Source organism: Agromyces flavus, assembly GCF_900104685.1.
GTDB lineage: Bacteria > Actinomycetota > Actinomycetes > Actinomycetales > Microbacteriaceae > Agromyces > Agromyces flavus.
The window spans coordinates 1817908-1875578 of record NZ_LT629755.1 but is presented as its reverse complement, the minus strand read 5'-3'; the positions used below and the strand labels follow the sequence as shown (position 1 = coordinate 1875578).

Here is a 57671-nt window from a genome sequence, read left to right as displayed (position 1 = left end):
GCCGCGTTCGCGCGCGAGGTGCACGACGGACGCGCGTCGGCGCGCGCCGCGGCGTCGTTCCTCGGCGTGGACGCCTGAGCCGTCAGTTCGCGACCGGCGCAGGAGCGGATGCCGCGGTCCGCGCTTCCGCGCGGCGCGCCGCGCGGGCGTCCCACCACGAGCGGAGGCGGCGCTCGAACGGCTTCTCGACGAGGTGGTGCAACGCGGCCGCCGCGGCCAGGGAGCCCACGAGCAGCAGCGCGTACCAGCCCAGGTTGACCCACGACGGCGCGAACGGCCCGATGAAGGTCAGCACCGCGTAGATGACCGTCGCGTGCACGAGGTAGAACGCGTACGACCACTCGCCGAGGCGGACGAGCACGCGCGAGCGCAGGAGTGAGAACCGGCCGACCACGTCCCGCCAGGCGACCGCGGCGATCGTGAGCGCGCAGAGCAGGATGATCCACTCGTTCGACGTGGCCAGGAACCACGCCGCGGGATTCCCCGGCTCGGCGATGCGGGGTGCGAGCACGATGGCGAGGATCAGGCCCGCACCGCCCAGGTAGCACGCGAGGGGCGGGATGCGGACGGCCCACCCGGCGATCATCGCCTGCGCGATGCCGATGCCGATGACGAACTCGGAGAGCCGCACCACGGGCAGCGGCAATGCGGCGAACCAGGATCCGGGCATGAGCACCACGGCGATGCGGTAGGCGAGCGCCAGCGCGAACACGCCGACGGTCGCGATGAGCGCGCCGCGGACGCGGAGGGAGACGCACGCGCGGTGCAGCGCCGGATGCAGCGCGTAGAAGAACGCCTCGCACGTCAGGGTCCATGCGGCGGGATTGCCTGAGAAGAGCACGACGGGATCGCGCGACCAGCCCTGCAGCAGCACCACCGACAGCAGCAGGATGCCGATGTCGAACGGCTTGACCCACCAGTCGGCGGGGTCGGGCGCGAAGCTGTAGAACACGGGGATCGCGAGCAGCAGCGCCACGATGTGCGACGGGTAGATCCGCGCGAAACGCCGCCACCAGAAGGTCGTCGCCGGGGTTCCGGGACGAGCCGACCAGGTGAGCACGAAGCCGGAGAGCACGAAGAAGAACGTCACGCCGTAGGCGCCGTAGCGCAGCACGCCCTCGATCGGCAGCGGCGCGAGATTGGACATGTGGTGCAGGAACACGGCGAACGCCGCCCACCAGCGCAGTCCTGTCAGGGAGTCGAGCCGTGGGCGCCGGACCGCGGGGTCGCGGAACCGCGCCGCGGGAGCCGCGGCGCGGTCGTCGATTGCGGGGGTCGCCACGGAAGGGCAGTCTAGACGGTCCCGGCCGTGAATCCTGCTAGCGTCGCCTTGTGCCGGAACATGACGTCGACCTGGTGATCGCCGTCCACGATCCGGAACGCCGCATCGAGCGGGCGGTCGGCTCGGCCCTGCGCGACACCAGGGCCTCGACCCGGGTCACCGTCGTCTGCCACAACACCGACGGTGCGGCGGTGCGCGAGCGTCTCGCGTCCCTCGCCGCCGACCGACGCCTGCGATTCCTCGACCTCGACGACGGGATCCCCAGCCCGTCCGGGCCGTTCAACCTCGGACTCGAGTCGGCGACCGCCGAGTACACCTCGATCATGGGATCCGACGACGAGCTCGAACGCGGCGCGATCGACTCGTGGCTCGCGCTCGCGCGGCGCAGCGGGGCCGACCTCGTCCTGCCGAGCCTCCGGATCGCCCACGGACCTCGCGTGCCCACGCCGCCGGCACGGCCGCTGCGGCGCACCCGGCTCGACGGCGTGCGCGACCGGCTCGCCTATCGCAGCGCGCCCCTCGGCCTGGTCTCGCGGGCCCGATTCGGCGCGATGCGGTTCCCCGCGGGATTCGCCGCAGGCGAGGACATCGAGTACGTGACCGCGCTCTGGTACTCCGGCGCGCGCATCGCGTTCGATCGGCGCGGTCCCGCCTACCTGATCCACTCGGATGCGCCGAGCCGCACGTCGACGTCCGTTCGCCCGCTCGCGACCGACGCCGTCATCCTGGACAGCCTGTTCGCGTCCGCGCAGTTCCGTGAGCTCGACCCCCGTGAGCGGGAATCGGTGGTGGCCAAGGTCTACCGCGTGAACGTGCTCGGCTGGGTCGCGAACCGACCCCTCGAGGCACACTGGGCCGACGACGACCGGATGGAGCTCGTCGCCGCGATCGAACGATGCCGACGCGCCGCACCCGGGGCCGAGCGCGTGCTGTCGCGGCTCGACCGGCAGGTCCTGGACCTCGCGTGCACGCCCGGCGTCTCGACCCGTGCGCTCCTCGATGCGGCGTCGGCGCGCCGTTCACACGCGCGGCCGGCCGCCCTGCTGCCGCGACGCCTCGGTGATGCCCTGCGCCGCGAGTCGCCGCTGCGGTTCACGGTCGCGTCGGCACTCGTCCGCTTCGGCTTCTGACCCCGACGGACGCGTCCGGCCGACACCGCGCCCGTCGGACGATGCCGTGGACGGGTCCGAGGACGGGTCGACGGCCGCTCGGCGATCAGCGCTCGAACGTGCGGCGCCACGCCTCGGGCGACGTGATGTCGGGCAGTGCCTCGCGATACTGCTTCGACAGCTCGGGCCAGCGTCGCTTGAGCTCTCGGTGCAGGCGCCGGCTCTCGCGGACGAGGCGGCGGAACGTCCGCGGGTCGCGCGTGTACCGCACCTTTCCCGTGCCGTCGGCGGTCGAGACGAGCGCGCTGTCGTAGATCGGGAGGCGGAACCACGTCGCGTCTCGCTTGGCGAGTTCGACCTGCGGTGCGGCGACGTGGCGCGGGTTCGGCTTCGTGAACCACTGGCGCGCCGTCATCCGGGCGGTGAACATGACCAGTGGGATGCCGCGCGGGCCCTTGCCGGGCTTGCCGTCGGGTCCGAGCGGGAACACCTTCTTGCCGTCGACGGTGGCCGGGACCTCGTCGTCGGTCTTCAGCACGGTCTTCTCGGGGAACCGCTTCGCCTCGGCGCGGAGGTCGCCCAGGATCGAGCCGAGTTCGGCCTGCATGTGGTCGGGACCGCGCAGGATGTCCTTCAGCGCACGATGGCGCAGCGTGACGGGGTAGTACTGCATCGAGAGCAGGTGCCGGAGGTCCCAGCGCCAGCTGTCTTCAGCGAGCTTGCCGCCGTCGTCGTACGGCGAGTGCAGCAGCGCCGCGACGAACCGGTTGCGCGCGTGGAAGTACGCCTGCCAGTCGATCGAGTCGTCCTTGTCGAGCCACGAGACGTGCCAGAGCGCGGCGCCGGGCAGGGTGACGGTCGGGAAGCCGTGCGCGCGGGCGCGCAGGCAGTACTCGGCGTCATCCCACTTGATGAACGCGGGCAGTGCCAGCCCGGCCGCTCGAAGGGCGGCGACGGGGATGAGGCAGAACCACCAGCCGTTGTAGTCCGCGTCCATGCGCGCGTGCATCCACCGCGTCTGCCGGAGGTTGCTGAAGCGGAAGTCGTGCGGGACCTCGTCGTGCGGCTGGGCGTGCCACATGAACGGGTACATGTCCATGGTCTCGGCGAACGCGTGCATGACCGGCCGGTCGAGCAGGTCGAACATGTGACCGCCCACGAGGACGGGCTGCGTGGCGTAGCGCGCGAACCGCACCGCGCGCACGATGCTCTCGGGTTCGATGGTCACGTCGTCGTCGAGCAGGATGACGTAGTCGCTCGCCCCGGCCTCGAGCGTCTCGAGCATCGACCGGGCGAATCCGCCCGAACCGCCGAGGTTCGCCTGTTCGATGACCTCGAGTCGATCGCCCAGGCGCTCGGCGAGCTCGGGGTACTCCTCGCGTTCGCGCACGAGCTGCGTGCCCTGGTCGACCACGTACACGCGATCGAGCACGTCGCCGACCGTCTCGTCGGAGGCGAGCGCGTCGAGCGTGCGGACGCAGTAGTCGGGCTTGTTCATGGTCGTGATGCCGATCGAGGCGCGCCCGTCGCGCACCGGCGTCACGTCGGTCTCCCACGCGGCGTCGGAGAGCACCACGTCACCGCGGCCCGCGACGATGTCGAACCAGTACCACCCGCCGTCGCCGAAGGTGGTGACGGGCAGTTCGACGAGCGTGACGGCCGCCTCGCCGGAGAACGCCTCGGACGCGACGCGCTGCGGGACGCCCTGGGCGGTCGAGCGGTAGACGAGCAGCGTGCCCGAGCCGCTCGTCGTCGCGCGCAGGCGCACGCGGTCTACGACGGTCCAGTGCTGCCAGTACGAGGCCGGGAACGCGTTGAAGTACCCCGCGAACGACATGCGCTCGCCGGATGCCACGCGGAACCGGTCGCGGCCGAGGACGTCGTCGATGTGGGCGCGATCGCTCACGCGCACCTCGCGCGTGCCGAAGCGGGCCCACACGTCGGCGTCGACGAAGAGGGGGAGGACGTCGGGGTCGCCGTCCTGTGGGAACACGACGCGCTGCAGCTCGGTCCAGGTCGAGGTCACTGGTTGCTCTCCGGGGAAGTCGATGGGCCGGCGACGGCCGGCCGCTACGAGCCTACCGTGAGCGCCGGACGCAGTCTGGGTGCGAGCTTCCAGAGCTGCACGCCGAGCACCGCGATCTCGGCCGCCGCGAGACCCCATGCGACGCCCGGTGCGCCGATGAGCAGCAGCAGGGGGATCATCAGCGCGGTGCCGACGACGGCGCCGGCGATGGTGCTCGTGGACAGCACGCGCGACATCCCGAGCGCCGTGAGGCACGCGAAGCCGGTGAGCTGCGACGCGAGGATCGCGGCCAGGTTGACGCCCATCGGGATCGCGAGGTCCCAGTCGATCGTCAACTCACCGCCCGAGAGGATGGCGCCGGCCCACGGGGACAGCACCGCATAGGCGAGTCCGCCCAGCGCGCCGAGCAGCAGCGCGATGCCGGTCACGCGGCGCGCACGTGCGACGAGCACGTCGGGCTCGGGGTGGGGGACCCATCCCTGCGCGACCTGGACGACCGGACGAGTCGCGTAGAGCGCGAGGCGCACCATCCGCTCGGCCAGCGCGTACACGGCCGTCGCGGCCGGCACGAACAGCTCGACGAGCACGATCGGCACGTTGACGTACACCGAGGACGTGGCCGACATGGCGACCGTGTGACCCTGGCCGCGCAGGTTGCGCAGGGCCCGGACCGGCGAGAGCGTGGGGTGCCAGCCGCGGTACCGACGCAGGATGTCGACCGTGCAGATCAGCGCTGAGATCGCGACGCCCGCGAGCTGCAGGCCCGCGAACCACACCGCGTCGTGCGTGGCGATGACCGCCGCCGCGCCGGCCAGCGTGCCGACGAGGCGCGGTGCCGTGTCGAGCAGGAGGAACCGGATCGGGCTGCGCTCGCCGACGTAGAACCATCCGGCGCCGAGCGCGACCAGGATGCCGCTGATCGTCGTGAGGGCGGCGAGCAGCGGCTGCTGCGGGGTGATCGCGATGGCCACCACGACGGCCACGGGCACGACGACGATGCTGAGCCACACCCGGCTGAGCACCGAGTCGGCGAAGTAGGCGCCGCGTTCCTCGACCGGCCGCGATGCGACCTCGGTCGGCCCGACCACGCCCCAGCCGTACACCGCGAGCACGAACGCGAAGCCGGCGACGGCCTGGGCGACCGCGATCGTCGCCCACGACTCCGTGCCGGCCGCGATGATGACGGCGGGGATGACGAGCAGGCTCACGATTCCGCTCAACACGACCGAGAGGCCGTATCCGCCGAGTGCGCGCGCGATGACGCCGTTGCGCATGCAGTCCTCCTCGGTCGGGCAGCCTGCCCGACAGGAGGGGGCTGTGACGCTCAATTCTGCCGCATCCCGCGCACGATCGCGGATCCGGTGTGGACGGTCCCGCCGAGCGGGTGGGTCCACCACGGCGCGGATGCGGCGGATTCCCACGTGCGTGTGCGTACACTGGTCGCACCGGCCGGTCACGGCTGTCCCACGAGTCGCAGAGAGGTGCCGTGACGTCCCAGTTGCACGCCATGAGGATTCCGGCGCCCCCGACGGTGCCGGTCCTTTCGGTCTCGCGAAAAGGGCTGTCATGGTCGGATCCCGGCTCGGTGGCGCGGATCGTCGACATCGAGATCGACGGCAACCGGCTGTGGTCGGAACCCATGCCCCCCGTGTCGCCGGCGGGAAGACGGTGGCTCGAATGGCCCGGTGCGCTCCAGCCGCACCTCGGCGGAACGGGCGATGCCGTCGTTCGCGACCAGGCGACCGGCGCGGCGATCGCCCGCGGTGCATACGCGCTCGGCCGCCAACGCGACGCACGCACGCTGGCCGACCTGTCGCGCGCCGGGCTCGTGGTCGACAAGTGGGGCAAGATCGGCGCCGCGCCGACGTCGCATCTGCACCAGGCCCTCATGGCTGGTCTGGACCGCGTGCTCGCCGACCTCGCGGCCGCGGGCCGCGTCGCGAGCATCACCGGCGGAACCCTGCTCGGCGCCGTACGGGAGGGCGCGATCCTCGAGCGTGACGACGACGCCGACGTCTTCGTCTACCTCGGCAGCATGCACCCGGCCGAGGTCTCGCTCGAGTCGTACGCCATCGAGCGCGAACTCGAAGAACGGGGGCACCGCATCATCCGGCACAGCGACGCGCACCTGCAGGTGCTGGTCGGGATCCCCGGCGCCGAGGCGGCCCACGTCGACATCTTCATGGGGTTCTTCCACGAGGGCGTGTACCACCAGCCCATCGCCGTGCGGGGTCGATTCACCGAGCAGCAGATCCTGCCGCTCGGCACCGCGTCGCTCGGCGGTCGGACCTACCCGGCGGTCGCGGACCCCGAAGGGTGGCTCGAGCTCTGCTACGGGCCAGGATGGCGCGTGCCCGACCCCGCATTCCGGTTCCGTACTCCCATGGGAACGCGGCGGCGGTTCGAGAACTGGTTCGGCGTCTACGACCTCAATCGCCACTTCTGGGAACGGGCGGGTCAGCGCACGGGGCGTGATCCCTGGATCCCCGACGCCGATGCGCTGCTCGGCGCCACGCCGGACGGCGGCCGCGTGCTCGACCTGGGGTGCGGTCGCGGCGACCTCGCACGCCGACTGGCCGACGCCGGACGCGACGTGCTCGCGACGGACTTCGCGAACTCCGCGGTCGAGGCCACGCGGCGCGCGGCCGATGCCGCGTTCGAGTCGCGACGCGTGAACCTCGCGGATCGTCGCGCGGTGCTGGACCTCGCCGCCGACGAGCTCGGACGGGGGCGCCGCGTCGACGTGCTCCTCTCGGATGTCCTCGCGTACGTCAACCGCGCCACGCGAGCGAACGTCTTCCTCCTCCTGCGCGGCCTGCTCGCCGACGGCGGCGTCGCGGTGGCCTCGTTCCCGGTGAACCCGTCGATGCGGTACGACCACCACCGGCCCGACACGTGGCACCTGCCGATCGCGTGGTTGCGCACCGAGACGCAGCCGTTCGGATTGGGCATCGCGGTCCGGCGCTACGACTATCGGCGCACGACCGCCGGGACACGGCTCATCGCGACCGTCGAGCTGTGGTGCGCGGCGGGAACGCCCGGAGTGGAGGGTGATCCGACGTGAAGAGGATCCGGGATGCCGTACGGCGCCGGAGGGCCGCGAACGCGGGCGACCGCAACACGCCGGAGCGTGTCGCCCGGCTCGAGCGCGAGATCGCCGAGCTGCGCAGCGAGATCGACGAGCTGCGGCGCGACTCGGCGCGCATCGCCGAGCTCTACGACCTGGTGTTCGACCGCCTGCGGGAACGCCGCGACTGACGGCTCCGCGGTTCGGCGGGCTCCGGCCCGCCGCACGGCGCCGACCGCGCGCGAGTCAGCTCGCGACGCGGACGTCGACGATCTGCCCGGTCACGTCGGCTTCGAGCACCTTCAGGCTCACGGCTGCGACGTCCTCGGGGTCGAGGAGGGTATGGGCCGGCTCCTCGCCGAACGCGTTGGTGCGCATCGGCGTTCGCGTGCGCTGGGGATTGATGCAGTTGACCCGCACGCCGTGCTCGGACCACTCGTCGGCGAGCGCCTGGGTGAGGTTCACGACGCCGGCCTTGGTCGCCGAGTACAGGCTGTATCCGGCGCGACCGCGCGTGTACGAGCTCGACGTGAAGAACAGCAGGTGGCCGCGTGAGTCGCGCAGGTACCGGTACGCCTCCTGCGCGATCTGTGCCGGCGCGAGGAGGTTGACCTCGAGCGTCGATCGAAGCGTCTTCCGCTTGGTCGTGGCGAGTGGTGAGATGGTGAGCATCCCGGCGGTGACGACGACGTAGTCGATCCCCCCGCCCGACGCGGCGCGTGCGAGTGCCCGCCGGATGGCGCGGCGATCCGTCACGTCCGTGCCGGTCGTGCTGCGACCGAACGAATGGACCGCCGCTCCCGAACGCTCGGCGAGGTCGGCGATGCTCGCCCCGATCCCGTAGCTGCCGCCGAGCACGACGACGGTCTTGCCGGCGAGATCGGGGATATCGGCGCTCGCCGGCCGGGCTAGCGCGGCGGACTGCAGCTGGAAGATCTTGTCCGCGATGTGGAGGTCGAGCGGTTCGGTGATCTTCATGTTCTCGGCCGAGCCTTCGACGACTCGGATGGGCACGTTGGGCAGGTATCGGAATACCACGCCGCAATCGTCGGTCGCGGCGAAGTCGGTGTCGCCGGCGGCGAGCTCATACGCCTGTCGGATGGTGCCCAGCCGGAATCCCTGCGGCGTCTGCCCGCGGCGCAATCGGGAGCGCGTGGGGATGTCGGTGATGATGTGGTCGTCCACCTGGATCACGGTGTCGGCTGACGGGATGGCGGTGTCCACCGCCTCGTACGAGTCGAGCGCGACCACGCAGTCCCGGATGATCCGGTCGTCCAGGAAGGGACGCACTGCGTCGTGGAAGAGGACCTTCGTGGAGGGGTCGTCGGGCAGGGCGTCGAGCGCGAGCCGGGTGGTGTCGTTGCGCGTCTTCCCGCCGGGCAAGATGCCGCGCAGTTTCGGGAATCGGGCACCGTCTCGCAGGTACTCGAGTTCGTGGAGGCTCTCGGCATTCATCATGACGAGGATCTCGTCGATGAGCTGGTTCCGGCTCAGGGACTCCAGGGTGTGCTCGACGATCGCCTTCCCGGCGATGCGGATCAACTGCTTCGGGATCCCGAGGCCTACCCGTGTGCCCACTCCGCCGGCCAGGACGACGGCGATGGTCCGTTCGCTCGTCACTATCGAGTGCTCTCCTTGAGGGCCGCGACCGCGTCCTCGACCGGGCCGTCGAAGATCATCTTGCCGCGACGCAGCACGATTCCGCGCGTGCAGAGGGAGCTCACCATGCCGAGGTCGTGACTGACCACGAACATGGTCTTGCGCTCGTCGGCGAGCTCCCGGATCTTGGCTTTGCACTTCTCCCGGAACGGCGCGTCACCCACGGCGAGGACCTCGTCGACGAGCAGGATGTCCAGCTCGGTGTGGATGGCGACCGAGAACGCCAGTCGCACGAACATGCCCGACGAGTAGTGCTTCACCTCGGTGTCGATGAACTCACCGATCTCGGAGAACTCCACGATCTCGTCGAACCGGCGGTCGATCTCCGAACGGCTCATTCCGAGAATGGCGGCGTTCAGGTAGACATTCTCGCGTCCGGACAGGTCGGGGTGGAAGCCGGCACCGACCTCGATGAGCCCGGCGACCCGGCCGCGTGTCAGCACGCGGCCCTGGTCCGGGCGCAGCACGCCCGAGATGAGCTTGAGCAGGGTCGACTTCCCGGAACCGTTGTATCCGAGCAGTGCGACGGATTCGCCCTCGGCGACGCGCAGGTCGATGCCGTCGAGTGCCTGAAACGTGCTGGCGAGTGGCTTGCGCCGCGTCCAGGCGATGAACAGCTCCTTGAAGGACTGTGTGTGCCGGAGCGTGAAGCGCTTCCCGACATCCTCGATGATGATGCTCGGTCGAGCGTCAGAGGTCTTGGGCAAAGCGGCCCTCCAACTTGCGGAAGACGAACTGCCCGACGACCATGACGGCGGCGACCACTATCGCCGCGATCCCCGCGAGCAACCAGAGGTGTGCCGGGCGTTCCATGTTCTCCGCCGTCGTAGGGAACCAGAATGCCGAATGGAACAGCTCGACGGCGACGGTGAGCGGATTGAGCATGTAGAGCTCGAACAGCCACGTCGGAAGCGCGTCGCGGACGACGGTGAACGGGTAGAGCACGGGCGCCGTCCACGTGGCGAAGAGCAGGATGATCTCGACGAGATTCTGGGCATCGCGGAAGGAGACGTTGAGCGCGCCGAAGAACAGCCCGAGGCCCAGTGCGAAGGTGAGGATGATGAGAATCGCGAGGACCACGCCGGAGATCTGCACCAGTGTCGGCACCCAGCCGACGACGAGGAGTACGACCAGCAGGATGGCCAACTGAGGCAGGAAATGGACGAAGGCGATGAAGACGTCAGCGACGGGGAACAACTCACGCGGGAGGTAGATCTTCTTGACGAGCGCCTTGTTGTTGATGATCGATTTCGTCGCATTGCTGAACGCCTCGCTGAACAGGTTGACGACGATGATTCCTGAGAAGAGGTAGATGGGGAAGTTCTCGATGCCGTGATGCAGTCCGAGGAACAGGCCCATGACGACGTAGAAGATCACGAACTGCGCGGCCGGCTTGACGTAGGACCACCCCCATCCGAGAGCCGACCCGTGGTAGCGGGTCTGGGTGCCCTTTCGGACGAGGAGGCGCAGCAGGTAGCGATATCGGAACACCTCGAGGATGCCCCGCCCGCTCCCCGGGACGCTGAACCCTGCAAGGTCGTCAGGCGGCGCGGGGTTGATCACTCGGGAGAGTGTACTGGCTCGTTCCTGAGCACCCGGTCATCGCCTCTCGCGAGGCAGAATCGCGAGCGGGCTCTCATTCGGCGGCGCGCGCGGCCGCCAGCGCATCGCGCCAGCTCATGTCGCGCGCCGCCTTCACCGCGCACACCACGACGAGCATCCAGCCGCCCTCCTGCAGCGCGAAGCTCTCGGCGAAGCTCGTCACCGTGATCGCGACGAGCACGAGGGCGGGCCACAGGTACACCACGCTCCGCCGGTTCGAGGCGAGCAGCCACGAGCGCACGAGCGCGACGCCGACGAGTGCGGCGAACAGCAGCATGCCGATCACGCCCACCTGGAAGTACGCGTCGATCCAGGCGCTGAGCGCCGAGCTGAGCTCACGGCCGATCGCCCGCTCGATCCACTCGTAGGGGGCGGCGTCGGGCCAACGGCCCACCCAACCCCAGCCCTGGAGCGGGTTGGCGGCGAGGTAGCGGGAGACCTCGCGCCAGACGTCGAGGCGCACGTCGAACTCGCCGCGCGCATCGAGTAGCTCGATGATGCGCACCCGCAGGACCCATGCCGTCACGAGCGTGACGACGCCCGTGACCAGGAGCGCGAGCTGCCACCGCCACCGGTCGTGCTCGGGGGCGCGGCGCAGGCCGAACAGTGCGGCGAGGGCGACGAGCGACGCGCCGAGCGCGATCCACGTCACGGGGGATCCCGCCAGGAGGAGCGCGATCGAGGCCAGTACGAGGGAGGCGATCGCCCGCCCGCGCTGGACGCTGCGCGTTCGCCACTCGATGATGAACGTCAGCAGTGCGATGAGCGCGACGAAGCCCAGCAGGTTGCGCGAGCCGAAGATGCCCTGGATCGGCCCGAGCGAGGCGATGTCGCCCTGGATGCCGAGGAAGGCGATCGGGAGGTCGAGCAGGACGCCGGAGAGCACCTCGAGCGCGAGGGACACCGCGAGCAGCACGCGGAACACGTCGCCGAACGCGCGCACGATCTGGATCGTGTCGCGCATCAGCGCCACGTACAGCCCGAGCACGCCGAAGGCGATGAGGTAGCCGACGCGCACCAGCGTGGCGACCGGCGCGTTGCTCCAGATCACGGATGCCGCGACCCACCCGACGAAGACGAGGATCGTGAGCGGGAGGATGCCGTACCACTCGACCGCGCGCCAGCGGGCCACGAGCGAGAGCCCGCAGAGGACGATCAGCGTCGCGAGCGCGGCGAGCAGACCCGGCCACCCGATCATCGACCGGATCGCGTGGGTCGAGAACGCGAGCGCGATCGCGATGAGCGTCAGCGACTGGGCGAAGCGCGCCGAACCGGCGAACTCGCGCAGCGCCGACCTCACGAACGCACCTGCGGGCGCGCGAAACGTCGAGGGGAACGGGTCGGCGGCATGGGCGGAAGCGCCTCGGGCGCCCACTGCCGCTGCTTGGTGCCCCAGGCGATCGCCAGGAGCAGCAGCCAGCCCGACTCGATCAGGATGCGGCTCTCGGCGAGGGACTGCCCGATCAGCGCGACGAGGGCCAGCAGGGGGATGAGCGAGGCCGCGGAGTAGGGCAGCCGGCCGCCCTGCTCGTCCATCGGCGGGTCGACGGCGAGGAACCAGGACCTCCAGAGGGCGCCGATCACGATCGATGCGAAGGCGATGAGCCCGACGACGCCCAGCTGCATCCACACGTCGAGCCAGGCGTTGTGCGCCTGCAGGTAGGTCACGCCCTTCCGCACGGCGAGATCGTCGAACGGCTCGACGAACGGGTTCCAGTACCCGACCCAGCCCCAGCCGAACCAGGGTCGCTCGGTCGCCAGTCCGATGACGGACTCCCAGATGTCGAGCCGGCCGGTGAGGTCCTCGCCCTTGCCGAACACGTCGAGCAGCGCGTTCCAGAAGACGAGGAGCAGGGCGACGGATGCCACGAGCGCGGCGCTCGCGGCGACGTACACGCCCCGACGCCGATCCGGTCCGACGCGCCGGGCCCACAGGGCGAACGCGAGCGCGATCGCGACCACGACCGCGACGAGGATCACGGTCGCCGAGCGCGTCAGCACGAACACGAGGCCGGCGACGACGAGCCATCCGATGCCCTGGGTGCGGCGCATGCCGCCGCTCGCGAGCAGTGCGCCGAAGAGGATGATCGCCAGCAGCGCGGCCATCGCGAGCAGGTTGCGGCTCGCGACGATCCCCTCGATGGGGCCGCCCTCGAACAGGAGCGCGCGCGACCAGTAGAAGGCCATCGGGAGCTTGCCGGCGTCGGGGTCGAAGTCGGGGAAGAGTGGAAGCAGCGGCTCGCGCACGAACAGTGCGACCCAGAGCTCGAAGAGCAGCGAGAGCGCGAGCAGCCACTTCAGCGCCCCGCCGAGCGCACGCAGGAAGCCGTGCCAGCCGAGTGACAGCGCGAGCGACAGCGCGATGAACGCGGTCGCCAGCATGATGCCGAGGCCGAGCGCGGTCGCGGTCGGGTAGAACGACCACGCGAGCGAGGCCGTCGCGATGAGGACGAACGCGAGCGTCGACTTGGGGACGCGACGCCACGCGAGCTGCGGCCGCCTCGACCACCACAGCCAGGCCGCGCCGACGACGATCAGCACGACGATGGCGCCGAAGCCCCACCAGCCGAGGAGGTTGCGCCAGAACTGCCCGGCGAACGCGGTGAACAACGCGAACGTCGCGAACGCACCCTCGAGCGCGTGCCGCCGTCCCGTGGTCATGCGCACAAGGCTATCGCGCACCATTCGGCCCACCAGCGCGGACGAAGGTGCGGAGAGGACCACCCGCTTCCGTAGGCGAGAATGTCAGGAGCTTACGAAGGAGCGAAGTGAAGATCTCAGTCATCGGGTGCGGTTACCTCGGAGCGGTGCATGCCGCCGCCATGGCCAAGCTCGGGCACGACGTGGTGGGCGTCGACACGGATCCGGCGAAGATCGCCAGGCTCGCCGCGGGCGAGGCGCCGTTCTTCGAGCCGGGCCTGCCCGACCTGTTGCGCGAGGGTGTCGAGTCCGGCCGCCTCCGCTTCACGGTGGATATCTCCGAGGCCGCGGAGGCCGAAGTCCATTTCGTCGCGGTGGGTACGCCCCAGCTCCCCGGTGCCGACGGCGCGGACCTGACGTACGTGCACGGGGCGTTCGACGCCCTCGCCCCGGTGGCGGCCTCCGGGTCGCTCATCGTCGGCAAGAGCACCGTTCCCGTGGGCACCGCCGCGGAACTGGCCGAGCGCCTCGCGGCCGCGGGGTCCGAGGCGCTCCTCGCCTGGAACCCCGAGTTCCTTCGCGAGGGGTTCGCGGTCGCCGACACGCTGACGCCCGACCGGCTGGTCTACGGCGTCTCGGACGAGCGCGCCGCCGAGCTGCTCGACGCGGTCTACTCGGCGATCCTGACCCGCGGCGCACCGCGCATCGTGACCGATTTCGCCACGGCGGAACTGGTCAAGACGGCTGCCAACGCGTTCCTCGCGACGAAGATCAGCTTCATCAACGCCATGGCGGAGATCGCCGAGGTGACCGGCGCGGACGTGACCACCCTCGCCGATGCCATCGGCCATGACGCCCGGATCGGCCGCCGCTTCCTCAACGCCGGCATCGGATTCGGCGGGGGCTGCCTTCCAAAGGACATCCGCGCATTCACTGCTCGTGCCGAGGAAATCGGGCGCGCGGAGTCCGTCGCGTTCCTCCGGCAGGTCGACGCGATCAACCTGCGGCGCCGCGAGCGGGTCGTGGAACTCGCGCTGGAGTTGCTCGGAGGCTCTGTCTTCGAGCGGCGGATCGCGGTGCTGGGGCTCACCTTCAAGCCGAACTCCGACGACGTGCGCGACTCGCCGGCCCTCGATGTCGCCGAGCGCCTCAACGGGCTCGGTGCAGCCGTCGTCGCGACCGACCCCGAGGGCATCGAGAACGCGAGGGCGAGGCATCCGCAGCTCGCGTATGCGCCGGATGCCTCTGACGCGCTTCGCGGCGCCGAACTCGCCGTCCTGGTGACGGAGTGGGGTGAATACCGCTCGCTCGACCCGGTGGCCACTGGAGGCCTCATGAGCACCGCTCGGATCATCGACGGGCGCAACGCGCTCGAGCCCGCTGCCTGGCGGGCGGCCGGGTTCGAGTACCGCGGCCTCGGTCGCTGACGGCCCACCGGTCGGCGTACGCACGGCGTGGCGCGGTGAAGGTCGCTGGCACGGTAAAATCGTCACCGGCCGCTGCTCGGCGGTCCCCTCACCCTCCGGAATGCCCATGCACAGCGAGGGCGCTGATTCCCGGTTCAAGCAGGAGACCCCCGTGAGCTCGACCCCTGACGTGTCCATCGTCATCCCACTCCATGACGACGAGGAGTGGGTCGCGAGCGCACTGGAGAGCTGCACGCGCCAGACGCTGCGCAACATCGAGATCATCTGCGTCGACGACGCGTCGACCGACGGCACGGCTGCGGTGGTCGATGCGCACCGACGGAAGGACCCCCGGATCCGGCTCCTCAAGCAGGACGCCAACCTCTCCGCCTTCCAGGCACGACGGCGTGGGGTGGAGGCTGCGGCAGCTCCCTACGTGCTCTTCCTCGACGGCGACGACGAACTCGCGCCCGACGCTGCACGTGTCGCGCTCAGGCGTGCTCGTGCCGAAGCAGCGGATATCGTCGGCTTCGGCGTCGAGGTGGTGAAGCCGGACGGATCCACCGGCGGGGAATTCGAAGCGTCACTGCAACCGCGTCATCGCACGCTCACCGGTGCCGGCATCGTGCCGGGGATCTTCCCTCAGGGGAAGGTCGCACAGGGTCAGCTCTGGCGGAATCTCTATCGGCGCGAGCTCCTGCTGGAAGCCTATTCCGGCCTGCCCGACGACCTGATTCTGTTCCGCGCCAACGACATCCCCATCGCCTTCCTGGCCTTCGCGAGAGCGCGGAGGTATGCCTCGACCACTAAGCACCTCTACCGCTACTTCTTCCGGCGCGGGCGGAGCGGGCATCAGGTCGTGGATCTCGATGCCTTCCGCTTCTATCTCGGCGCGGTCGACTCCATCGAGTGCATCGAGGAGAGCATTCGGGAGCTCGGCGAGAGGTTGGAAGATCCCGCCGACCTTTTCGCGAGCTACGAGTCCGCCCGCCTTTCGATCATCGGGAGCGTGCTGGGATACTGCATCAGGAACGTCTCCAAGAAGCTCCAGCCGGATTGCGTCTCGTTGCTCGGTGAACGGGTCGGCGACGTCGACATGATCCGTGCCGCGGCGAGCTTCCGTCCAGACGCGCGCGCTCTCCTGTCGAGCCGTGCCGAGGCGCCTGAGGCGCCTCGCAACGTTCAGAGGGTTCTGATCGCGACGCATGACATGAAGACCGGTGGCGTGCAGGGCGTCGTGGCCGCCCAGTCTCGGTACCTCGTCGAGAACGGCCTGTCAGTCACCGTCGCCGTGCACAAGTCGGATGACGCCGTCCATGACCTGCCGCCCGAGGTTCGCCTCATCGTCATCGACGGCACCACGCTCGCAGGGAAGCTGCGTTCCTGGCTCGAGATCTGCAAGAAGCATGACGTCGTCATCGACCACAACGTCCTGTACAACGAGAACTGGCCGTTCTATGCGCTGATCGCTCGGACGATCGGAGTGCCGACCATCGGCTGGCTCCATAATTTCGCGCTACGGACGGTGTACGACTTCGGCACCCGCGGCTCATTCCTTCGCGCGCACCTTCCCCTGCTCTGGACCGTCGTGGTGCTCTCGACCGAAGACGTCTCCTTCTGGAAGCTCCAGGGGATCGAGCGCGTGGTCTGGCTGCCGAATCCCCCTTCGACCCTGCTCGCGAAGCTCGGTGAACGCCAGCCGAAGTCGCCACCCGACGGCACGGTCAATCTGGTCTGGTGGGGGCGGCTGCAGCAGCACACCAAGCAGGTCCGAGACCTGATCGCCGTCGCCGAGCATCTCCGCGGACTCGACATCGACTTCCATCTGACGATCATCGGGCCGGACACGGCCGACCTGACTGCGGCGGAACTGCTGGACGAGGCGGCCCGTCGAGGAGTTGCGGATGCCGTCAGCCTGCCAGGCCCGCTCTATGGACAAGACCTTCTCGATGCGCTCTCCGAGGCGCACCTGCTCGTCTCGACAAGCGTGATCGAGGGGAATCCGCTGACGCTCGTCGAAGCGCAGGCGATGGGCATGCCGATCGCCATGTACGAGTTGCCATGGGTCGAGACCACGAAGGACAACGACGGAGTGAGTGCCGTTCGTCAGGGGTCCGTCACCGACCTGGCGCACGAGATCGCTCGGATCAGCCGCGACCCCGCGGATTACGCGAAGCTCTCCGAGGCGTCACTGGCGGCCGCACGGCGCGCGCGGTCCCATGACATGGCGGACCTTTACGCCCGGTTGCTTTCCGAAAGCCTTCCGCCGGAGTACTCGCCCGCACCGTCGCTCGCCGACGCCTCCCTCCTCCTCGACTGGATGACTTTCTATTCCGAGCGGAACGTCGGCATCCAGGCGCGAGTCAAGGGGCGGCTCCGCGCTCGCCTGGCGGCGGAACTGGAGGCGACGCGAAGGTCCTTCACGTTCCGCGTCGGACGAGTCGTCGCGTTCCTGCCGAGGCATCTCGCGAGGGCCGTGCTTCGTGGCCTGGCAGCGACGTCGGTCGGCGCCCTCCAGCGCGCCGCCCAGCGGACGGGCTCGGCGCCGCAGGCGGACGCTGCGCCGGCCGGCCCGACCGAGGGCCGGTCGCCCGCACGACCGGATGGCCTGCCGGGATCGTCGGGGCGCGCCCGACCTACGAGCGTCCAGGAGGGCGAGCTCAACGCTGAGCAGCGGCGTGACGTCGTCGAGCAAGTCCGTGCCGAGGTGCTGGGGCGACCTGCTGGAGGGTGATCGGCTCCGACCCCCAGCCGCTTCGCCGCTACGCTGCACTCCATGCCCGGTCCTCGTAGAGTGGTGAACCGTGCACGCGCTCGGATGAAGGGAGCCCTGGCGCCGATCGCCGCGGTGGTACGCCGCAACCGCGGTCGTCGGGCCGGAGCCGCGATTCCCGTGGCGGAACGCACGAGCGGCTGGATCAGCGTCGTCATGCCGGTCCATGACGTCGCGGACTACGTCGATGCTTCGATCAGGTCCGTCCTCTCGCAGGGCTACTGGAGGCTGGAGCTCATCGTCGTCGACGATGCGTCCGAGGACGCGACGCGCGATCGAGTCCGTCGCTGGGTCGAGCGCGATTCGCGGGTGCGATTGGTGGACGCCTCGTTCGGCGATGTGAACGCCGCGCGCAACCTCGGCGTCTCACACGGTAAGGGTGAGTACCTCGCATTCCTGGACGGCGACGATCTCATGCTGGCCGGCGCGCTCCGGGACCTCGTGGAGGCGCTCCAGGCCTCGGGATCCGACTTCGCGGTCGGCAGCTACGACCGCTTGGTCGACGGTCGCAGGACCCCGCCGGCGTTTTGGATCGACGAGGCTCACGAGACGGATCGGCGCCGAACCTCGGTCGTGCAGTTCGCGCAGATCATGGTCAATGCGGTGCAGTGGACGAAGGTGTACCGTCGAAGCTTCTGGGACTCGGCGGGGCTTGCCTTCCCCGAGGGCGGTCACTTCCAAGACCAGTTGGTGAGCGCCCGCGCCTACGCCCGCGCGGAGCGCATCGACGTGCTCCGTCGCGCGGTGGTCTCATGGCGGATCCGACACGACGGGTCGTCGATGACGCAGCAGGGCGTCAACACGGCGCAAATCCGCGATCGGTTCGCCACGGCGGTGCGAGCGCTCGAGGTGCTGAGCCGCGAATCCACGCCCGAGGTATGCGAGGCGCGGCGAGCGCAGTTCCTCGGCTACGACGCTGCGGTGGCAACCGCCGAATTGCCGCGGATGAGCCACGATGCCTATGCCGCCCTCCGGTCCGGACTCGCCTCGCTCGCACCTGAGGCGAACGAACCGGTCTGGAACGTCGTGCCGGCCGAGTACAAGGTCCTGTTCGACTTGATCCTGCGTGATGACCACGAGCGGGCACTCCAATACATCGCGCGTGGCGGGCTCGACCTGCTTCAACACGATCTCGTTGAGATCGACGGCGTGCAGTATGTGCAGATGCCGTACTGGGGCGACGAGGCTGCCGGGGTGCCGCTCGTCCGGTTCCGTGCGGCGCCACGGGAGCTTCGCGCATTCGCCGCGGCATCCGTCAGCTAGGCGCCGGCCGGGTGGTTCAGGCGAACGCCGCGTGCCCGGTGATCGCGCGGCCGACGATGAGGGTGTTCATCTCGCGCGTGCCCTCGTACGAGTAGAGCGCCTCGGCGTCGGCGAAGAACCGGGCGACGTCGTAGTCGAGCACGATCCCGTTGCCGCCGCACACCTCGCGGGCCCAGCCGACCGTCTCGCGCATGCGCTCGGTGGCGTACGTCTTCGCGAGCGAGGAGTGCTCGTCGCGCAGCTCGCCGCGGTCCTGCATCTCGGACACCCGGACGACCATGCCGAGCGAAGCGGTGATGTTGCCGATGCACTTCACGAGCAGGTCCTGGACGAGCTGGTGCGCGCCGATGGGCTTGCCGAACTGGACGCGTTCCGTCGCGTACCGGACGGCGGCCTCGTAGGCGCCGATCGCGGTGCCGACCGCCGCCCAGGCGACCTCGGCGCGGGTCTGGCGCAGCACGGCCGCGGTGTCGCGGAAGGAGTTCGCGTTCTGCAGGCGCAGCGACTCGGGCACGCGCACGTCGGTGAGGGTGATGTCGGCGTTCTGCACGATCCGGAGACTGATCTTGCCCTCGATCTTCGTCGCCGCGTAGCCGGGCGTCGACGTGGGGACGATGAAGCCCTTGACCTGCCCGTCGGCCTCGTCCTTCGCCCAGATGATCGTGATGTCGGAGAACGTGGCGTTGCCGATCCAACGCTTCGCGCCGTTCAGCACCCACGCGTCGCCCTCGCGGCGCGCGGTGGTCTGCAGGCCGCGGGCCGAGTCAGAGCCGGACAGCGGCTCGGTGAGGCCGAACGCGCCCACGACCTCGCCCGAGGCGAGCTTCGGGATCCACTCGCGGCGCTGCTCCTCCGAGCCCGCGACCGCGATCGACCCGGTCGCGAGGCCGTTCTGCACGCCGACGAACGTGCCGACCGACGGGTCGACCCGCGCCAGCTCGAGCGCGACGAACCCGCGGAACACCGCCGAGTTCTCGAAGGGCGCGGTCTCGTCCCAGGCGAACGAGAGCACCCCGAGGTCCGCGAGGGGCTTCACGACCTCCATCGGGAACTCGGCGCGCTCCCAGTGGTCGTTGACGATGGGCTGGACGTCGCGCTCGAGCCAGGCGCGCAGCGCGGCGAGCGCCTCCTGCTCGCGCGCCGTCAGCAGCGACCCGTACGAATAGAAGTCGCTCGAGAGCGGCTCGTAGGACATGTCGGACCTTCCTCGTCGTGGATGTCCAGAGCCTAGGCACGGCGGCGGGCCGAACCGCAGCCGTTGGTAGTTTGGAGCCAAACCGCGAAAGGACGCCACCACGCATGTTTGTCGCCATCCGCAACCATCCCCGGGGCTATGCGTGGGGATCCCACACGGCGATCGCGGAGTTCCGCGGCGTGCGACCGAGCGGCGGCCCCGAGGCCGAGCTGTGGCTCGGTGCGCACGCGGGTTCGCCCGCGGAGGTGATCGACGCGGCATCCGTCGGCGCCGCCGACCTCGCCGAGCTCGTCGCCGCCAACCCCGCCGCGGCGCTCGGGCCCGAGCTCGCCCGCGAGGGCGCCCGCCTTCCCTTCCTGCTCAAGCTGCTCGCGGCCGACCGACCGCTCTCGCTGCAGGCGCACCCCGACCCCGAGCAGGCGCGCGCCGGATTCGCGCGCGAGGAGGCCGAGGGCGTGGCCCTCGACGCGTTCGATCGCAACTACCGCGACCCCTTCTCGAAGCCCGAGCTGATCGTCGCGGTGAGCGACGCGTTCGAGGCGCTCTCCGGCTTCCGGCCGCTCGAGGAGGTCGCCGGGATCCTGCGCGTCCTCCGGGCCGCGGACGTCGCGTCGGAGGAGCCGCAGCCGGGGGCGATCGACCTCCTGGCCTCGCGGCTCGAGTCCGCCGAGCCGCTGCGCGAGGCCGTCGAGTGGCTGCTGCAGGACGGACGCGGCGGGGACACGGGCGAGGCCGCGTGGGTCGTCGAGCGCGTGACCGGGCTGGCCGGCTCCGAGACGGCGCTCACGTCGCCGTTCGAGGCGTCGTTCCGCACGGTCGGGCAGTTGGCCGAGGAGTACCCCGGCGACCCGGGGATCGTGATCTCGCTGCTGCTGAACCGCGTCACGCTCCGCCGCGGCGAGGCGCTGTTCCTCGACGCGGGCAACATCCACGCCTACCTCGCAGGCCTCGGCATCGAGCTCATGACCGCGAGCGACAACGTGCTCCGCGGCGGCCTGACGTCGAAGCACGTCGACGTCGCCGAACTCGTGGAGGTGCTGGACTTCACGCCGATCGAGCCCCCGGTGCTCGCCGCGGTGCAGGTGTCGCCGGGCGTGGTCGAGTACCGCCCCCCGGTGGCCGACTTCACGCTGTTCCGGGTCGAGAAGGCGACGGATGCCGCACGCGTGCCCCTCGGCGGACCGGCGATCGTGCTCGCCGAGGGCGCCGGGGTCGACGTCGCGGGCCTCGGCGGGGGCGCAAGGGTCGAGCGCGGCGAGGCGGTGTTCGTCTCGCCCGACGAGGGAGCGCTCGAGGTGCACGGCGACGGGGTGGCGTGGATCGCCACCACGCGCGTCGTCGCCGGACGCTGAGGCGCGCCAGGCCGCGCGAGGACGCTCAGCCGACCTGACGCGGCCCGAAGACCCGGCGGTACTGCGTCGGAGTGGTCTGGAGCACCTTCACGAAGTGGTGCCGCATGACCGCGGCCGCGCCGAAGCCCGTCTCGCGGGCGATCTCCTCGAGCGTGAGGTCGGTCTCCTCGAGCAGCTGCTGCGCGCGGAGCAGCCGCTGCCGGTTGAGCCAGGCGTTCGGCGTCGTGCCGGTCTCGGCACGGAACTTGCGCGCGAAGGTGCGCGGCGACATCAGGGCGGTGCGCGCGAGGCGGTCGACCGTGAGGTCCTCGTCGAGGTGCTCGAGCATCCACTCGGTGACGCGCGCGAACGAGTCGGTGCGCACCTCTGCGACGGGCGTCTGGATGAACTGGGACTGACCGCCGTCGCGCTGGGGCGGTACGACCATCCGGCGGGCGACGATGTTGGCGGCGCTCGCGCCGAGCTCGGTGCGGACGATGTGCAGCGCCGCATCGATGCCGGCGGCGGTGCCGGCGCCCGTGACGACCTTGCCGTCCTGCACGAAGAGCACGTCGGGGTCGACCACGGTGTCGGGGAACTCGTCGGCCATCCGATCGGTGTACATCCAGTGCGTCGTGGCGCGGCGGCCGGCGAGCACGCCGGCGCGGCCGAGCGTGAATGCGCCGGAGCAGACGCTGAGCACCCACGCGCCTCGGTCGACGGCCTCGCGGATCACCCGGAGCACCTCGGGATGCGCGGGCTCGTCGATGAGCGACGCGGGCACGGCCACGAGGTCGGCCGTCTCTGCCGCCGCGAGTCCCTCGTGCACGACGATGTCGAACCCGAGCTTGGTGGAGATGGGACCAGGCTCGGCGGCCACGACGTGGAAGTCGAACGTGGGACCGCCGTGCTCGGCCCGGTCGATGCCGAACACCTCGCAGATGACTCCGAACTCGAACGGCGCCATCTGCGGGACGGCGATGCAGGCGATGGTCTGGAGCACGAGCGGCCTCCCGGGCAGGCCAGCGGACACTGGCAGGAATATGTCGATCTATGGCGAGTCTGCCACTTCCGGCAGGATGTTGCAAGGAGCACAATTACTGCCATGGAGACCATCGTGCTGCTGATCATCGCCGGGCTTGCCGCTTGGGGCGTCGTCGCGACGCTGCTCCGGCTCGACACCGACGGCTACGGCCGTCCCGAGATCCGCGACCGCAACCGCCACGTCGAGCGGATGCCGCTGCGCCGGGCCTGAGTCCGCGAGACCCGGTTCCCACGGGCCGCTAGCATCGTCACGACGCCGGACGCACCGGCGGCGGAAGGCGGATATGAGCTGGCTGGTCACCGGGGGAGCCGGGTACATCGGGGCGCACGTCGTGCGGGCGTTCCGTTCCCAGGACATCGAGACGGTCGTCGTCGACGACCTCTCGTCGGGACAGCGAGGATTCGTGCCGCGGGGCGTGCCGTTCGTAGAGGGCTCGATCCTCGACGGCGCGCTGCTCGAGCGGGCCATCGAGGAGCACGACGTCGTGGGCGTCGTGCACCTGGCGGGCTTCAAGTACGCGGGCGTCTCGGTGAAGCAGCCGCTGCACACCTACCGGCAGAACGTCACGGGCACCGCGACCCTGCTCGGCGCCATGGAGGCGAGCGGCGTCGACCGCATGGTGTTCTCGTCGAGCGCGGCGGTGTACGGCACGCCCGATGTCGACCTCGTCACCGAGGCGACCCCCAAGCACCCCGAATCGCCGTACGGCGAGTCCAAGCTCGTGGGCGAGTGGCTGCTCGCCGACCAGGCCCGTGCCGCTGGACTGCGTCACACGTCGTTGCGGTACTTCAACGTGGTGGGCTCGGGAACCGATGAGGTCTACGACCCGAGCCCGCACAACCTGTTCCCCCTCGTGTTCGACGCGCTGCTCGACGGCCGGACGCCCAGGATCAACGGCGACGACTATCCCACCCCCGACGGCACGTGCGTGCGCGACTACATCCACGTCGCCGACCTCGCCGACGCGCACGTCGCGGCGGCCCGCCGACTCGATGCGGGCGAGCCGATCGAGCCGGTGTACAACCTCGGCTCGGGCGACGGGGTCTCGGTCGGCGAGATCATGCGCGAGGTCGCTCGCGTCACGGGGATCGCGTTCGAACCCGAGGTGGCCCCCCGGCGCGCCGGCGATCCCGCGCGCATCGTCGCGTCGGGCGAGCTGGCCGCGCGCGACCTCGACTGGCGCATGCGTCACGGGCTCGCCGAGATGGTCGCCAGCGCGTGGTCGGCCCGGCGCGCGGCATCCGTCGCCGACGCGTGATCACGACTCGGACACGCGATCAGCGTGTCGCGGCCCGGCTGAAGCCTCGATGCACGATTGAGGGTTTACGATTCGCGACTTGACTTCCACCGAATTACACCGATGTAATTGTTCATGACACGCCCCTCGGGGATGTCGGTACAACTGGGTGGGAGACGATATGGGCAGGCCTGAATATCGTTCTGGGGTACCTGAGGATTGGTTCGTCGACCCCGTGCGGCTCGGCGTTCCGGGGGTTCGCGGGGTCGCAGACGACGACAACCAACTGGCGTGGCAGACCGACGCGCTGTGCGCGCAGACCGATCCGGAGGCGTTCTTCCCCGAGAAGGGCGGATCCACGCGGGACGCGAAGCGCATCTGCACCGGCTGCGAGGTCCGCGCCGAGTGCCTCGAGTACGCGCTCGCCAACGACGAGCGATTCGGCATCTGGGGCGGGCTCTCCGAGCGCGAGCGGCGCAAGCTGCGGCGGCAGGCCGGCTGAGCGCTCCCAGCGGCCGGCGGGGCGCGTGATTCGAGGCACGCCCGCAACGTGATCGATCGCAGTGGGACCGCCGCCTATGCTGTCCCCGATGTTCCCTGGAGTCACCGCCGTCCTCGTCGTGCAGCATGGCGGCGACCGCCTCGCCGCCACGCTGGCGGCGCTTCGCGCCCAGCGACGCCCGGCCGACGCCCTCGCCGTCGTGCTCCTGCGCAGCGACGACGCGACGCGCGCCGCCGTCGAGGCGGCGGAGCCGGAGCACGTCGTCCAGCTCGAGACGGTCCTCCCGTTCGGCGACGCCGTTCGTGCGGTCGAGTCGACGTTGCCCGAGCCGTCCGGCGACGACGAGGCGATCTGGTTGCTCACCGAGGATGCCGCGCCCGAACCCGGTGCGTTGGAGGCGCTCGTCGCCGAACTCGCCACGGCCCGGTCGGCGGCGATCGCCGCGCCCAAGCTCGTGGATTGGGACGAGCCCGCGCGCATCCTGCGATTCGGCCGGTCGATGACGCGGTCGGGCCGCAGCCTCCCGGTCGTCGACGACGAGCTCGACCAGGGCCAGCACGACGACCTCTCCGACGTGCTCGGCGCCGACTCGGTCGGCCTCCTCGTCCGGCACGCCGTGTGGCGCCGGCTCGGCGGCCTCGATCCCGCGCTGCCGACCGTTGACGACGGCCTCGACCTGGGTGTCCGGGCGCGGCTCGCGGGTCACCGGGTCGTCGCCGTGCCCGCCGCTCGGATCCGCTACGCCGACGGCGGCGTCGCCGGACAGGGATCCGTTCGGGGTGGGCGCGCGGCCCGCCGGCGTGCGCGCGAGGCGCGCGCCGCGCAGCTGCATCGCCGCCTCGTGTATGCGCCGGCCGTGCTCGCCCCGCTCCACTGGCTGGCGCTCCTGCCCATCGCGGTGCTCCGGTCGATCCGCCACCTGCTGGTCAAGTCCCCGGGAAGCATCGCGGGCGAGTTCCGCGCGGCGGTCGAGACCATGGTCACGCCGCAGCGCGTCATCCGCTCGAGGCGAGCGCTGTCCGCTGCGAAGACCGCCCGATGGTCCGCGCTCGCTCCGCTGCGCATTCGCGCCGACGAGGTGCGGCTCCGGCGGCAGCAGGCGGCCGAGGCTCGGCGACAGCGGGCGAGGGGCCGGGCCGATGAGCTGCGCTTCCTCCAGACGGGGGGCGGATGGGTCCTGCTCGCCGGCGTCGTCGCCTCGGTCGTGCTGTTCGCCCCCATCGCGGCGGGCGGCGCCATCGCCGGCGGCGGACTGCTCCCGCTCTCACCCGACGTGGCGAGCCTCTGGCGGAACGCCGCCGCCGGATGGCGTGACCTCGGCGGCGGCTTCATGGGCGCGGCCGATCCGTTCGCGGGCGTGCTCGCGACCCTCGGCTCGCTGTCGTTCTGGAACCCGTCCGGCGCGATGATCGCGCTGTGGCTCCTGGCGATCCCGGTCTCCGCGCTGGGCGGCTGGTTCGCCGCATCGCGCCTGACCGAACGGGCCTCCCTGCGCGTGCTCGGCGGCATCCTGTGGGCCGCGGCGCCGCCGTTGCTCGAGGCGCTCGCCGTCGGCCGACCGGGTCCGGTGCTCGCTCACATGCTGCTGCCCTGGCTCGTCGTGCTGATGTTCGCGGCGGGTGCCTCGTGGGCGGCGGCCGCCGGCGCGTCGCTCGTGTTCGCCGCGATCCTCGCGTGCGCCCCGACGCTCGCGCCCGCCCTCATCCTCGGGTGGCTCGTCGCCCTGCCGCTCAGCCGGCGGGCCGCCGTGCGCCTCGTCGGCATCCCCCTCCCGGCCATCGCGCTCTTCCTGCCGCTCCTCGTCCAGCAGTGGACGCGCGGTACGCCTCTCGCGGTGTTCGCCGATCCCGGGGTGCCGCAGTGGTCCGCCGCGCCGACGCCGTTCCAAGCCGCGCTCGGCCAGTCGTCGGACGGCTGGGCGCGCTGGGAGGACCTGTTCGACGGGGTCGTCGCCGAGTTCGTGCCGCTTCCCGTCGTGCTCGGGGTGCTCCTCGCTCCGCTGGTGCTCGTCGCGCTCGCGGTCGTCGCGACACCGCGGTTCCGCGCCGGACTGCTCTCGCTCGGCATCGCCACGGCGGGCTATGCGACCGCCGTGCTCGCGAGCGGGATCGCGTTCGCGGTCTCCGGCGACCTGCCGGTCCCGCTCTGGGCGGGAGCCGGGCTCAGCCTCATGTGGCTCGGACTCAGCGGGGCCGCCGTGCTCGCACTCGACGGATTGCGCCGCGGGGCGGCCGCGGTCGCCGCACTGGTGACCGTGTGCTCCCTCGTGGCGGTCGCGCCCGCGCTGGTGCTCCTCGCGCTCGGGCGCGCGCCGATCGGGCCGGCACCCGAACGCACCCTTCCCGCCTTCGTCGAGGCCGAGGCTGCCACCGATCCGCGGGTCGGCACCCTGCGCATCGATCCGACGACGGGCGGAGGCCTCCGCGCCACGATCGAGCGCGGCACCGGTGCGACGCTCGACATCCAGTCCACGCTCGCGGCGACGCAGCGTGAGCTCACCGACACCACCGAGGCGATCGCCGACCTCGCGGGCAACCTCGCCTCGCGCAGCGGGTACGACGCCACGGCCGCCGTCGAGCGCTTCGGCCTGTCGTACGTGCTCCTGGGGCCGGCCGGCGACGACCCCGGCGCGGCCGCGGTGGAACAGCGGGCGACGGTCGCACTCGACGGCAACGCCCAGGTGACCGCGAGCGGCGACACCGACTTCGGTCCGCTGTGGCGCTTCGCGGATGCACAGCCGGACGCGCCGGGAGCGCAGATCCCGGCCGCCGATCCGGCCGCGGGATGGATCGTCGCGGGACAGCTCATCGTGATCGGCTCGGCCGTCCTGCTGTCGATCCCGACCGGAGGCGGGCGCGAACCCGATCGGCGCCCGCCGTCGCAGCGGGCGAGGCGACGTCCGAGATGGCCGCGCCGGACCCCCGCGGGCCCGGCCGGCGCCGCAGCGCCCGCCGCCCCGGAGCCATCCGCCCCGGAGGCATCGGCCGCCCCGGCCGACTCGGAGCGACCCGTCGACCCGGAGCCGGAGCCGGAGCCGGAGTCCCAGGCCGAGCCCGATCACGGCCTCCCCGACTCCGACCGGGCGCCCGAAGCGGAATACGAGCGCGGCCCGGAGCCAGCGACATCCAGCGCCGACCTCGTCGTCGGCACCGACGCGACCGGAGGTGACCGCGATGCGCATCAGGCGTGAACTGCTCGTCGGCGTCGGACGGGGCGCATCGGTGGTCGCCGCCGTCGCGGTCGCCGCAGGCATCCTGGCCGCCGCCGTCGTGGCGCCCCTGCCCGAGGTGGAGACCGACGCGCCGTCCGTGGTCGTGCAGCCGGCCGAGAGCCGCCAGCTCCGCGTCTGCCCGGGGCCGCTCCTCGAGCTCGCGGAGGACTCGGCCGAGGCCACCACGGCGACCTCGTTCGGCGCGGCGCCGGTCGCCATCGCCGCAGATCCGGCGGATGCGCTCGTCGAACAGGCACCGGTCGAGGCGCCCGACAATCCCGCGTCGGCGACCGACGGCGGTCCGATCTCGATCGCCGCGGAGCCCGGGGCCGTCGACGCCGGTCTGCTCGCGGGCGCGCAGTCGCAGTCGGCCGAGGCCACGTCCATCAGCGGATTCGCCGCGGCCGCGTGCACCGAGCCGGCCACCGAATCGTGGCTCGTCGCCGGAGCCACCGACGTCGGCCGTTCGGGGCTCGTCTTCATCGCGAACCCTGGTGCGGTGGCGTCGACGGTCGACGTCCGTGTCATCGGCGAGGGCGGCCCCATCGACGCCCCCGCCGCGATCGGGGTGGTCCTGCCGCCCGGCACGCAGCGGGTGATCTCCCTGGCCGGGCTGGCACCCAACATGCGGTCCACGGTCGTGCACGTGACGAGCACGGGCGGCCCCGTGGCTGCCGCGCTCCAGCATTCGGTCGTGCTGGGCCTGGAACCCGCAGGCGTCGAGCTCTCCGGTCCGGCCGCGACGCCCGCGACGGCGCAGGTCATCCCGGGCGTCGTGATCGTGGACCGTCGCGGGGTCGCCCCGCAGGAGGACCATGCGGAAGGCGACGACCATCCCGCGGTCCGGCTCCTCGCGCCCGAGGCCGACACGGTGGCCGCCATCGAGCTGATCGGCGAGGACGGCGAGGTCGAGGCCCGGATCGAGGCCGAGCTGGTCGCCGGCCGCACGCTCGACGTGCCCCTCGGCACGGTCGATCCCGGGTCCTACACCTTGCTCGTGACCGCCGATGCGCCGGTGGTCGCCGCCGCGCGGGCCACCGTGCTCGGCGACGGCGACGACCCGATCGTCGCCGACCTCTCCTGGACGACGTCGACGGCCCCCCTGCTGGACGGCGCGACCGTGGCGGTCCCGCCCGGGCCCGGTGCGGTCCTGCACATCACCAATCCCGGTGACGGCGAGGCGACCGTCTCGGTGGAGGTCGACGGCGCGGAGCGCGAGATCGGCGTGCCCGCCGGCGCAACGGCATCCGTCGACCTGTCACCCGACGCACGCGTCGTGCTCACGGGCGTCGAGGGCCTGCATGCCACGGTGTCGTTCAGCGGCGACGCGGAGCTCTCATCGATGCCGGTCTCGCCGCCCGGCCCGCTCGACGCGCCGGTGCGCGTCTACCCCCAGTAGCACGCGCCGCCCCGTGACTCAGAAGTGCCGGTACCGCCCTGGCGCGAGCTCCCACGGGTCACGCCCGAGGAAGTCGGCGACCGCGCGGAAGACGCAGCTCTCGACGAGCAGCTTCTCGTCCTTCTCCTCGCCTTCCTGCGTGCGTAGGAACCGGACGATCGGGAGCCGGAAGAAGACGATGCGGCGATCGTCGTGGTAGACCTTCCAGCGGTCGACATGGTCGTCGTGGATGGCCTCGGCGGGTGCGTCGGCGACCTGGAAGGTGACCCCCTCGAGATCGGGCCAGAGCCCGCGCAGGTAGGCGGCCGTCGAGGCGACCGTCACGTCGAAGTCCTCGATCCGCGTCCGCAGGGGTTCGAGGTGCGGCCCGGTGACCGCCGACCGCATGCCCCGACCGTGGCGATCACGTGCGAGGCGCCTCGGCGAGGCGGGTGTCGCGCCGACACGGCGGGAACGGGGCATGACCTCCACTGTAGCGGCGCTCCGGATCGCTAGTCTGGGGTGGCCATGAGACGTTGTTCGCGCACCGCATGCACCGCTGAGGCGGTCGCGACGCTCACGTTCGACTACGCCGACTCGATGGCGGTGCTCGGCCCGCTCTCGTTCGCTCGCGAGCCCCATTCGTACGATCTCTGCGCCCGCCATGCCGAGCGCACGTCCGCCCCGCGCGGCTGGCAGATCATTCGGCACGTCACCCTCGGTGAGATAGGGTTCAGCGCATGAATCCCCCCTCCACTTCGGGCGCTCGCGCGCGCCTCGAAACGATCGTCAAGGCCTACGACGTCCGGGGCATCGTCGGGGACGCGCTGACCGACGAGGTCGTCGAAGCGCTCGGTGCGTCGTTCGCCGACGAGGTCGGCGCTGCCGGCGGCCGGATCGTCGTCGGCCACGACATGCGCGACTCCTCGCCGGGCTTCGCCGAGGCGTTCGCGCGCGGTGCCACGGCGCGGGGCGCCGACGTCGTCGCGATCGGGCTCTGCTCGACCGACCAGACCTACTTCGCATCGGGATCGATGCAGGCGCCGGCGGCGATGTTCACCGCGAGCCACAACCCGGCCTCCTACAACGGCATCAAGTTCTCGCGCGCGGGCGCGCAGGGCATCTCGCTCGACACCGGCCTCGCGGCCATCCGCGACCGTGCGGGCGACTACCTCGACGGGGGCATCCCGCCGGTCGCCGAGCCGGGCCGGATCGAGCGCGTGGACGTGCTCGCCGACTACGCGCGTCACCTCCGCTCGCTCGTCGACCTCGGGGGCATCCGCCCGCTGAAGGTCGTCGTCGACGCGGGCAACGGCATGGGCGGACTCACGGTGCCCGCGGTGCTCGGCGAGGCCGCCGGACTGCCCGCGCTCCCGCTCGAGATCGTGCCGCTCTACTTCGAGCTCGACGGCACCTTCCCGAACCACGAGGCCAACCCGCTCGACCCCGCGAACCTCGTCGACCTGCAGCGCGCGGTCGTCGAGCATGGCGCCGACCTCGGCCTCGCGTTCGACGGCGACGCCGACCGCTGCTTCGTCGTCGACGAGCGCGGTGCGGCGGTCGATCCGTCGGCCGTCGCGGCGATCGTCGCGCTGCGCGAGATCGCGCGCGTCCGCGCGCTCGGCGAGGACGAGCCGACGGTCATCCACAATGTCATCACCTCTCGATTCGTGCCCGAGACGATCGAGGCGGCCGGAGCCGTCGCCGTGCGCACGCGCGTGGGCCACTCCCTCATCAAGGGCCGGATGGCCGAGACCGGGGCGGTCTTCGGCGGCGAGCACTCCGCGCACTACTACTTCCGCGACTTCTGGGGCGCCGACAACGGCATGCTCGCGGCCATGCACGTCCTCGCCGAGTTCGGCTCGCAGCCCGCGCCGCTCTCGCGGCTGGCCGCCCGCTTCACGCCGTACGCGCTCTCGGGCGAGATCAACTCGACCGTCGAGGACGTGCCGGCGGCGTACACCCGGATCGTCGAGGCGTTCACCGGTCGTGCCGAGTTCGACGAGCTCGACGGGCTCACCGCCACGGGGCTCACCTCGGGCGACGAGCCGTTCTGGTGGTTCAACGTGCGCCCGTCGAACACCGAGCCGCTGCTGCGCCTGAACGTCGAGGGCGAGGATGCCGCGACCATGGCGGCCGTGCGCGACGAGGTGCTCGCCCTCATCCGGGCGTAGCGCCCGGCGCCGAGGCCGGATGCGAGAATGGACGGCATGACCCTCGCCGCCTCCACCGCGACATCCGCTCTGCCCTTCAAGGTCGCCGACCTCTCGCTCGCCGAGTCGGGGCGGCACCAGCTCCGCCTCGCCGAGAACGAGATGCCGGGCCTCATGGCGCTCCGCGCCGAGTTCGGCGAGTCGAAGCCGCTCGCGGGCGCACGCATCGCGGGCAGCCTGCACATGACCGTGCAGACCGCGGTGCTCATCGAGACGCTCGTGGCGCTCGGCGCGCAGGTGCGCTGGGCGAGCTGCAACATCTTCTCGACGCAGGACGAAGCCGCCGCCGCGGTGGTCGTCGGGCCCGACGGCACCGTCGACGAGCCGCGCGGGGTCCCGGTGTTCGCGTGGAAGGGCGAGACGCTCGAGGAGTACTGGTGGTGCACCGACCGGATCTTCGACTGGTCGGCCGAGGCCGAGGCGGCGGGTGCCGAGTGGATCGGGCCGAACATGATCCTCGACGACGGCGGCGACGCCACGCTCCTCGTGCACCGGGGCCGCGAGTTCGAGGCCGCCGGAGCCGTGCCCGCCGCGGGTGACGACGCGAGCGCCGAGTACCGGGTCGTGCTCGACACCCTCCGGCGGTCGGTCGAGCTCTCGCCCGACCGCTGGACGCGCATCGCCGCCGAAATCCGCGGCGTCACCGAGGAGACCACGACGGGCGTGCACCGGCTCTACGAGCTGCACGCCGCAGGCGAGCTGCGCTTCCCCGCGATCAACGTCAACGACTCGGTGACCAAGTCGAAGTTCGACAACAAGTACGGCATCCGGCATTCCCTGCCCGACGGCCTCAATCGCGCGACCGACGTGCTGATCGGCGGCAAGGTGGCGTTCGTCGCGGGCTACGGCGATGTCGGCAAGGGCGCCGCCGAGGCGCTCCGCGGCCAGGGTGCGCGCGTGATCGTCTCAGAGGTCGATCCCATCAACGCCCTGCAGGCCGCGATGGACGGCTACCAGGTGGCGCGCCTCGAGTCCGTGATCGGCGAGGTCGACATCCTCGTCACGGGCACGGGCAACAAGGACGTCGTGCGGGTCGAGCACCTGCTCGGGCTCAAGCACCTCGCGGTCGTCGCCAACGTCGGCCATTTCGACAACGAGATCGACATGGCCGGGCTCGAGTCGCTCGAGGGCGCCGAGCGCGTCGAGATCAAGCCCCAGGTGCACGAGTGGCGGCTGCCGAACGGCCGCAGCGTGCTCGTGCTCTCCGAGGGTCGCCTGATGAACCTCGGCAACGCGACCGGCCATCCGTCGTTCGTCATGTCGAACTCGTTCGCCAACCAGGTCCTCGCGCAGCTCGAGCTCTGGACGCGGCCCGAGGCGTACCCGATCGGCGTCTACGTGCTGCCCAAGCACCTCGACGAGAAGGTCGCTCGCCTGCACCTCGACGCGCTCGGCGTCGAGCTCACCGTATTGACCCCCGAGCAGGCCGCCTACATCGGTGTGCCGGTCGAGGGGCCGTACAAGGTCGACCACTACCGCTACTGAGCCGAGCCGAGCGGATGCCGCGGGCGGGCGTCGCCACGCGGCATCCGGCCGTCACCGCTCGGGGAAGCCGAGGGGGCGGGCATCGAGCACCGGCTCGAGCGCGGACATGCGCTGCGACTCCAGCGCGAGCGCGGTGAGGTCGCGTTCGCGGCGCAGCGCGGCGACGCCGGCGAGCACGAGTTCGGCGTCGCCGGACGGCATCGGCGACACGTACGGAGCGACCTCGACGGCCAGCCGTTCGGCCACGCGCCGCCGACTCGCCGGCGCGAGGTGCGGCGCGTTGTGGAAGAACGCCGCGACCCTGCGGGCGACCGGATCGGGCAGGCGTCCGACGTCGGCGATCGCGGCCCACGCGGTGAGGGGAGCGGGCACGCCGAACCCCTGCGGCGAATATCGCGGCACGCGCTCGACCTGGGCGTGGGTACCCGCGAGCAGGTCGCCGAGGCGCTTGGAATCGGGATTCAGGAAGCCCACGAGCACGGCCAGCCCGCCGAACGTCATCCAGATCTCGAGCACGCCGACGAGCGCCCGGATGAACGCGTGGCGCAGGCCGATCGCCCCGCCGTCGTCGCGCACGACGCGCAGGCCCAGGGCCAGCTTGCCGAGCGAGCGACCGTGCGACGCGGTCTCGACCGTGGTCGGCAGCACCACGATGCAGGCGACGACGAGCGAGATGCCGACGGCGCGGATCGCGGCTTCGTCGAGATCGAGGCCGGCGATCGCGAGGAACGCCGCGAATCCCACGATGAGCGTCGCGATCACGTCGATCGCCGCGCCGCCCGCGCGCATGACGGCGCTCGCGGGCCGCACGTCGAGTGCGACGGCCTCGCCGGTGACGAGCGCCTCGTCATCGATACGACCGGCGGCTCGGACGGAGGCGGACGCGTCGGCCATGGCTAGTATTCAAGCAGATGGACCTCGACGCCCTCGCGACCGCCCGCCACGACGACTGGGAGCGCCTCGACGTGCTCTCACGGCGGCCGCGGCTCGACGGCCCCGCCGCCGACGAGCTGATCGAGCGGTACCAGGCCGCCGCATCCGACCTGTCGCTCGTCCAGGCCACGGCCGGCTCGACGGCGCTCGGCGACCGCCTCTCCGTCTCGCTCGCACGGGCGCGGCTGCGCTTCACCGGCGCCCCCGAGAATCCACTGCGGCAGCTGGCCCGGTTCTCCCTCGTGGGCCTGCCGGCGGCACTCTACCGCGTGCGATGGCTGACCCTCGCCGTGGCGGTCGCGACCTTCGTCGTCGCCGCGCTGTACGCCCTCTGGGTCGCCGGCGACCCGAGGGTGCTCGCGAACCTCGGGTCCGAGGAGGAGTTGCGGGCGCTCGCCGAGGAGGGCTTCGTCGCGTACTACTCCGAGAACCCGGCCGCGTCGTTCGCGGGCTCGGTGTGGACCAACAATGCGTGGATCGCGGCGCAGTGCGTCGCGTTCGGCATCACCGGCGTGTGGGTGCCCTACGTCGTACTCCAGAACGCGCAGAACCTCGGGCTGACCGCGGCCGTCATGTTCGCCTACGACGAGGCCGACACCTTCTTCCTCTACATCGCGCCCCACGGTCTCCTCGAGCTGACCTGCGTGTTCGTCGCCGCGGCAGCCGGCCTCCGGATCTTCTGGGCGTGGGTGGCGCCGGGCCCGAGGACGAGGGGTGCGGCCCTCGCCGAGGACGCGAGAGCCCTGTTCTCGGTCGCGATCGGGCTCGTGTTCTTCCTCCTCGTCGCGGGCCTGATCGAGGGGTTCGTCACGCCGGCGCCCTGGCCGTGGCCGGTCAAGATCGGCATCGGCGTGCTCGCCATGGCCTGGCTGCTCGTCATGATGCTCGTGCTCGGCCGTCGCGCGCACCGTGCGGGCGAGACCGGCGACCTCGCCGCGTTCGACGCCGGCGCACGGCGCGTCGTCTCCGGGTGACCGGATCGCGCGGCGTCAGAGCCGCCCGGCGGCCTTGAGCTCGAGGTACCGGTCGGCCAGCGTCGGCGGCAGCTCCTTCGGCGGCGCGGTCACGGTCAGGCCGCCGAGCCTCCGGATCGCCGCCGCCACGCGCTCGCCGTCGAGCAGGCCGCGCTCGGCGCCGGCAGCCCGGTAGGCCTCGTCGAGCGACCCGCGTTCGCGACTCGCGGCGACGAGATCGGGATCGGCGACCGAGGCGACGATGACGGTGTGGCGTGCGGTGAGCTGCGGCAGGATCGACAGCATGCCCCTCGCCGTGCCGGGGGAGTCCGCCGCCGTGAGCAGGACGACGAGCGCGTGCCGACTCGTCACCCGGCGCACCTGTCCGGGAACCGCGGCCCAGTCGGCCTCGATGAGCTCGGCATCGATGTCGGCCATCGAGTCGACCATCCGTGCGAGCAGCTCGGCGCCGCCGACACCGTGCACGCGCCCTCGCAGCCGGCGGTCCCACGCGAGGAAGTCCACCCGGTCGCCGGCGTGCGATGCGAGTGCCGCGAGCAGCAGCGCGCCCTCGAACGCGGTGTCGAGGCGCGGCTCGTCACCGATCCGCGCCGCGGCCGCGCGTGAGGTGTCGACGACGATGACGATGCGCCGGTCGCGTTCGGGACGCCAGGTGCGCACCATCAGCCGCGTCGTGCCACGCGACTCGGGGTCGGCGCGGCGTGCGGTCGCGCGCCAGTCGATCGAGCGCACGTCGTCGCCGCGCACGTACTCGCGGATCGAGTCGAACTCGGTTCCCTGCCCCCGGATCAGCAGCGGGGTGCGTCCGTCGAGCTCGCGGAGCCGGGTCAGACGCGACGGAAGGTGGGCGCGCGAATGGAACGGAGGAAGCACGCGGAGGCGTCCGGGCGAGGAGAGCGTCGCCTGCCGCGCCCACAGCCCCAGCGGACCGAAGGAACGCACCGTCACCTGCTCGGTGCGTCGCTCGCCCCGTCGGGTGGGGGTCAGGCGCAGCGAGATCCGTCGCGCCTCGCGGGGCGGGACGTCGACGCGGGTGCGGTTCGCGCCGTGCACCCCGGCCGACGGGGTCCAGCCGTCGCGGACGACGGCGCGCAGCCGACGTGGCCCGAGGTTGCGGACGACCAGCTCGGACGTCGCCGTCTCGCCGAGCCGCACGCGGTCGGGCAGCTCACGGGCGAGGGCGACCCGTCGCGGTGACGCGGCCAGCGCGAGATCGACCGAGCCGAGCACGATGGCGAGGACGAGCCATCCGAGCAGCACGACCCACGCGGCATCCGCGGCGCCGCCGAACAGCACGACGGGCACCGCGCCGAGGGCGAGGAGGAGCGTGAACCGGCCGGTGAGGGTCATCGCTAGAGCGGCACCTGCACCTGCTGCATGACCGAGCGGAGCACCTGGTCGACGGACACGCCCTCGAGCTCGGCCTCGGGGCGGAGCTGCACGCGGTGGCGCCACGCCGGCAGCAGCATCGCCTGGACGTGGTCGGGCGTGACCTTCTCGAACCCGGTCAGCCAGGCCCACGACTTGGACGCCGCGAGCAGCCCGGCCGCTGCGCGCGGACTCACGCCAAGGCGCATCGACGGACTCCGTCGCGTCGCGCGCGCGAGATCGACGACGTACGCGAGCACGTCGTCGGCGACGCCCACGCGACCGGCCGCGGCGCGCGCCGAGGCGAGTTCGGCGGCGCCGAGCACGGGTGCGACCCCGGCGGCCTCGAGATCGTGCGGATCGAACCCGTCGGCGTGTCGTCGCAGCATCCGCACCTCGGCGTCGCGCTCGGGCACGTCGAGCACGAGCTTGAGCAGGAACCGGTCGAGCTGCGCCTCGGGCAGCGCGTACGTGCCCTCGTACTCGATGGGATTCTGGGTGGCGGCGACGAGGAACGGGTCGGGAAGGGGCCGCGTGACGCCGTCGACCGACACCTGGCGCTCCTCCATGGCCTCGAGCAGCGCCGACTGGGTCTTGGGCGGCGTGCGGTTGATCTCGTCGGCGAGGAGCAGGTTGGTGAACACGGGCCCCTCGCGGAACGCGAACTCGCCGTTGCGCGGATCGTACGCGAGCGAGCCGGTCACGTCGCCCGGCATCAGGTCGGGCGTGAACTGCACCCGGCGCGTCTCGAGCCGGAGCGTACGGCTCAGGGTGCGCACGAGCAGGGTCTTGGCCACCCCGGGCACGCCCTCGAGCAGCACGTGCCCGTTCGCCAGCAACGCGATGATGAGGCCCGTCACGGCGCCGTCCTGTCCGACGACGGCCTTGCCGACCTCGGTGCGCACGCGGTCGAGCGCGAAGCGGAGCTCGGCGTCGTCGGGATTCGGGTCGGTCATGGTCGCCTTCCTGTCGGGTCGGATGCGTCGGGGTCGCCGGCCGGGCGCATGGCGGCGCGCACGGTCCGTTCGAGCTCGTCGAGGTCGCGGGCGAGGTCGACGAACTCGCGGTCACCCGGGGGCTGGGCGTCGACCAGGATGGCGCGAACGGATGACGCGGGGCGCCCGGTCGCGTCGGACACGCCGGCGACGACGGCGTCGACCGGGGCGCTGCGCGGGAGCCGCAGCACCTCGGCCAGGCTCCGGATCGTTCCGATCCGCAGCTGGTCGAGCGCGTGCGCCCTTGCCGACGAGCGCGCGTAGAGGCGTGCGCGCCCCTCGCCGGTCTCGGCGGCGGGCACGTGCACGGGGAGGTCCTCGACGACGAGCGGGCCGAAGCGCCGACCGCGCCAGATGCCGGCTGCGACGGTCACGAGGACGAGGAGCACGGCGACCGGACTGACCCATCCGGGCGTCAGCTCGTCGAGGGTCGGCGCCGCGGCGCCGTCGATGTCGGCCGCACCGGGGAGGTACCAGACGAGCTCGTCGCGGCCGCCGAGCAGGCCGATCGCGAGCGCCGCGTTGCCCGCCTCGTCGATGGTCTCGTTGGCGAAGACCGCCTCGGAGCCGACGAGCGCGACCTGCGCACCGTCGGGCGAGGGGCCGGTCACGACCGCGAAGCCCTCGCCGTCGGCGAAGCAGCCCGAGAATCCGGATGCCGCTGCGTCGTCGTCGATCGCGAGCAGCTGCTGGCCCTCGGACAGCTCACCGGCCCGTCGAGCGGTCGGGAGCGAGCACGCGACCTCGTCGATCGAGCCCTCGGCCGACCCCGCGAGCCTCACGCCCGGCGCGAGCACCTCGAGCGCAGCGAAATCGGGTCGCGCGACCACGAGGCTGTCGGCGGCGCCGGCGAGCGCCGCCACGTCGTCCCGCCCGAGCAGTCCGGCCTGGTCGTACAGGAACACCGTGGCTCCCTCGGCGGCGCGACGGGCCTCGTCGAGCGATCCCACCGTGTACACGTCGACGCCCTGGTCGCCGAGCACGCGCGCGAGCGCCTGCGCGCCGCTCGGTGCGGGGTTGTCGGCGGCGAGCGGCGCGCCCGGCGGCCGGACCAGACCCTGGACGAGGGCGAGCACGAGGGCGCCGAGCACCAGGGCCGCGGCGATCACGATCCACGCGCGCCGTCGCCGGACGAGGGCGCGCAGGCCCGGCGTCACGGCGGGGCTGGCGGCCACCGCCGTCACTCGGGTCGTCCGATCGGCGACGCCTCGGCGAACTCGCGCTCGAGCTCGGGCACCGAGGCCGCGAGCTCGCCGTCGAGCTGCGCGATCCGCTCGTGCGCGGCGGCCGAGCCGGCACGGGCGAGGTAGCGCACGGCGTCGAAGTCGGCGGCCGCGGCTTCGAGCCGTGCCGCGTGGTCTGGGAACGCGACGGTCGCCGCAGCCGCCATGCCGTGCGCCGTGGTGCCCGGGTGGACGCGCACGAGCTCGCGTTCCACGAGCCCGCGCACGAGCGCGCGGAAGCGCTCCTCGATCGCGAGCGGCCAGTCGCCCGCTCGTGCGGCGGCGTCGGCGGCCGAGCGCAGCGTCGCGGCATCCCGGACGTCGCCGTCGTCGAAGAGCGGGACGGCGGCACCGGCCCGGCGGCGCAGTCGGGGCAGGCCGAACACGAGCAGGCCCAGCACGACCAGGACCACGGCGATCGTCACGAGGACGAGCCAGAGCGCCGGCAGCGGCAGCCCGCCGGCGCCCGAGAGCAGGTCGGCGATCCAGTCTCGGACCGCTTGGGCCGCGAGGTCGAACGCGGTGGGCTCGGCCGCGCGGTACTCGGGCCGGGCGAGCTCGTCGAGCACCAGGCGACGCGCCTCGACGGCATCGGGTTCGAGCGGCGGGTCGAGCCGTACCGCGTGGATCAGGACCACGTCGCGACCGGACCCTGCTCCGAGGCGGGCAGGTAGGGGTCGGTGGTCGGCCGGCCCGCGTCGCGCGCCTCGACGTGGCGCTCGAGTTCGAGGTCGAGTCCCTCGGTGCGCATCCGCAGGTCGATGTAGATCACCGCGATCAGGGCCGCCTGCACCACCGAGGTGATCGCCCCGATCAGCACCGACAGCACCAGCGCCGCGACCGTGGTGCCGATCGAGATCGCCTGGTACGCCTCGCCCACCGTCGGGTCGAGGAGCATGGCGAGGATGGCGCCGAGGAACGAGACCGGCTGCACGACGACCTGCGCGGCGAACGACAGGATGAGCCCCACCAGGAGGATGAGGCCGAACGTGCGCCAGAAGTTGCCGTTCGTCAGCGCCCACGACCGGCGGACCGCGGTGAGCACGCCGGATCGCTCGAGGACGATCACGCTGGGAACGAGTGCGAGCTTGGTGCCGAGCCACGCGCCGAGCACGCCCAGGCCGAGCAGCGCGGCCACCGCGATGAGCACGACCGCGAGGACGGTGGCGGGATCGGGGAAGATGACGGCGACCGCGATCACGGCGCCGACCACCAGTGCGAACACGCCGCCCACGATGGCGCCGACGATCAGTGTCCACCCGATGAGGGGCCAGATCCGCGCGGCGGCGCGTCGCCACAGCGCGCCGAACGAGAGGCGCTCTCCGATCGTTCCGCTGGCCACCTCGACGACCATGACCCCCTGGAGGAATGCGCCGGCGACCACGGAGATCGCGATGGGGACGAGCGAGAGCAGGATGACCCATCCGACCGCGCCGGAGAGGATGGCGTCGACATCGGCCGCGCTCGCGGACTCGACGCGGCCGAAGACCCAGACGAACAGCGGGACGAAGACCGCCGCGGTGGCCACGGCCGAGACGAGCTGCACGACGAGTCCGGTCCCGAAGACCGGCGCTGGATTGCGTCGGAGCGTTCGGAACGGCGCCCACAGCAGCGTGCCGAAGCCCATCGGACGCAGCGGGAGCAGGCCGGGCCGGGGCGGCGGCGTCCACGCCTGCGGGCCGGCCGGGGGCGGCCAGGCGCCCGGCGTGGGCGGCCCGTACGCGGGCGGCGGGTACTGGGGCGTCGCGCCCGGCGGCACGTACGGAGGGGGAGCGGCGCCCCCCGGCGGGAGCGGCGGCGGGACGGGCTGCGCCCAGTCGTGATCGGACACCTGCTGCGCTCCTTCCGGGATGCCACCAATGCTGCCACAGCCCGCCCACGGCGGTCTGCCGGGGCGGACCGACTACGCTGGTGGGCACTGGTTTCCGGTCCGACGCCTCGCGCGCCGGGCCCGACGGAGAACGGACGCATGACGCCACGCGTACTCGTCGTCGACGACGACACGGCCCTCGCCGAGATGATCGGGATCGTGCTGCGCACCGAGGGATTCGATCCGGCCTTCTGCGCGGACGGCGCCGGCGCGCTCGCCGCGTTCCGCGAGACCCGGCCCGACCTGGTCCTGCTCGACCTGATGCTGCCCGGAATGGACGGCATCGAGGTGTGCGGTCGGATCCGCGCGGAGTCGGGCACGCCGATCATCATGCTCACCGCGAAGGGCGATACCGCGGATGTCGTGCGCGGCCTCGAGTCCGGCGCCGACGACTACATGGTCAAGCCCTTCAACCCGAAGGAGCTCGTCGCCCGCATCCGCACCCGCCTGCGTCCGGCGCCCGAGTCCGCGGTCGAGACCATCGCGATCGGCGACCTCGAGATCGACGCGGCGGGTCATGAGGTGCGACGGGGCGACCAGCGGATCAACCTGACGCCGCTCGAGTTCGACCTCCTCCTCACGCTGGCGTCCAAGCCGCAGCAGGTGTTCACGCGCGAGATGCTCCTCGAGCAGGTCTGGGGCTACCACTACAAGGCCGACACGCGGCTCGTGAACGTGCACGTGCAGCGCCTGCGGGCCAAGGTCGAGCACGACCCCGACAACCCGCGCATCGTGATGACCGTGCGCGGCGTCGGATACCGCGCCGGCGCCACGACCTGAGGCGGGCCGAGGGATGTCGGCGGCGGCGAACCCGGCGGCGGCGGTCGCGCAGTGGGTGCGCGATCGCGCGCGCCGATTCGGAACCGCGTGGCGTCGCTCGCTGCAGCTGCGCACCGTCCTCATCACGCTCGGGCTCTCGACCCTCGCGATCCTCGTCATCGGCTTCACGATCTCGTTCACCGTCGCATCCAACCTGTTCCAGGCACAGGTCCAACGAGCGCTCGCCTCGTCGGCGACGGCCGACGCGGCGGCACAGGCCGCCATCTTCGCGTCGGATGCCGCGGACCGCGCCTCGGTGCAGGCCGTCACCAACTCGGCGATCCGCACGATCATCGGCGTGTCGGGAAGTGCGGACATCGCGGTGTTCCGGGTGCCCGGGACGGCGCCGTCGAGCATCGCGCCCCCCGACTTCCTGAGCCCCGACCTGAGCGGCAAGATCTCGCCCGAGCTGCGCGAGCGCGTGCAGGAGAATCCCGGTGACCAGTTCTGGCAGTCGGTCGAGCTCGACGACGACGGCGTCCCCGTCCCCGGCATCGTGGTGGGCAGCGACCTCGAGATCCCGGGCGCGGGCCGGTACGAGGTGTACATCGGCTACGACCTCGCCGAAGCCGACCGGACGCTGTCGTTCATGCAGCTCACCGGCGTGATCGGCGCGGTGGCGCTCATCGCCATGCTGAGCGCCATCACGCTCATCGTGGTCCGCTGGGTGATCGAGCCGATCCAGGCGGTCGCGGCGACGAGCCGGCGGCTCGCTGCCGGCGACCTGGGGGTGCGCCTCCCGGTCCGCGGCGAGGACGAGCTCGCCGCACTCGCGGAGTCGTTCAATGGCATGGCCGACACCCTGCAGGCCCGCATCGGCGAGCTGGCCGAGCTCTCGGTCATGCAGCAGCGGTTCGTCTCCGACGTCTCGCACGAGCTCCGCACGCCGCTCACGACCATCCGGCTGGCCGGTGACGTCCTGTACGGGCAGCGCGACGATTTCGCACCCGCGACCTCGCGGACGGTCGAGCTGCTGCGCACGCAGACCGAGCGGTTCGAGAACCTCCTGGCCGACCTGCTCGAGATCAGCCGCTACGACGCCGGCTCGGTCGAGCTCGAGACCGAGCCCACCAACCTCGTGCACCTCGCCGGTGAGACGGTCGAATCCATGCACGCGCTCGCGCTCGAACGCGGCAGCGAGCTGCGCCTCGACGCCCCGGGCGGGCATCTCGACGCCGACGTCGACCCGCGCCGCATCCGCCGCATCGTGCGCAACCTCGTGGGCAACGCCATCGAGCATGGCGAGGGGCGTCCCGTCGTCGTCTCGGTCGACAGCAACGCCACCGCGGTGGCGCTCTCGGTGCGCGACTACGGGCTCGGCATGACGGAGGACGAGGCGGAGCGCGTGTTCGACCGGTTCTGGCGCGCCGATCCGAGCCGTCGCCGCAGCATCGGCGGCACCGGACTCGGGCTCGCCATCTCGCTCGAGGACACCGTCGCCCACGGCGGCACGCTCGACGTGTGGTCCGAACGCGGACACGGCACGGTGTTCCGGCTCACGCTGCCCCGGCAACGCGGCGCCGATCCCGCCGCGATCGTGTCGCCGCTCGCGCTCGAGCCCGACGACCCCGAGGCGACGGGTCCGGCGACCCGGTCGGTCCCGACCGATACATCCGTCATCGAGGAGGTGCGCGATGCGTGATCGAGTACGGCACCCTCGCACCCTCCGAGCGGCGCTCGCGGCCGTCGTGATCGCCCTGCTCGCGGTCACGACGGGCTGCGTGTCGATCCCCACGAGCGGATCCGTCAACCCCGGTCTGGCCGAGGCACCCGACCAGCCGGTGGACCTCGACGTCTTCGCGCGCGGGCCGCAGCCGGGTGCCACGCAGCAGCAGATCCTCGACGGGTTCATCGACGCGGCCGCGAGTCCGAGCGGGAACTACGAGATCGCCCGGCAGTTCCTCACCGACGGGTTCGCCGACGTGTGGGAGGCCGACACGGGCGTGACCATCGACGTCCTCGCGGACCGGTCCTTCACGCCCGTGTCGGCCGACGTCATCCGTGCGCAGGCGGTGCCGGCGGCGAGCCTCGCGCCGAACGGGCAGTACCTCGAGACGCTCGCCGGCGTGCCGCTGCAGCTCGAGTACCGCTTCGAGCAGGTCGACGAGGAGTGGCGCATCTCGAGCGCCCCCAGTGGCGTGCTCATGGACGAGACGAACTTCCAGCTCGTCTACCGGGACTACACGCTCGCCTTCTTCGACCCGCAGTTCCGGTTCGTCGTGCCCGACGTCCGGTGGTTCGCCGGACGCGACTCCGCCCAGACGAGCATCGTGCGCGCGCTGCTCGCCGGGCCGGCCGAATGGCTCGCGCCAGGCGTCGTGTCCGCGTTCCCCGAGGACCTCACGCTCGACCCCGGCACCGTCCCGGTGAGCAACGGCGTCGCCGAGGTCTCGCTCGCGGGCGCCGCGTTCGACAACCTCCGCACGATCCAGCTCATGCAGTACCAGCTGGAGCAGAGCCTGCAATCCGTGCGCAACGTCGACGACGTGCAGCTCTCGCTGAACGGCGTCGTCCAGGACTCCCCGGAGCTCACGGACCGGCCGGAGCGCTCGCCGCGCGTGGATCCGCGCCCCGCGGTGTACGACGGACAGGCGTTCGGCCACCTCTCGGCGACGGGAGATGAGGTCTCGCCGATCGGCGGCATCTCCGACCAGGTCGTCGCGCTCGCCCCCACGGGCGCGGCGCTCGGGCCCGATGGGACGGCCGCGGCCGTCCGCTCGGCCGATGGCGTGTGGCTCGTGCGCGAGGACGCGGAGCGGGAATTGCTCGATCCTCGCGCCGGGCTCATCGTGCCGGCGCTCGACGTCGACGGCATCGTCTGGTCGGTTCCGGCCGACGCACCCGACGAGCTCGCATGGTTCGCATCCGACGGCGGCGACGGGAACCAGATCGGCGTCCCGTGGACGGCCTCGAGCATCCTCACGCTCCAGGTGTCGCGGGACGGCACCCGGCTGGTGGCCCTGCTCGCCGAGGGGTCGCGCACGCGGGTCGTCGCGGCCTCGATCCAGCGCGACGAGGCGGGGCTGCCGATCGCGCTCGGGCCGGTGGCACTCGAGCTCGCCGGGAGCGGCGGCGCGCCGATCGACGTCGCCTGGCTCGACCCCGGGACGGTCGGTACGCTCACGCAGTCCGCGACCGGTGAGCCGCGCCTCGCGCTGCAGGAGCTCGGCGCGCCGTCGGACCCGGGGGAGGGGCCGGCGAACGCCATCCAGGTCGACGGCGCGAACAGCATTCGCGATCTCCGGGTGCTCACCTCCGACGGCGACATCGCGACGCGCGCGGGGGTGGGCTGGCAGGTGCAGTCGCGGGACATCGTGTTCCTCGCGACCCAGCAGACCGGCTGACGGGATCGGCACTCCTCCTCCACGGGCAGGCGCCGCCCGGCGGACCCGACGGATCGATCGGAGCGCTCCACGATCGACGTGCGGCAGTGCAGGGTGGGGCTCGTGCCGATCGACCAGCGCCCCGGTCCGCGGACGAGCGCGCGCGCAGTCCGGGTCGTCCGCGAGGCGCTGAGCGACGCGCTCGGGTTGCTGGTCCCCGTCTCGTGCGGGGGATGCGGCGCGCCCGACCGCGCCGTCTGCGGCGCCTGCCGGGCGGCCCTCGCGCCGGTGCCCGCCCGCGCGCCGCGGCCCGAGATCGAGGCGTGGGCGGGCCTCGCGTACGCCGGCGTCGCGGCACGCACCATCCGCTCGTTCAAGGACGAGGGGCGCACGGATGCCGCTCCGGCCCTCGCACCTGCGCTCCGAGCCGCGCTGGCGGCCGCGTGCGCCTCGGCGCCCCGCGCCACGGGTCTCGAGCTCGCGGCGGTGCCATCCACCGCGGCGGCCCGCCGCGAGCGCGGATACGAGCCGCTGGCGCTGCTCGTGCGGCACGCGGGCTTCCGGTCGGTGCGGGTGCTGCGCGCGCGCGAGCGTGCCGACCAGGCCGGGCTCGGCCGGTCGGCGCGACGGGCGAACGCCGACGGGGCGTTCGCGCCCGTCCGACGCCTCGACGGGCGCCGCTTCGTCCTCGTCGACGACGTCGTCACGACAGGTTCCACGCTGGCCGCGGCGGCACGCGCCATCCGCTCGGCCGGGGGCTCGGTCGGGGCCGTGGCCGTCCTCGCGCACACCCCGCTGCGCATTCCCGTGCATCACCTGAACGACTGACGAACGGCCCGTGACATCCGACACCACGGGGGCTACGGTGTCAGGACAGGCGTGGTCGAACCACCCTTCCGATCCGGGTGACACGCCGGTTGGATGGAGGTCCTCATGGAACTGAACATCGTCGGACGCAACCTGGAAGTGACCGATCGATTCCGCGCCTACGCGGCCGAGAAAGCCGAGAAGGTCTCCAACCTGTCCGACCGTGCCATCTCGCTCGATGTGAAGGTCAGCCGCCACAACGAGAAGAACGGCAACTCCGGGCTCGACCGGGTCGAGCTCACCCTTGTCGGCAAGGGCCCGGTGGTCCGCGCCGAGGCCGACGGGGCCGACAAGTACGCGGCGTTCGACGTCGCGCTCGGACGACTCGTCGAGCGCATCCGCCGCGCGAAGGATCGCCGCAAGATGCATCGCGGCGGCAGCCGGCGCCCCACCTCGCTCCGCGAGGCGACCGAAGCCGGATTCAGCGACGTGGGCGTGCAGGCGGCCGACGTCGAGATCCTCGAGAAGGTCCGCACGGGCAACATCCCGATCGTGACCGAGACGTCGGAGCAGGAGGAGGACGAGGCGTACTCGCCGGTCGTCATCCGCCGCAAGGTCTTCGCCGCGACCCCCATGACCGTCGACGACGCCCTGTACCACATGGAGCTCGTCGGCCACGACTTCTACCTCTTCATCGATGCCGAGACGCACCGGCCGAGCGTGGTGTACCGCCGCAAGGGCTGGGACTACGGCCTGATCGGGCTCGACGAGCACGGCGACGTCGACGCCACGTCCGGAGCCGCGGCGGCCGCCTCGTTGGCCGGCACCGTCTCCTGATCCCGCGACCCGTCGGCCCCGGCCGGGCGTCCTGCCCGCCCGGGGCCGACGCCGTCCCGGTACGGAGCCGACGCCCAGACCGCTGCCCAGTAGCATGGCTATGATGACCGTCTGCAAGGCGGATCCTCCGGCGTGCGCGGGTGCCCCACCCCGACGTCGCACGCCTGAATGACAACGGGAGAGCAGTTCGTGGCTTCGATTCTGGAAAAGGTCCTCCGCGTCGGCGAGGGTCGCACGCTCAAGCGGCTCGAGAACTACGCCGCCGCGATCAACGCCCTCGAAGACGACTTCCGGGCGCTGTCCGACGACGAGCTCAAGCACGAGACCGTCGAGCTGCGCGAGCGCTACGGCAACGGCGAGTCGCTCGACGACCTCCTGCCCGAGGCGTTCGCCGCGGTCCGCGAGGCGAGCCGTCGCACGCTCGGCCTGCGCCACTTCGACGTGCAGCTCATGGGCGGGGCGGCGCTGCACCTCGGCAACATCGCCGAGATGAAGACCGGTGAGGGCAAGACGCTGGTCGCCACGACGGCGGCCTACCTGAACGCGCTGACCAGCCGCGGCGTGCACGTCGTGACCGTCAACGACTTCCTCGCGAGCTACCAGTCCGAGCTCATGGGCCGCGTCTTCCGCGCCCTGGGCATGACCACCGGATGCATCGTGGCCGGCCAGACGCCGGCGGTCCGCCGCGAGCAGTACGCGGCCGACATCACGTACGGCACCAACAACGAGTTCGGCTTCGACTACCTGCGCGACAACATGGCGTGGCAGGCGGCCGACATGGTGCAGCGCGGCCACTACTTCGCGATCGTCGACGAGGTCGACTCGATCCTCATCGACGAGGCGCGCACGCCGCTCATCATCTCCGGTCCGGCCTCGGGCGAGGCGAACCGCTGGTTCACCGAGTTCGCGAGCCTCGCCACCCGGCTCGTGCCCGCTGAGGACTACGAGGTCGACGAGAAGAAGCGCACCGTCGGCGTGCTCGAGCCCGGCATCGAGAAGGTCGAGGACTACCTCGGCATCGACAACCTCTACGAGTCGGCGAACACTCCGCTGATCTCGTTCCTCAACAACTCGATCAAGGCCAAGGCGCTCTTCAAGCGCGACAAGGACTACGTCGTCATGAACGGCGAGGTGCTCATCGTCGACGAGCACACCGGCCGTATCCTCGTGGGCCGCCGCTACAACGAGGGCATCCACCAGGCCATCGAGGCCAAGGAGGGCGTGCAGGTCAAGGCCGAGAACCAGACGCTCGCGACCGTCACGCTGCAGAACTACTTCCGGCTCTACGACAAGCTCTCCGGCATGACCGGCACGGCCGAGACCGAGGCCGCCGAGTTCATGTCCACCTACAAGCTCGGCGTGGTGCCCATCCCGACCAACAAGCCGATGGTGCGCCTCGACCAGCCCGACCTCGTCTACAAGAACGAGGAGGCGAAGTTCGCGCAGGTCGTCGAGGACATCGTCGAGCGCCACAAGAACGGCCAGCCGGTGCTCGTCGGTACCACGAGCGTCGAGAAGAGCGAGTACCTCTCGCGCCTGCTCGCCAAGAAGGGCGTGCGCCACGAGGTGCTCAACGCCAAGAATCACGCTCGCGAGGCCGCGATCGTCGCCCAGGCCGGACGGTTCGGCGCGGTCACCGTCGCGACCAACATGGCCGGCCGCGGCACCGACATCATGCTCGGCGGCAACGCCGAGTTCATCGCCGTGCAGCGCATGCACGAGCGCGGCCTCAGCCCCGTCGACACGCCCGAGGAGTACGAGGCGGCGTGGGACGCCGTCTTCGACCAGACCAAGGCCGAGACGGCGAAGGAGGGCGAGAAGGTCCTCGCCGCCGGCGGCCTCTACGTGCTCGGCACCGAGCGGCACGAGTCGCGTCGCATCGACAACCAGCTGCGCGGTCGCTCCGGTCGTCAGGGCGACCCCGGCGAGAGCCGGTTCTACCTCTCGCTCACCGACGACCTCATGCGGCTCTTCAACGCCGGGGCCGCCGAGAGCCTGATGTCGCGCGGCGTGCCCGACGACGTGGCCATCGAGTCGAAGGTCGTCACGCGCGCCATCCGCTCGGCGCAGTCGCAGGTCGAGGCGCGCAACGCCGAGATCCGCAAGAACGTGCTGAAGTACGACGACGTCCTCAACCGCCAGCGCGAGGCGATCTACTCCGACCGCCGCCACATCCTCGAGGGCGACGACCTGCACGACCGCGTGCAGCAGTTCCTCGAGCAGGTCATCGACGAGGTGCTCGACGAGCACACCGCCGACGGCAACCCCGACGAGTGGGACTTCGACGCCCTGTGGGCCGAGCTGAAGACGCTCTACCCGATCGGCATCACGATCGACGAGGTGGTCGCCGAGGCCGGCGAGAAGGGCCGCATCAACCGCGACTTCGTGCGTCGCGAGATCCTCTCCGATGCGAAGCTCGCCTACCAGCGGCGCGAGGAGCAGCTCGGCAGCCCGGCCATGCGCGAGCTCGAGCGTCGCGTCGTGCTGTCGGTGATCGACCGGCGTTGGCGCGACCACCTCTATGAGATGGACTACCTCAAGGACGGCATCGGCCTCCGAGCCATGGCGCAGCGCGACCCGCTGGTCGAGTACCAGCGCGAGGGCTACGGGATGTTCCAGCAGATGATGGGCTCCATCCGCGAGGAGACCATCGGGTTCCTCTTCAACCTCGAGGTCGAGGTCGCGGCGCAGCCCGGCGTCGGCGGACCGCGCATCGAGGCGAAGGGACTCCAGCGTCCCGCCGCTCCGGCCGAGAAGCTCAGCTACACCGCGCCGAGCGATTCGGGCGGCGTCGAGGTGCGCAACCAGCGCGGCCAGCTCCAGCAGGCCGCGACGCAGCGCGCACGCCGCGCGGTCGCCCAGGCCCAGCAGCCGCAGCAGGGCCAGCAGCCCCAGCAGGCGCCGCAGCAGCCGGCCGCCCGTGGAGCGTTCGGCCAGCGGACCGACGGCGGCGCGCCGGCGCCGGGGAACCGCGCCGAGCGCCGGGCGCAGGAGCGCAAGCGCTGAGTCGACGCTGATCGCGACGACGGCCCGGGCGTTGCCCGGGCCGTTCGTCGTCGGCCTACAGCACGCTGATGACGCTGGCCCGCCAGCGCTGGTCGAGGCCCTCGAGCCGGATGGCGACTGCCCGCGAACGTGCGCGCTGGTGCACCATGACGACCGCCTCGACCACGCCGTCGACGGGTTCGCCGATCACGACCCTGCCGACCGAGAACGCCGGCCGCTGCGCGACGAGGCCCTTGACCCGTCGGGCCCGCGCGGCGAGCACCACGCGCTTGCCGAGGTTGCGGTAGACGTCGTCGGTCACCCAGCGCGCGAGCTGCTCGAGATCGCGCGCGCCGGCGAGCACCTCGATGACGCAGTGCGTGAGGTTGCGGAGGACGGGCTCGGGGTCGGGCAGCTCGGCCCGGCCGGAGCGCCGGCGGGCGAACTCGTCGTCGTCGAGGTCGAGGCGTCGTGCGCTCGTCCCGACGATGGCGGTCGGGGGCGCGCCGGCCTGGCGTGCGGTCATGACGGCTCCAGTAGGGTGGGGCGGTCGCCGGCGCGCCGACGACGTTGTACCCCCTGTTCGGGGGTGTGCGGGGTCCTGACTGAACCGTACGGGCGCGGGCGACGAGGTGTCAAGGAATTCGCGCGCCTGTGGAGAACGTCGGCCGTGCACGACCGCACCGGTAGCGTCGGCGCATGCGCTGGGACCGGCTCTTCGACGACCTCGAGTCGCAGCTCGACCACGAGCAGCGGGCCGAGGAACGCGCCATCGAGCTCGACGGGGAACGCCTCCGCATCGGCCGGCTCGGGCTGCGCGACCGGCTCGCCGCGATGTCCGCCGAGGGCGGCCCCCGTGCCGCCGTGCGGCTCGAGCTCGTGGGTGGGCGGGTGGTGCAGGTGCGCCCGGCCGCATTCGGTCGGGACTGGCTGAGCGGCCACCTCGGCGCACCCGGTGCTCCCGACGAGACCGGCCTCGAGCCAGGCACGCACGCATCGACCTCGGCGCCGCCGCAGTGCGTCATCCCGCTCTCCGCGATCGCCGCGGTGCTCCCGGGCCGCCGTCAGCTCGAGGCGAGCCTCGCACCGCAGCCCGAGTCCGCCGCTCGTCTCGCCGAGCGCATCGGCTTGGCGTTCGTGCTGCGCGACCTCGCCCGCCGACGCCTCGGGGTCGAGGTCACGACGACCGACGGCCGTCACCACGGCACGATCGATCGCGTGGCGCGCGACCATCTCGACCTGGCCGTGCACGAGACCGGCGTCCCGCGACGAGAGCGCGACGTGCACGGCTATCGCATGGTGCCGTTCGAGCGGGTGCTGCTCGTGACGTTCCGCTGAGGCGTCGTCAGTCGACGGGCCGGATGCCGCGGCTCCGCGCGCCGGAGAGCTCGACGACGTTCGCGAACTCGCCCTGGTGCCACACCGAGTGGCGACGCGTCGCCTCGTACTGGTCGTCGATCCAGACCTCGAGCTGGGTGCGCTCGATGCGCCACGGGCCGCGCTCGCCGACGCGGATGGCCGGCAGCTCACCCGACCGGATCAGGTCGTGCACGGTCTCGACGTCGACGGCGAGCACCTCTGCTGCGTCGGCGACGCTCAGGAAGCGGCCGATCGCATCGCCCGGGCCGTGTTGGATCATCACTCGATTATCGGCCTGGCCGCCGCGCGGAGGACGCGGTGTGGATAACTTCACGGCGTCCTCTCGGAGTCGCGCCACGATGGTCGCGGCGATGGCCACGAGAGGAGACGAGCAATGGCGGTTCGGAGCACGCGGCGTGAGCGCGGGGGAGCGAGGATCGATCCGCGACTCGTCATCGGGGTCGCCCTGGTCGCCGGATCCGCGCTCGGCGTCTGGGCGCTGATCGAGGCGCTCGACGACACGACCGACGTCGTCGTCGCGTCCGAGACCCTGACCCCCGGGTCCCGCATCGGCGCCGACGACCTGCGGGTCGAGTCCGTGCGGCTGGGCGCGGTGGCGGCCGGATACATGCGGCCCGCCGACGTGCCCGACGGCGGTCTGGTCGTCGTGCGCACCGTCCGCGCCGGCGAGCTCGTGCCTTCAGCATCCGTGGCCGAACACGATACGGCCGGCCTGGCGACCGTGGTGATCCCCGGCCGCGGGGCGCTCGCCGGCGAGGTCGCACCCGGCGCGCTCGTCGACGTGTGGGCCGCGGCCGAGCCCGAGCGCGGTGCGATCGAACCCCCCGCGGTCCTGGTCTCGGGTGCCGAGGTGGCGGCCGTGGTCGAGGCCGACGGCATGATGTCCTCGTCGGCCCCGAGCGTCGAGCTGCTCATCCCGCGCGAGAAGACGGCCGCGGTACTCGAGGCGCTGGCCGCCGGCGACGTGATCGACCTCGTTCCCGCCCGGCCGGCGGGCGACGACTGATGGCCCGGCTCGCCTTCGCCCTCGATCCCGCGGTCGAGGACCGCATCCTCGCCGACCTGGTCGAGGCGGGGCACACGATCGTCGCGCGACTGGTCGGTTGGCGCGACGTGCTCGATGGGCTCGACTCGCTCGGTCCCGATGTCGTGATCGTCGGCGCCGGGCCCTCCACCCTGACATCCGAGCTGCTCACCGCCTGCGACCAGCGTGGGATCCGCGTGATCGCGCTGGCCGACTCCGACCGCGACCGCGCCCAGGCCACCGGGCTCGGCCTGCACGAGGTGCTCGATGCCCGCGCCGACGTCCGCGACCTCGAGTCGCTCGTCTCCGGCGGCGTGCCGGTCCCGTCGCGCATCGGCGAGGGTGATGCGGCACGACCGGCCGTCGGCGCCTCCGGTGTGATCGCCGTCTGGGGCCCGGCCGGGGCGCCCGGGCGCACCACGGCGGCCATGAACCTGGCGGCCGAGCTCGCGGCATCCGGCCACTCGGTCGCCCTCGTCGACGCCGACCCGTACGGCGGAGCGATCGCGCCGGCGCTCGGCCTGCTCGACGAAACGCCCGGATTCGCCTCGGCCTGCCGGCTGGCGGGCACCGGCGCGCTCGACCGCGCCGAGCTCGAGCGGATCGCCCAGCGCTACTCGTCGCCGCGCGCCTCGTTCGACGTCTACACCGGGCTGGTGGGACCCAGCCGCTGGCCCGAGCTCACGCACGACCGTGTCGCCGGCGCGTTGCAGGCGATGCGCGTGCGGTTCGAGTACGTGGTGGTCGACGTCGGGTTCAGCCTCGAACGCGACGAGGAGCTCACGAGCGATGCGTTCGCGCCTCGCCGGAACGCCGCCACCTTCGCGGCCCTGGCCGCCGCCGACCGTGTCGTCGCGATCGGGCTCGCCGACCCCGTCGGCCTCGCGCGACTCCTGCGCGGTCACGCCGAGCTGGTCGAGCTGGTCGAACCCGAGCGCGTCGATGTCGTGGTGAACCGGGTCCGGGCCAGTGCCCTCGGCATCGACGCGCACGCGCAGGTCCGCCAGACCCTGCGCCGATTCGCGGGTCTCGCCGACGCGACGCTGCTGCCGCACGACGGCAGGGCCGCTGATGCCGCGATCCTCACCGCGCGCACGCTTCGCGATGCCGCGCCGCGCTCGCCGCTTCGTGCGGCCCTCCGCTCGTACGTCGACGGGCACCTCCTTCCGGCGCCCGAGCCGCGCCGGAGGACTGCAGCGCTCACCGGGTGGCGACGCCGACCCGCGGCCGCCTGAACCGAGGGGCACGCCCCGCGACCTGCGACCGCGCGAGGGGCACCGCCCTCGGGTCGCTACGCTGGACGGGTGTCGACCCTCAGTGACCTCGTCCTCGCCCAGGGGCGCAGCAGCCAGGCCGACGTCGACTGGCTGCACATGCTCGTCGGCGACCTCCAGTTGCTCGCCGACCTGGCGTTCGCCGACATCGTGCTGTGGGTGCCGTCCGGCGACGACGACTTCGTCGCGGTCGCGCACTCGCGGCCGTCGAGCGCCGCCACCCTGTTCTACCGCGACTTCGTCGGGCAGGCCATCCGCTCGGAGTGGAAGGGGCTCGTCGCCCAGGCGGTCTCCACCGGCGACATCGTCGATTCCTCGGCGCCCGACTGGTACGAGGAGATGCCCACGCGCGTGCGCGCCGTGCCGGTCATGCGGCGCCTCTCGGTCACGGGCACCGAGCTCGCGCCCGAGCCCGTCGCGGTCATCACGCGGCACACCAACCTCGGCTCCACGCGAACGCCGAGTCGCCAGGAGCTCACGTTCAACGACTGCGCGGGCGAACTGTTCCAGATGATCGCCTCGGGCGACTTCCCGGATCTCGGCGCGCCGACGGGTCCGCGCCGGGGCGCGCCGCGTGCGTCCGACGGCCTCATCCGCCTCGACGTCGACGGGATCACGACCTTCGCGAGCCCCAACGCACTCTCCGCGTTCAACCGCATGGGCTTCGACGACGAGCTCGAGGGCCAGTCGCTCGCGGATGTCGCGACCCGCCTGCTCTCGGGCAAGCTCGTCGTCGACGAGTCCCTCCCGCTCGTGGTGACCGGTCGCGCACCGTGGCGCACCGACGTCGAGTCGCGCGGGGTGACGGTGACGCTGCGGGCCATCCCGATCCGTCGCCGCGGCGAGCGGATCGGCGCGATCGTGCTCACCCGCGACGTGACCGAGCTCCGCCACCAGGAGCAGGAGCTCATCACGAAGGATGCGACGATCCGGGAGATCCACCATCGGGTCAAGAACAACCTGCAGACGGTCGCCTCGCTGCTGCGCATCCAGGCGCGGCGCACCCACTCCGACGAGGCGCGCGAGGCGTTGACGCAGGCGATGCGGAGGGTCGGCGCGATCGCGGTCGTGCACGACACGCTCTCCGAGGGCCTCAGCCAGAACGTCGACTTCGACCAGGTGTTCGATCGCGCGCTGCTGCTGGTCGCCGAGGTCGCGGCGGCGCACAACACGACCGCGCACCCCAAGAAGTCGGGCATGTTCGGCGTGCTCCCGAGCGAGTACGCCACTCCGCTCGCCCTCGCCCTCACCGAGCTGGTCACGAACGCCGTCGAGCACGGCCTCGCGGGTCAGGAGGGCGATGTCGAGGTGATCGCGGGGCGGACCGACACGATGCTGACCGTCCAGGTGCGCGACACGGGTTCGGGCCTGCCCGAGGGACGCGTCGGAGAAGGACTCGGCACGCAGATCGTGCGCACGCTCATCCAGGGCGAGCTCGGCGGCACCATCGACTGGCACACCGTCATGGGCAGCGGCACCGAGGTCACGATCGAGGTGCCCCTGCGCTGGATCACCGCGGCCTGAATGTCGGCCCGAGCCGGGCGACCGGCTGGGCGCGCCACGGAACGGGGAACGGCACCCGCGCGAGCGCGGGTGCCGTTCCGGTTCGGGTGCTGCGGGGAGTGACGCGCCGTCCGGGATGCCTCCGGGCGGGGCGGCCGATGGCCGCCGGAGTCGCGGCGCGCGGTTCGCGTCGGCTCAGCCGGCGCGACGGGCGCGAGCGGCACGGCGCTTCAGGGCGCGTCGCTCGTCCTCGCTGAGGCCACCCCACACGCCCGAGTCCTGACCGGTCTCGAGGGCGTACTGGAGGCAGAGCTCGGTCACAGTGCATCGGGCGCAGACCGCCTTGGCCTTCTCGATCTGGTCGACGGCCGGACCGGTGTTGCCGACCGGGAAGAACAGTTCGGGGTCGGCGGTGAGGCAGGCGGCTTTGTCGCGCCAATCCATGGAGATGCTCCTTGTGTTGTCGGTTCGCAGCGGACGCACGCGTGCGCCGCCGGGAACCGGCGTGTGCTGCAGGGGGAAAGCCGAATCTCGGGAAGTAGGATCGTGGGAGCGATCGGCTCACGTCCCTGTGAGCATCAATTCGGCCTCGTAAATGGTCGCATAGGCATGGAAGCGAATCAAGAGTGCACTTCGGGAGAACCCTGTGAATCAACGGCCCGGGACGGGTCCCGACGAGGCGGTCGACGGGCCCCGTGACGTGCCCGTGCGCGGCGGAGTGCGGGCGGCCGTCGTCACCGTCACGGCGCTGCTCTTCGCCGAGGCGGGCGCGCTCATCGCGGTCCTCGTCTGGCTCGTGGTCGACCTGCTGGTGCTGCGGCCGTCGTCGTTCGCCATGGCCGTCGCGTTGATCGTCCTGGTCGCGATCGGCGCCGCCTGGGTGAGTGCGATCGCCGTGGCATCCGCTCATCGCGCGCCGTGGTCGCGCGCGGCGGCCATCGTGTGGCAGGTCCTGCAGCTGTCGGTCGCCGTGGGCGCCTTCCAGGGCCTCTTCGCGCGCCCCGATCTCGGGTGGGCGCTGCTCATCCCCGCCGTGACGGTGATCGGCCTGCTGCTGTGGCGGCCGGTCCGCGAGGCGTACTCGCACCCCGAGGACCGGCGGGGCTGAGCCCTACGCCTCCAGGCCGAGCTCCTTGCGGATTCGGGCGACGTGCCCGGTGGCCTTGACGTTGTACATGGGCTGCTCGATCCGGCCGTCCTCGTCGATGACGAACGTCGATCGGATGGACCCGGTGACGGTCTTGCCGTAGAGGCTCTTCTCGCCCCACGCGCCGTAGGCCTGCTGGACCGCGAGGTCGGTGTCGGAGAGCAGCGGGAAGTTCAGGTGGTCGCGCTCGGCGAAGGTCTTGAGCTTGGCCGTGGCGTCCTTGGAGACGCCGACCACGCGCACGCCGGCGGCCGCGAACGAGTTGAGGCTGTCGCGGAAGTCGCAGGCCTCGGTCGTGCATCCGGGCGTCATGGCCTCGGGGTAGAAGTAGAGCACCACCTTCTGCCCGCGCAGCGCCGACAGCGTGACGGGATTGCCGTCCTGGTCGGGAAGGGTGAAGTCGGGGGCGAGGTCGCCGGCGGCGAGTCGAGCGTCGGTCATCCCTCGATCGTAGACGCGCGCGGCGACGTGGACGCCGCGAGACGGACCCCGCGAGGCGACGCCGCGGGCGATCACGCGAAGGTCGCGAGCAACCGCTGCAGCGAGTCGAGCCGCACGCGCCCCGCCTCGCCGAGCTCGCCGGCCTCGACCGCCTCGATGATGGCGCAGTCGGGCGAGTCCGGCAGGTGGGTGCAGCCGCGCGGGCAGTCCTCGGCCACGCGCGCGAGGTCCGCGAACGCGCCGAGGATGTTCGCCGGGTCCACGTGGCCCAGGCCGAACGAGCGCACGCCCGGCGTGTCGATCACCCAGCCCGTGCGATCGCCGTCGTGGAGGCGGAGCGAGACGGTCGACGACGACGTGTGCCGTCCGCGCCCGGTGACCACGTTGACGTGCCCGGTCGCACGGTTGGCATCGGGCACGAGGGCGTTCACGAGCGTGGACTTGCCCACGCCCGAGTGTCCGACGAAGACGGTGCGGTGGCCCACGAGCCGGTCGGTGATCTCGCCGATCGGCATGTCGTCGGCCCGGCTGAGGAACACCGGGAGGTCGAGACCGGCGAAGTTGGCCAGGAACGGCGCGGGGTCGGCGAGGTCGGTCTTCGTGACGCACACGAGCGGCGCGATGCCCGCGTCGTACGCGGCGACGAGATATCGGTCGACGAGCCGCACGCGCGGTTCGGGGTTGGCGGCGGCGATCACGATGAGCATCTGGTCGGCGTTCGCCACGATCACGCGTTCGACGGCGTCGGTGTCATCGGCGCTGCGGCGCAGGAGGGTCGTCCGGTCCTGGATCCGGACGATTCGCGCGAGCGAGCCCTCCTCACCGGAGGTGTCGCCGACGAGGTCGACCCGGTCGCCGGTGACGACCGACTTGCGGCGCAGCTCGCTCGCGCGCGCCGCCGTGATCTCCCGCTCGTCGGGGCCGCCCTCGTCGACGATGACCGTGTAGCGGCCGCGGTCGACGCCGAGCACGACGCCCATGACGGCGTCGGCATGTTCGGGACGCACCTTGGTGCGGGGCCGGCTGCCGCGTCGGTTGGGACGGACGCGGACGTCGGACTCGTCGTATTCGGGCTCGTCCTCGTCGTCGTCCGTCTCCCACCAGCTCATCCGAGCATCTGCTCCCAGAGCGCGGTGAACTGCGGCAGGGTCTTGGAAGTGGATCCGATGTCGTCGACGACGACCCCCTCGACGGCGAGGCCCACGATGGCGCCGGTCGTGGCCATACGGTGATCGGCATACGCCTTCCACTCGCCGCCGTGCAGCGGTGCCGGTTCGATCCGCAGGCCGTCCTCGAGCTCGGTGACGCGACCGCCGAGGCCGTTCAACTCGGCGGCGAGCGCCGCGAGCCGGTCGGTCTCGTGATGGCGGATGTGGCCGATGCCCGTGAACTCGCTCGGCCCGTCGGCGAACGCCGCGAGCGCCACGAGGTTGGGGACCAGCTCGCCGGCCTCGGACAGGTCGAGATCGGCGCCGCGGATGCCGCGTCCGCCGCTCTCGGCGACGGGGGGCGCATGCACCGTGAGCCGGTCGGCGTCGCGATCCACTCGGGCGCCGAAGCGCGTGAGGAGATCGGCCAGCTGTGCGCCCACCTGCGTCGTGTCGGCGGGCCATCCGCTGATCGTGACCGAGCCGCCCGCGACGAGCGCCCCGACGAGGAACGGTGCCGCGTTCGACAGGTCGGGCTCGATATCGACGTCGCGCGCGGCGATCGGGCCCGGGGCGATGCGCCAGCGGCCGACGGCCGGCTGCTCGACCGCGACCCCGCGGCGGGCGAGCGCGTCGATCGTCATCTCGATGTGCGGGAGGCTCGGCAGGCGCTCGCCTGAGTGCGTGAGGTCGAGGCCGCGCTCGAAGCGCGGTGCCGACAGCAGCAGGCCCGAGACGAACTGGCTCGAGGCCGACGCGTCGATCGCCAGTTCGCCGCCCTCGACGCGACCGAACCCGTGCACCGTGAACGGGAGCGTGCCGCGACCGTCGTCGTCGAGGTCGACGCCGACGCCGCGGAGCCCGTCGATGACCCCGCGCATCGGCCGGCGGTACGCCGCCTCGTCGCCGTCGAACGTCGTGGGACCGAGGGCGAGCGCCGCGACCGGCGGGAGGAAGCGCATGACCGTGCCGGCGAGGCCGCAGTCGATCGTGGTCGATCCGAGGAGCTCATCGGCCGGGATCACGCGCAGGTCGTCGCCGAATCCGCCGGTGCCCGGGATCCGCTCGAATCGCGTGCCGAGCTGACGCAGACCCTCGACCATGAGGTCGCTGTCGCGCGACCAGAGCGGCGCGTGCAGCACGGACGGTCCGTCGGCGAGCGCCGCGAGCACGAGCTCGCGGTTCGTCAGCGACTT

At 71.9% G+C, this 57671-nt stretch carries 51 protein-coding genes (2 of these 51 only partly in view); 28 read left to right on the top strand and 23 right to left on the bottom strand.

The genetic code is table 11. The annotated features are described in order from the left end of the window. Window positions 1–78: the 3' end of a glycosyltransferase family protein gene (locus BLT99_RS08840; protein WP_092671159.1), read on the top strand. Its footprint begins 1107 nt before the window's first position; the window shows 78 of its 1185 coding nt (coding positions 1108–1185); its start codon lies beyond the left edge, outside the window; its stop codon occupies window positions 76–78. A gap of 4 nt (window positions 79–82) precedes the next feature. Here BLT99_RS08840 and BLT99_RS08835 read toward each other — a convergent pair whose 3' ends face one another. After that, window positions 83–1282 (bottom strand): acyltransferase family protein, encoded by a 1200-nt coding sequence (locus BLT99_RS08835; protein ID WP_229724744.1) that lies wholly within the window; start codon window positions 1280–1282, stop codon window positions 83–85. 50 nt (window positions 1283–1332) lie between these two features. Between BLT99_RS08835 and BLT99_RS08830 the strand changes: the two genes are divergently transcribed. Continuing rightward, entirely contained in the window at window positions 1333–2412 is a 1080-nt protein-coding gene (locus BLT99_RS08830; RefSeq protein ID WP_092671156.1) for a glycosyltransferase family 2 protein, read from the top strand. A gap of 85 nt (window positions 2413–2497) precedes the next feature. On the opposite strand, the gene BLT99_RS08825 is transcribed toward BLT99_RS08830, so the two are convergent. Both BLT99_RS08825 and BLT99_RS08820 read right to left on the bottom strand, forming a co-directional pair. After that, window positions 2498–4417 carry a glycosyltransferase gene (locus tag BLT99_RS08825; protein WP_229724745.1) on the bottom strand — a complete coding sequence of 640 codons (1920 nt, stop codon included), beginning with the start codon at window positions 4415–4417 and terminating at the stop codon, window positions 2498–2500. A gap of 44 nt (window positions 4418–4461) precedes the next feature. Continuing rightward, window positions 4462–5691 carry a lipopolysaccharide biosynthesis protein gene (locus BLT99_RS08820; protein WP_092671150.1) on the bottom strand — a complete coding sequence of 410 codons (1230 nt, stop codon included), beginning with the start codon at window positions 5689–5691 and terminating at the stop codon, window positions 4462–4464. Between the two features lie 311 nt (window positions 5692–6002). Here BLT99_RS08820 and BLT99_RS08815 point away from each other — a divergent pair, with 311 nt between their 5' ends. Then, complete coding sequence (locus BLT99_RS08815) at window positions 6003–7481, top strand: class I SAM-dependent methyltransferase (RefSeq protein ID WP_157674964.1); 1479 nt, start codon at window positions 6003–6005, stop codon at window positions 7479–7481. Next, window positions 7478–7675: a hypothetical protein gene (locus tag BLT99_RS08810; protein ID WP_092671144.1), complete on the top strand. Its 198-nt coding sequence runs from the start codon at window positions 7478–7480 to the stop codon at window positions 7673–7675. The genes BLT99_RS08815 and BLT99_RS08810 overlap by 4 nt, the downstream gene beginning before the upstream one ends. 55 nt (window positions 7676–7730) lie before the next feature. Here the strand turns inward: BLT99_RS08810 and BLT99_RS08805 are convergent, their stop codons facing one another. The 5 genes from BLT99_RS08805 to BLT99_RS08785 all read right to left on the bottom strand — a co-directional run bounded on the left by BLT99_RS08805 (window position 7731) and on the right by BLT99_RS08785 (window position 13406). Further along, window positions 7731–9104, bottom strand: a complete 1374-nt coding sequence (locus tag BLT99_RS08805) for a bifunctional cytidylyltransferase/SDR family oxidoreductase (RefSeq protein ID WP_092671141.1) — start codon at window positions 9102–9104, stop codon at window positions 7731–7733. Next, window positions 9104–9850 (bottom strand): ABC transporter ATP-binding protein, encoded by a 747-nt coding sequence (locus BLT99_RS08800; protein WP_092671137.1) that lies wholly within the window; start codon window positions 9848–9850, stop codon window positions 9104–9106. Before BLT99_RS08800 ends, BLT99_RS08805 begins: the two co-directional genes overlap by 1 nt. Continuing rightward, complete coding sequence (locus BLT99_RS08795) at window positions 9834–10703, bottom strand: ABC transporter permease (RefSeq protein ID WP_092675936.1); 870 nt, start codon at window positions 10701–10703, stop codon at window positions 9834–9836. Before BLT99_RS08795 ends, BLT99_RS08800 begins: the two co-directional genes overlap by 17 nt. 76 nt (window positions 10704–10779) lie before the next feature. Next, a complete protein-coding gene (locus BLT99_RS08790) occupies window positions 10780–12045 on the bottom strand; it encodes an O-antigen ligase family protein (RefSeq protein ID WP_229724746.1) in 1266 nt (421 codons plus the stop codon). Continuing rightward, window positions 12042–13406, bottom strand: coding sequence for an O-antigen ligase family protein (locus tag BLT99_RS08785; protein ID WP_133988572.1), 1365 nt, complete (start codon window positions 13404–13406; stop codon window positions 12042–12044). The genes BLT99_RS08790 and BLT99_RS08785 overlap by 4 nt, the downstream gene beginning before the upstream one ends. Before the next feature lie 107 nt (window positions 13407–13513). Between BLT99_RS08785 and BLT99_RS08780 the strand changes: the two genes are divergently transcribed. The 3 genes from BLT99_RS08780 (at window position 13514) to BLT99_RS08770 (ending at window position 18827) form a co-directional block, all read left to right on the top strand. Next, the gene (locus tag BLT99_RS08780; RefSeq protein WP_092671130.1) at window positions 13514–14812 is read left to right on the top strand and encodes a UDP-glucose dehydrogenase family protein; all 1299 of its coding nucleotides are present in this window, start codon (window positions 13514–13516) and stop codon (window positions 14810–14812) included. A 151-nt stretch (window positions 14813–14963) separates the two neighbouring features. Further along, window positions 14964–17525, top strand: coding sequence for a glycosyltransferase (locus tag BLT99_RS08775; protein ID WP_166670935.1), 2562 nt, complete (start codon window positions 14964–14966; stop codon window positions 17523–17525). Window positions 17526–17684: 159 nt separating this feature from the next. After that, complete coding sequence (locus tag BLT99_RS08770; RefSeq protein ID WP_157674963.1) at window positions 17685–18827, top strand: glycosyltransferase family 2 protein; 1143 nt, start codon at window positions 17685–17687, stop codon at window positions 18825–18827. Window positions 18828–18843: 16 nt separating this feature from the next. Here the strand turns inward: BLT99_RS08770 and BLT99_RS08765 are convergent, their stop codons facing one another. Further along, window positions 18844–20022 (bottom strand): acyl-CoA dehydrogenase family protein, encoded by a 1179-nt coding sequence (locus tag BLT99_RS08765; protein WP_092671121.1) that lies wholly within the window; start codon window positions 20020–20022, stop codon window positions 18844–18846. A gap of 104 nt (window positions 20023–20126) precedes the next feature. Here BLT99_RS08765 and manA point away from each other — a divergent pair, with 104 nt between their 5' ends. Further along, window positions 20127–21374 carry a mannose-6-phosphate isomerase, class I gene (manA, locus tag BLT99_RS08760; protein ID WP_092671118.1) on the top strand — a complete coding sequence of 416 codons (1248 nt, stop codon included), beginning with the start codon at window positions 20127–20129 and terminating at the stop codon, window positions 21372–21374. Between the two features lie 25 nt (window positions 21375–21399). Here the strand turns inward: manA and BLT99_RS08755 are convergent, their stop codons facing one another. Continuing rightward, a complete protein-coding gene (locus BLT99_RS08755; protein ID WP_092671115.1) occupies window positions 21400–22356 on the bottom strand; it encodes a GlxA family transcriptional regulator in 957 nt (318 codons plus the stop codon). Between the two features lie 102 nt (window positions 22357–22458). On the opposite strand from BLT99_RS08755, the gene BLT99_RS17585 reads away from it, so the two are divergent. The 5 genes from BLT99_RS17585 (at window position 22459) to BLT99_RS08735 (ending at window position 28747) form a co-directional block, all read left to right on the top strand. Further along, window positions 22459–22608: a hypothetical protein gene (locus BLT99_RS17585; protein ID WP_157674962.1), complete on the top strand. Its 150-nt coding sequence runs from the start codon at window positions 22459–22461 to the stop codon at window positions 22606–22608. A gap of 73 nt (window positions 22609–22681) precedes the next feature. Next, entirely contained in the window at window positions 22682–23656 is a 975-nt protein-coding gene (gene galE / locus BLT99_RS08750) for a UDP-glucose 4-epimerase GalE (RefSeq protein ID WP_092671112.1), read from the top strand. Between the two features lie 160 nt (window positions 23657–23816). Further along, entirely contained in the window at window positions 23817–24137 is a 321-nt protein-coding gene (locus tag BLT99_RS08745) for a WhiB family transcriptional regulator (RefSeq protein ID WP_092671109.1), read from the top strand. 88 nt (window positions 24138–24225) lie between these two features. Beyond that, entirely contained in the window at window positions 24226–27327 is a 3102-nt protein-coding gene (locus BLT99_RS08740) for a glycosyltransferase (protein WP_166670934.1), read from the top strand. Then, a complete protein-coding gene (locus tag BLT99_RS08735) occupies window positions 27311–28747 on the top strand; it encodes a DUF5719 family protein (RefSeq protein ID WP_133988571.1) in 1437 nt (478 codons plus the stop codon). Before BLT99_RS08740 ends, BLT99_RS08735 begins: the two co-directional genes overlap by 17 nt. An 18-nt stretch (window positions 28748–28765) precedes the next feature. Here the strand turns inward: BLT99_RS08735 and BLT99_RS08730 are convergent, their stop codons facing one another. Next, window positions 28766–29134: a hypothetical protein gene (locus BLT99_RS08730; protein ID WP_229724748.1), complete on the bottom strand. Its 369-nt coding sequence runs from the start codon at window positions 29132–29134 to the stop codon at window positions 28766–28768. A gap of 120 nt (window positions 29135–29254) precedes the next feature. Here BLT99_RS08730 and BLT99_RS08725 point away from each other — a divergent pair, with 120 nt between their 5' ends. The 3 genes from BLT99_RS08725 to ahcY are packed head-to-tail and all read left to right on the top strand — an operon-like array spanning window position 29255 to window position 32424. Beyond that, window positions 29255–29470, top strand: a complete 216-nt coding sequence (locus tag BLT99_RS08725) for a DUF3499 family protein (protein ID WP_229724749.1) — start codon at window positions 29255–29257, stop codon at window positions 29468–29470. Beyond that, on the top strand, window positions 29467–30900 hold the full coding sequence (locus BLT99_RS08720; protein WP_092671097.1) for a phosphomannomutase/phosphoglucomutase: 1434 nt from the start codon (window positions 29467–29469) through the stop codon (window positions 30898–30900). Before BLT99_RS08725 ends, BLT99_RS08720 begins: the two co-directional genes overlap by 4 nt. Window positions 30901–30936: 36 nt before the next feature. Next, window positions 30937–32424: an adenosylhomocysteinase gene (gene ahcY, locus BLT99_RS08715; protein ID WP_092675927.1), complete on the top strand. Its 1488-nt coding sequence runs from the start codon at window positions 30937–30939 to the stop codon at window positions 32422–32424. A gap of 51 nt (window positions 32425–32475) precedes the next feature. On the opposite strand, the gene BLT99_RS08710 is transcribed toward ahcY, so the two are convergent. Then, complete coding sequence (locus tag BLT99_RS08710; protein WP_092671094.1) at window positions 32476–33318, bottom strand: RDD family protein; 843 nt, start codon at window positions 33316–33318, stop codon at window positions 32476–32478. Between the two features lie 17 nt (window positions 33319–33335). Between BLT99_RS08710 and BLT99_RS08705 the strand changes: the two genes are divergently transcribed. Further along, on the top strand, window positions 33336–34331 hold the full coding sequence (locus tag BLT99_RS08705) for a stage II sporulation protein M (RefSeq protein WP_092671091.1): 996 nt from the start codon (window positions 33336–33338) through the stop codon (window positions 34329–34331). A gap of 15 nt (window positions 34332–34346) precedes the next feature. Here the strand turns inward: BLT99_RS08705 and BLT99_RS08700 are convergent, their stop codons facing one another. Genes BLT99_RS08700 through BLT99_RS08680 form a run of 5 tightly spaced genes read right to left on the bottom strand, consistent with a single transcriptional unit; the run spans window position 34347 to window position 39748 of the window. Further along, complete coding sequence (locus BLT99_RS08700) at window positions 34347–35681, bottom strand: DUF58 domain-containing protein (RefSeq protein WP_092671088.1); 1335 nt, start codon at window positions 35679–35681, stop codon at window positions 34347–34349. A gap of 2 nt (window positions 35682–35683) precedes the next feature. Beyond that, window positions 35684–36655 (bottom strand): AAA family ATPase, encoded by a 972-nt coding sequence (locus BLT99_RS08695; protein ID WP_092671085.1) that lies wholly within the window; start codon window positions 36653–36655, stop codon window positions 35684–35686. Then, window positions 36652–37869, bottom strand: coding sequence for a DUF4350 domain-containing protein (locus BLT99_RS08690; protein ID WP_166670933.1), 1218 nt, complete (start codon window positions 37867–37869; stop codon window positions 36652–36654). Before BLT99_RS08690 ends, BLT99_RS08695 begins: the two co-directional genes overlap by 4 nt. Window positions 37870–37874: 5 nt before the next feature. Continuing rightward, window positions 37875–38555, bottom strand: a complete 681-nt coding sequence (locus BLT99_RS08685) for a DUF4129 domain-containing protein (protein ID WP_092671079.1) — start codon at window positions 38553–38555, stop codon at window positions 37875–37877. Beyond that, window positions 38546–39748, bottom strand: a complete 1203-nt coding sequence (locus BLT99_RS08680; protein ID WP_092671076.1) for a hypothetical protein — start codon at window positions 39746–39748, stop codon at window positions 38546–38548. The genes BLT99_RS08685 and BLT99_RS08680 overlap by 10 nt, the downstream gene beginning before the upstream one ends. 138 nt (window positions 39749–39886) lie before the next feature. On the opposite strand from BLT99_RS08680, the gene mtrA reads away from it, so the two are divergent. The 6 genes from mtrA (at window position 39887) to secA (ending at window position 48579) form a co-directional block, all read left to right on the top strand. Then, the gene (mtrA, locus tag BLT99_RS08675) at window positions 39887–40567 is read left to right on the top strand and encodes an MtrAB system response regulator MtrA (RefSeq protein ID WP_092671073.1); all 681 of its coding nucleotides are present in this window, start codon (window positions 39887–39889) and stop codon (window positions 40565–40567) included. Between the two features lie 13 nt (window positions 40568–40580). Continuing rightward, entirely contained in the window at window positions 40581–42248 is a 1668-nt protein-coding gene (mtrB, locus tag BLT99_RS08670) for an MtrAB system histidine kinase MtrB (RefSeq protein WP_092671070.1), read from the top strand. Further along, the gene (locus BLT99_RS08665) at window positions 42241–43950 is read left to right on the top strand and encodes an LpqB family beta-propeller domain-containing protein (RefSeq protein ID WP_092671067.1); all 1710 of its coding nucleotides are present in this window, start codon (window positions 42241–42243) and stop codon (window positions 43948–43950) included. Before mtrB ends, BLT99_RS08665 begins: the two co-directional genes overlap by 8 nt. Window positions 43951–44052: 102 nt before the next feature. Next, complete coding sequence (locus BLT99_RS08660; RefSeq protein ID WP_229724750.1) at window positions 44053–44757, top strand: ComF family protein; 705 nt, start codon at window positions 44053–44055, stop codon at window positions 44755–44757. Window positions 44758–44862: 105 nt separating this feature from the next. After that, window positions 44863–45573, top strand: coding sequence for a ribosome hibernation-promoting factor, HPF/YfiA family (hpf, locus tag BLT99_RS08655; RefSeq protein WP_092675924.1), 711 nt, complete (start codon window positions 44863–44865; stop codon window positions 45571–45573). A gap of 189 nt (window positions 45574–45762) precedes the next feature. After that, the gene (secA, locus tag BLT99_RS08650) at window positions 45763–48579 is read left to right on the top strand and encodes a preprotein translocase subunit SecA (protein WP_092671061.1); all 2817 of its coding nucleotides are present in this window, start codon (window positions 45763–45765) and stop codon (window positions 48577–48579) included. A 55-nt stretch (window positions 48580–48634) separates the two neighbouring features. Here the strand turns inward: secA and BLT99_RS08645 are convergent, their stop codons facing one another. Further along, the gene (locus tag BLT99_RS08645) at window positions 48635–49084 is read right to left on the bottom strand and encodes an Rv3235 family protein (protein ID WP_229724751.1); all 450 of its coding nucleotides are present in this window, start codon (window positions 49082–49084) and stop codon (window positions 48635–48637) included. A gap of 173 nt (window positions 49085–49257) precedes the next feature. On the opposite strand from BLT99_RS08645, the gene BLT99_RS08640 reads away from it, so the two are divergent. Then, the gene (locus BLT99_RS08640; RefSeq protein WP_092671058.1) at window positions 49258–49896 is read left to right on the top strand and encodes a hypothetical protein; all 639 of its coding nucleotides are present in this window, start codon (window positions 49258–49260) and stop codon (window positions 49894–49896) included. A 7-nt stretch (window positions 49897–49903) separates the two neighbouring features. Here BLT99_RS08640 and BLT99_RS08635 read toward each other — a convergent pair whose 3' ends face one another. Beyond that, window positions 49904–50197 (bottom strand): helix-turn-helix domain-containing protein, encoded by a 294-nt coding sequence (locus BLT99_RS08635; RefSeq protein ID WP_092675918.1) that lies wholly within the window; start codon window positions 50195–50197, stop codon window positions 49904–49906. 114 nt (window positions 50198–50311) lie between these two features. Here BLT99_RS08635 and BLT99_RS08630 point away from each other — a divergent pair, with 114 nt between their 5' ends. The 3 genes from BLT99_RS08630 (at window position 50312) to BLT99_RS08620 (ending at window position 53760) form a co-directional block, all read left to right on the top strand. Next, on the top strand, window positions 50312–50944 hold the full coding sequence (locus BLT99_RS08630; protein ID WP_092671055.1) for an SAF domain-containing protein: 633 nt from the start codon (window positions 50312–50314) through the stop codon (window positions 50942–50944). Beyond that, window positions 50944–52197 (top strand): AAA family ATPase, encoded by a 1254-nt coding sequence (locus BLT99_RS08625; RefSeq protein ID WP_092671052.1) that lies wholly within the window; start codon window positions 50944–50946, stop codon window positions 52195–52197. The genes BLT99_RS08630 and BLT99_RS08625 overlap by 1 nt, the downstream gene beginning before the upstream one ends. 69 nt (window positions 52198–52266) lie before the next feature. Further along, window positions 52267–53760 carry a sensor histidine kinase gene (locus tag BLT99_RS08620; protein ID WP_092671049.1) on the top strand — a complete coding sequence of 498 codons (1494 nt, stop codon included), beginning with the start codon at window positions 52267–52269 and terminating at the stop codon, window positions 53758–53760. Between the two features lie 174 nt (window positions 53761–53934). On the opposite strand, the gene BLT99_RS08615 is transcribed toward BLT99_RS08620, so the two are convergent. Then, on the bottom strand, window positions 53935–54183 hold the full coding sequence (locus BLT99_RS08615; protein ID WP_092671046.1) for a WhiB family transcriptional regulator: 249 nt from the start codon (window positions 54181–54183) through the stop codon (window positions 53935–53937). A 202-nt stretch (window positions 54184–54385) separates the two neighbouring features. Between BLT99_RS08615 and BLT99_RS08610 the strand changes: the two genes are divergently transcribed. Next, complete coding sequence (locus tag BLT99_RS08610) at window positions 54386–54847, top strand: hypothetical protein (RefSeq protein ID WP_229724752.1); 462 nt, start codon at window positions 54386–54388, stop codon at window positions 54845–54847. Window positions 54848–54850: 3 nt separating this feature from the next. Here the strand turns inward: BLT99_RS08610 and bcp are convergent, their stop codons facing one another. The 3 genes from bcp to aroA all read right to left on the bottom strand — a co-directional run. Continuing rightward, on the bottom strand, window positions 54851–55327 hold the full coding sequence (gene bcp / locus BLT99_RS08605; RefSeq protein WP_092671043.1) for a thioredoxin-dependent thiol peroxidase: 477 nt from the start codon (window positions 55325–55327) through the stop codon (window positions 54851–54853). A gap of 71 nt (window positions 55328–55398) precedes the next feature. Beyond that, entirely contained in the window at window positions 55399–56436 is a 1038-nt protein-coding gene (rsgA, locus tag BLT99_RS08600; RefSeq protein ID WP_092671040.1) for a ribosome small subunit-dependent GTPase A, read from the bottom strand. Next, window positions 56433–57671, bottom strand: partial view of a 3-phosphoshikimate 1-carboxyvinyltransferase gene (gene aroA / locus BLT99_RS08595; protein WP_092671036.1) — the 3' portion only. It continues 132 nt past the right edge of the window; only the last 1239 of its 1371 coding nucleotides appear in the window; its start codon lies beyond the right edge, outside the window — the gene reads right to left on this strand; the stop codon is at window positions 56433–56435. Before aroA ends, rsgA begins: the two co-directional genes overlap by 4 nt.

What these genes read in the sequence shown, in the direction of transcription:
- BLT99_RS08630 (WP_092671055.1), top strand. Translation starts at nt 50,312, where the DNA reads ATGGCGGTTCGGAGCACGCGGCGTGAGCGCGGGGGAGCGAGGATCGAT.
- BLT99_RS08640 (WP_092671058.1), top strand. Translation starts at nt 49,258, where the DNA reads ATGCGCTGGGACCGGCTCTTCGACGACCTCGAGTCGCAGCTCGACCAC.
- BLT99_RS08700 (WP_092671088.1), bottom strand. Translation starts at nt 35,681, where the DNA reads ATGACCCTCACCGGCCGGTTCACGCTCCTCCTCGCCCTCGGCGCGGTG.
- BLT99_RS08625 (WP_092671052.1), top strand. Translation starts at nt 50,944, where the DNA reads ATGGCCCGGCTCGCCTTCGCCCTCGATCCCGCGGTCGAGGACCGCATC.
- BLT99_RS08725 (WP_229724749.1), top strand. Translation starts at nt 29,255, where the DNA reads ATGAGACGTTGTTCGCGCACCGCATGCACCGCTGAGGCGGTCGCGACG.
- BLT99_RS08820 (WP_092671150.1), bottom strand. Translation starts at nt 5,691, where the DNA reads ATGCGCAACGGCGTCATCGCGCGCGCACTCGGCGGATACGGCCTCTCG.
- mtrB (WP_092671070.1), top strand. Translation starts at nt 40,581, where the DNA reads ATGTCGGCGGCGGCGAACCCGGCGGCGGCGGTCGCGCAGTGGGTGCGC.
- BLT99_RS08745 (WP_092671109.1), top strand. Translation starts at nt 23,817, where the DNA reads ATGGGCAGGCCTGAATATCGTTCTGGGGTACCTGAGGATTGGTTCGTC.
- BLT99_RS08615 (WP_092671046.1), bottom strand. Translation starts at nt 54,183, where the DNA reads ATGGATTGGCGCGACAAAGCCGCCTGCCTCACCGCCGACCCCGAACTG.
- BLT99_RS08730 (WP_229724748.1), bottom strand. Translation starts at nt 29,134, where the DNA reads ATGCGGTCGGCGGTCACCGGGCCGCACCTCGAACCCCTGCGGACGCGG.
- BLT99_RS08740 (WP_166670934.1), top strand. Translation starts at nt 24,226, where the DNA reads ATGTTCCCTGGAGTCACCGCCGTCCTCGTCGTGCAGCATGGCGGCGAC.
- ahcY (WP_092675927.1), top strand. Translation starts at nt 30,937, where the DNA reads ATGACCCTCGCCGCCTCCACCGCGACATCCGCTCTGCCCTTCAAGGTC.
- bcp (WP_092671043.1), bottom strand. Translation starts at nt 55,327, where the DNA reads ATGACCGACGCTCGACTCGCCGCCGGCGACCTCGCCCCCGACTTCACC.
- hpf (WP_092675924.1), top strand. Translation starts at nt 44,863, where the DNA reads ATGGAACTGAACATCGTCGGACGCAACCTGGAAGTGACCGATCGATTC.
- galE (WP_092671112.1), top strand. Translation starts at nt 22,682, where the DNA reads ATGAGCTGGCTGGTCACCGGGGGAGCCGGGTACATCGGGGCGCACGTC.
- BLT99_RS08720 (WP_092671097.1), top strand. Translation starts at nt 29,467, where the DNA reads ATGAATCCCCCCTCCACTTCGGGCGCTCGCGCGCGCCTCGAAACGATC.
- BLT99_RS08705 (WP_092671091.1), top strand. Translation starts at nt 33,336, where the DNA reads ATGGACCTCGACGCCCTCGCGACCGCCCGCCACGACGACTGGGAGCGC.
- mtrA (WP_092671073.1), top strand. Translation starts at nt 39,887, where the DNA reads ATGACGCCACGCGTACTCGTCGTCGACGACGACACGGCCCTCGCCGAG.
- BLT99_RS08735 (WP_133988571.1), top strand. Translation starts at nt 27,311, where the DNA reads ATGCGCATCAGGCGTGAACTGCTCGTCGGCGTCGGACGGGGCGCATCG.
- BLT99_RS08665 (WP_092671067.1), top strand. Translation starts at nt 42,241, where the DNA reads ATGCGTGATCGAGTACGGCACCCTCGCACCCTCCGAGCGGCGCTCGCG.
- BLT99_RS17585 (WP_157674962.1), top strand. Translation starts at nt 22,459, where the DNA reads ATGGAGACCATCGTGCTGCTGATCATCGCCGGGCTTGCCGCTTGGGGC.
- BLT99_RS08765 (WP_092671121.1), bottom strand. Translation starts at nt 20,022, where the DNA reads ATGTCCTACGAGCCGCTCTCGAGCGACTTCTATTCGTACGGGTCGCTG.
- manA (WP_092671118.1), top strand. Translation starts at nt 20,127, where the DNA reads ATGTTTGTCGCCATCCGCAACCATCCCCGGGGCTATGCGTGGGGATCC.
- BLT99_RS08635 (WP_092675918.1), bottom strand. Translation starts at nt 50,197, where the DNA reads ATGATCCAACACGGCCCGGGCGATGCGATCGGCCGCTTCCTGAGCGTC.
- BLT99_RS08710 (WP_092671094.1), bottom strand. Translation starts at nt 33,318, where the DNA reads ATGGCCGACGCGTCCGCCTCCGTCCGAGCCGCCGGTCGTATCGATGAC.
- rsgA (WP_092671040.1), bottom strand. Translation starts at nt 56,436, where the DNA reads ATGAGCTGGTGGGAGACGGACGACGACGAGGACGAGCCCGAATACGAC.
- BLT99_RS08645 (WP_229724751.1), bottom strand. Translation starts at nt 49,084, where the DNA reads ATGACCGCACGCCAGGCCGGCGCGCCCCCGACCGCCATCGTCGGGACG.
- BLT99_RS08695 (WP_092671085.1), bottom strand. Translation starts at nt 36,655, where the DNA reads ATGACCGACCCGAATCCCGACGACGCCGAGCTCCGCTTCGCGCTCGAC.
- BLT99_RS08785 (WP_133988572.1), bottom strand. Translation starts at nt 13,406, where the DNA reads ATGACCACGGGACGGCGGCACGCGCTCGAGGGTGCGTTCGCGACGTTC.